Source organism: Phyllobacterium sp. TAF24, from assembly GCF_052113785.1.
Classification (GTDB): domain Bacteria; phylum Pseudomonadota; class Alphaproteobacteria; order Rhizobiales; family Rhizobiaceae; genus Phyllobacterium.
In genome coordinates this window covers 56,768-103,917 of the sequence record NZ_JBFRDN010000021.1, presented here as the reverse complement: position 1 = coordinate 103,917, position 47,150 = coordinate 56,768, and the positions used below count along the sequence as shown (strand labels likewise).

General features: G+C 55.8%; 43 protein-coding genes and 1 riboswitch (1 of these 44 cut by a window edge). Of the genes, 28 read left to right on the top strand and 15 right to left on the bottom strand.

The window, feature by feature from the left end:
* Positions 1 to 144: 144 nt before the first annotated feature.
* Positions 145 to 1,563 (bottom strand): NADP-dependent phosphogluconate dehydrogenase, encoded by a 1,419-nt coding sequence (gene gndA / locus AB4Y96_RS18040; protein WP_441918873.1) that lies wholly within the window; start codon positions 1,561 to 1,563, stop codon positions 145 to 147.
* A gap of 101 nt (positions 1,564 to 1,664) precedes the next feature.
* Positions 1,665 to 2,498: a MurR/RpiR family transcriptional regulator gene (locus AB4Y96_RS18035; RefSeq protein WP_091878196.1), complete on the bottom strand. Its 834-nt coding sequence runs from the start codon at positions 2,496 to 2,498 to the stop codon at positions 1,665 to 1,667.
* A 135-nt stretch (positions 2,499 to 2,633) separates the two neighbouring features.
* Here AB4Y96_RS18035 and AB4Y96_RS18030 point away from each other — a divergent pair, with 135 nt between their 5' ends.
* The 6 genes from AB4Y96_RS18030 to AB4Y96_RS18005 all read left to right on the top strand — a co-directional run bounded on the left by AB4Y96_RS18030 (position 2,634) and on the right by AB4Y96_RS18005 (position 9,698).
* Entirely contained in the window at positions 2,634 to 3,434 is an 801-nt protein-coding gene (locus tag AB4Y96_RS18030) for an N-formylglutamate amidohydrolase (protein WP_441918871.1), read from the top strand.
* A gap of 55 nt (positions 3,435 to 3,489) precedes the next feature.
* On the top strand, positions 3,490 to 5,043 hold the full coding sequence (locus tag AB4Y96_RS18025) for an amino acid permease (RefSeq protein WP_441918869.1): 1,554 nt from the start codon (positions 3,490 to 3,492) through the stop codon (positions 5,041 to 5,043).
* Positions 5,044 to 5,123: 80 nt separating this feature from the next.
* Positions 5,124 to 6,494: a glutamine synthetase family protein gene (locus AB4Y96_RS18020; RefSeq protein ID WP_441918867.1), complete on the top strand. Its 1,371-nt coding sequence runs from the start codon at positions 5,124 to 5,126 to the stop codon at positions 6,492 to 6,494.
* 81 nt (positions 6,495 to 6,575) lie between these two features.
* The gene (locus tag AB4Y96_RS18015; protein ID WP_441918866.1) at positions 6,576 to 7,961 is read left to right on the top strand and encodes an aldehyde dehydrogenase family protein; all 1,386 of its coding nucleotides are present in this window, start codon (positions 6,576 to 6,578) and stop codon (positions 7,959 to 7,961) included.
* A gap of 20 nt (positions 7,962 to 7,981) precedes the next feature.
* Entirely contained in the window at positions 7,982 to 9,148 is a 1,167-nt protein-coding gene (locus AB4Y96_RS18010) for an iron-containing alcohol dehydrogenase (protein WP_441918864.1), read from the top strand.
* Positions 9,149 to 9,365: 217 nt separating this feature from the next.
* Entirely contained in the window at positions 9,366 to 9,698 is a 333-nt protein-coding gene (locus tag AB4Y96_RS18005; RefSeq protein ID WP_139210404.1) for a hypothetical protein, read from the top strand.
* A 317-nt stretch (positions 9,699 to 10,015) separates the two neighbouring features.
* On the opposite strand, the gene AB4Y96_RS18000 is transcribed toward AB4Y96_RS18005, so the two are convergent.
* The 4 genes from AB4Y96_RS18000 to AB4Y96_RS17985 all read right to left on the bottom strand — a co-directional run bounded on the left by AB4Y96_RS18000 (position 10,016) and on the right by AB4Y96_RS17985 (position 14,050).
* Entirely contained in the window at positions 10,016 to 11,083 is a 1,068-nt protein-coding gene (locus AB4Y96_RS18000) for an ABC transporter ATP-binding protein (protein ID WP_091878180.1), read from the bottom strand.
* A gap of 15 nt (positions 11,084 to 11,098) precedes the next feature.
* A complete protein-coding gene (locus AB4Y96_RS17995; RefSeq protein WP_091878178.1) occupies positions 11,099 to 11,893 on the bottom strand; it encodes an ABC transporter permease in 795 nt (264 codons plus the stop codon).
* Entirely contained in the window at positions 11,890 to 12,705 is an 816-nt protein-coding gene (locus AB4Y96_RS17990; protein WP_441918880.1) for an ABC transporter permease, read from the bottom strand. Before AB4Y96_RS17990 ends, AB4Y96_RS17995 begins: the two co-directional genes overlap by 4 nt.
* Positions 12,706 to 12,946: 241 nt before the next feature.
* Positions 12,947 to 14,050: an ABC transporter substrate-binding protein gene (locus AB4Y96_RS17985; protein ID WP_091878175.1), complete on the bottom strand. Its 1,104-nt coding sequence runs from the start codon at positions 14,048 to 14,050 to the stop codon at positions 12,947 to 12,949.
* A 458-nt stretch (positions 14,051 to 14,508) separates the two neighbouring features.
* Between AB4Y96_RS17985 and AB4Y96_RS17980 the strand changes: the two genes are divergently transcribed.
* The gene (locus AB4Y96_RS17980) at positions 14,509 to 15,207 is read left to right on the top strand and encodes an MOSC domain-containing protein (protein ID WP_441918861.1); all 699 of its coding nucleotides are present in this window, start codon (positions 14,509 to 14,511) and stop codon (positions 15,205 to 15,207) included.
* A 9-nt stretch (positions 15,208 to 15,216) separates the two neighbouring features.
* On the opposite strand, the gene AB4Y96_RS17975 is transcribed toward AB4Y96_RS17980, so the two are convergent.
* Complete coding sequence (locus AB4Y96_RS17975; RefSeq protein ID WP_091878173.1) at positions 15,217 to 16,806, bottom strand: DHA2 family efflux MFS transporter permease subunit; 1,590 nt, start codon at positions 16,804 to 16,806, stop codon at positions 15,217 to 15,219.
* 26 nt (positions 16,807 to 16,832) lie between these two features.
* Positions 16,833 to 18,017, bottom strand: a complete 1,185-nt coding sequence (locus AB4Y96_RS17970; RefSeq protein WP_441918859.1) for an HlyD family secretion protein — start codon at positions 18,015 to 18,017, stop codon at positions 16,833 to 16,835.
* Between the two features lie 145 nt (positions 18,018 to 18,162).
* Between AB4Y96_RS17970 and AB4Y96_RS17965 the strand changes: the two genes are divergently transcribed.
* Positions 18,163 to 18,834 (top strand): TetR/AcrR family transcriptional regulator, encoded by a 672-nt coding sequence (locus AB4Y96_RS17965; RefSeq protein ID WP_091878169.1) that lies wholly within the window; start codon positions 18,163 to 18,165, stop codon positions 18,832 to 18,834.
* Between the two features lie 54 nt (positions 18,835 to 18,888).
* On the opposite strand, the gene AB4Y96_RS17960 is transcribed toward AB4Y96_RS17965, so the two are convergent.
* Positions 18,889 to 19,305 (bottom strand): Fur family transcriptional regulator, encoded by a 417-nt coding sequence (locus tag AB4Y96_RS17960; protein ID WP_091878167.1) that lies wholly within the window; start codon positions 19,303 to 19,305, stop codon positions 18,889 to 18,891.
* Positions 19,306 to 19,561: 256 nt separating this feature from the next.
* On the opposite strand from AB4Y96_RS17960, the gene aztA reads away from it, so the two are divergent.
* From aztA to zigA, 5 genes are all read left to right on the top strand, one after another.
* Complete coding sequence (aztA, locus tag AB4Y96_RS17955; protein ID WP_091878165.1) at positions 19,562 to 20,404, top strand: zinc ABC transporter ATP-binding protein AztA; 843 nt, start codon at positions 19,562 to 19,564, stop codon at positions 20,402 to 20,404.
* An 8-nt stretch (positions 20,405 to 20,412) separates the two neighbouring features.
* Positions 20,413 to 21,279 carry a zinc ABC transporter permease AztB gene (gene aztB, locus AB4Y96_RS17950; RefSeq protein ID WP_441918878.1) on the top strand — a complete coding sequence of 289 codons (867 nt, stop codon included), beginning with the start codon at positions 20,413 to 20,415 and terminating at the stop codon, positions 21,277 to 21,279.
* 20 nt (positions 21,280 to 21,299) lie between these two features.
* On the top strand, positions 21,300 to 22,232 hold the full coding sequence (aztC, locus tag AB4Y96_RS17945) for a zinc ABC transporter substrate-binding protein AztC (RefSeq protein ID WP_441918857.1): 933 nt from the start codon (positions 21,300 to 21,302) through the stop codon (positions 22,230 to 22,232).
* Between the two features lie 107 nt (positions 22,233 to 22,339).
* On the top strand, positions 22,340 to 23,545 hold the full coding sequence (locus AB4Y96_RS17940) for a hypothetical protein (protein ID WP_441918856.1): 1,206 nt from the start codon (positions 22,340 to 22,342) through the stop codon (positions 23,543 to 23,545).
* A 57-nt stretch (positions 23,546 to 23,602) separates the two neighbouring features.
* Positions 23,603 to 24,823 carry a zinc metallochaperone GTPase ZigA gene (gene zigA / locus AB4Y96_RS17935; protein WP_441918855.1) on the top strand — a complete coding sequence of 407 codons (1,221 nt, stop codon included), beginning with the start codon at positions 23,603 to 23,605 and terminating at the stop codon, positions 24,821 to 24,823.
* A gap of 176 nt (positions 24,824 to 24,999) precedes the next feature.
* On the opposite strand, the gene AB4Y96_RS17930 is transcribed toward zigA, so the two are convergent.
* The 5 genes from AB4Y96_RS17930 to AB4Y96_RS17910 form a co-directional block, all read right to left on the bottom strand.
* On the bottom strand, positions 25,000 to 26,562 hold the full coding sequence (locus tag AB4Y96_RS17930; RefSeq protein WP_441918853.1) for a TerC family protein: 1,563 nt from the start codon (positions 26,560 to 26,562) through the stop codon (positions 25,000 to 25,002).
* A 342-nt stretch (positions 26,563 to 26,904) separates the two neighbouring features.
* Positions 26,905 to 27,456, bottom strand: coding sequence for a DUF924 family protein (locus AB4Y96_RS17925; RefSeq protein WP_441918852.1), 552 nt, complete (start codon positions 27,454 to 27,456; stop codon positions 26,905 to 26,907).
* Between the two features lie 25 nt (positions 27,457 to 27,481).
* Positions 27,482 to 29,326, bottom strand: coding sequence for a monovalent cation:proton antiporter-2 (CPA2) family protein (locus AB4Y96_RS17920; RefSeq protein ID WP_441918851.1), 1,845 nt, complete (start codon positions 29,324 to 29,326; stop codon positions 27,482 to 27,484).
* Positions 29,327 to 29,748: 422 nt separating this feature from the next.
* Positions 29,749 to 30,582, bottom strand: a complete 834-nt coding sequence (locus tag AB4Y96_RS17915) for an amidohydrolase family protein (protein ID WP_441918849.1) — start codon at positions 30,580 to 30,582, stop codon at positions 29,749 to 29,751.
* 13 nt (positions 30,583 to 30,595) lie between these two features.
* On the bottom strand, positions 30,596 to 31,399 hold the full coding sequence (locus AB4Y96_RS17910) for an IclR family transcriptional regulator (RefSeq protein WP_441918848.1): 804 nt from the start codon (positions 31,397 to 31,399) through the stop codon (positions 30,596 to 30,598).
* Between the two features lie 165 nt (positions 31,400 to 31,564).
* Between AB4Y96_RS17910 and AB4Y96_RS17905 the strand changes: the two genes are divergently transcribed.
* The 15 genes from AB4Y96_RS17905 (at position 31,565) to AB4Y96_RS17835 (ending at position 46,541) form a co-directional block, all read left to right on the top strand.
* Positions 31,565 to 32,881 (top strand): ABC transporter substrate-binding protein, encoded by a 1,317-nt coding sequence (locus AB4Y96_RS17905; RefSeq protein ID WP_441918847.1) that lies wholly within the window; start codon positions 31,565 to 31,567, stop codon positions 32,879 to 32,881.
* A 108-nt stretch (positions 32,882 to 32,989) separates the two neighbouring features.
* Positions 32,990 to 33,886 carry a carbohydrate ABC transporter permease gene (locus tag AB4Y96_RS17900; protein ID WP_091878148.1) on the top strand — a complete coding sequence of 299 codons (897 nt, stop codon included), beginning with the start codon at positions 32,990 to 32,992 and terminating at the stop codon, positions 33,884 to 33,886.
* 1 nt (position 33,887) lies between these two features.
* Complete coding sequence (locus AB4Y96_RS17895; RefSeq protein WP_091878146.1) at positions 33,888 to 34,754, top strand: carbohydrate ABC transporter permease; 867 nt, start codon at positions 33,888 to 33,890, stop codon at positions 34,752 to 34,754.
* 6 nt (positions 34,755 to 34,760) lie between these two features.
* The gene (locus AB4Y96_RS17890; protein ID WP_441918844.1) at positions 34,761 to 35,858 is read left to right on the top strand and encodes an ABC transporter ATP-binding protein; all 1,098 of its coding nucleotides are present in this window, start codon (positions 34,761 to 34,763) and stop codon (positions 35,856 to 35,858) included.
* 2 nt (positions 35,859 to 35,860) lie between these two features.
* On the top strand, positions 35,861 to 36,973 hold the full coding sequence (locus tag AB4Y96_RS17885; protein WP_441918842.1) for a mandelate racemase/muconate lactonizing enzyme family protein: 1,113 nt from the start codon (positions 35,861 to 35,863) through the stop codon (positions 36,971 to 36,973).
* Positions 36,974 to 36,976: 3 nt separating this feature from the next.
* Positions 36,977 to 37,306 (top strand): L-rhamnose mutarotase, encoded by a 330-nt coding sequence (locus AB4Y96_RS17880; RefSeq protein WP_441918841.1) that lies wholly within the window; start codon positions 36,977 to 36,979, stop codon positions 37,304 to 37,306.
* A gap of 183 nt (positions 37,307 to 37,489) precedes the next feature.
* The gene (locus tag AB4Y96_RS17875) at positions 37,490 to 38,575 is read left to right on the top strand and encodes a Gfo/Idh/MocA family protein (RefSeq protein ID WP_441918839.1); all 1,086 of its coding nucleotides are present in this window, start codon (positions 37,490 to 37,492) and stop codon (positions 38,573 to 38,575) included.
* A complete protein-coding gene (locus tag AB4Y96_RS17870) occupies positions 38,576 to 39,031 on the top strand; it encodes a MaoC family dehydratase (protein ID WP_441918837.1) in 456 nt (151 codons plus the stop codon).
* 33 nt (positions 39,032 to 39,064) lie between these two features.
* The gene (locus tag AB4Y96_RS17865; protein WP_091878133.1) at positions 39,065 to 39,799 is read left to right on the top strand and encodes an SDR family oxidoreductase; all 735 of its coding nucleotides are present in this window, start codon (positions 39,065 to 39,067) and stop codon (positions 39,797 to 39,799) included.
* Positions 39,800 to 39,819: 20 nt separating this feature from the next.
* Positions 39,820 to 40,665, top strand: coding sequence for a fumarylacetoacetate hydrolase family protein (locus AB4Y96_RS17860; RefSeq protein WP_441918836.1), 846 nt, complete (start codon positions 39,820 to 39,822; stop codon positions 40,663 to 40,665).
* Positions 40,666 to 40,704: 39 nt separating this feature from the next.
* Positions 40,705 to 41,982, top strand: a complete 1,278-nt coding sequence (locus AB4Y96_RS17855; RefSeq protein ID WP_441918835.1) for an L-fuconate dehydratase — start codon at positions 40,705 to 40,707, stop codon at positions 41,980 to 41,982.
* A 109-nt stretch (positions 41,983 to 42,091) separates the two neighbouring features.
* Positions 42,092 to 42,802 (top strand): DUF1868 domain-containing protein, encoded by a 711-nt coding sequence (locus tag AB4Y96_RS17850; RefSeq protein ID WP_441918833.1) that lies wholly within the window; start codon positions 42,092 to 42,094, stop codon positions 42,800 to 42,802.
* 112 nt (positions 42,803 to 42,914) lie between these two features.
* Positions 42,915 to 43,115: riboswitch (cobalamin riboswitch) on the top strand.
* 124 nt (positions 43,116 to 43,239) lie between these two features.
* The gene (locus tag AB4Y96_RS17845) at positions 43,240 to 44,484 is read left to right on the top strand and encodes an aromatic ring-hydroxylating oxygenase subunit alpha (RefSeq protein ID WP_091878129.1); all 1,245 of its coding nucleotides are present in this window, start codon (positions 43,240 to 43,242) and stop codon (positions 44,482 to 44,484) included.
* Between the two features lie 8 nt (positions 44,485 to 44,492).
* Positions 44,493 to 45,584: a 2Fe-2S iron-sulfur cluster-binding protein gene (locus AB4Y96_RS17840; RefSeq protein WP_441918831.1), complete on the top strand. Its 1,092-nt coding sequence runs from the start codon at positions 44,493 to 44,495 to the stop codon at positions 45,582 to 45,584.
* Between the two features lie 57 nt (positions 45,585 to 45,641).
* A complete protein-coding gene (locus AB4Y96_RS17835) occupies positions 45,642 to 46,541 on the top strand; it encodes a LysR family transcriptional regulator (RefSeq protein WP_441918829.1) in 900 nt (299 codons plus the stop codon).
* A gap of 387 nt (positions 46,542 to 46,928) precedes the next feature.
* Here AB4Y96_RS17835 and purU read toward each other — a convergent pair whose 3' ends face one another.
* Positions 46,929 to 47,150, bottom strand: partial view of a formyltetrahydrofolate deformylase gene (gene purU, locus AB4Y96_RS17830; protein ID WP_441918828.1) — the final stretch only. 675 nt of this gene lie beyond the right edge of the window; only the last 222 of its 897 coding nucleotides appear in the window; its start codon lies beyond the right edge, outside the window — the gene reads right to left on this strand; it ends in the stop codon at positions 46,929 to 46,931.

Below are 47,150 nucleotides of genomic sequence, written 5' to 3'. Positions count from 1 at the left end.
CCCACGGCTAAGAGGCTCAAACGAGCCCGGATGTCTGCGCTTTCAATTGATGGGTCCTCGGGTCAAGCCCGAGGATGACGGAGAGGGGTGCGGTATTGGGAGTCAAGTTCTGCACCGCTTCCGATTGGCACTGCAACCCACCTCTCACCCAATATCAGACCACGGACCGTGGAAATCACCATCCTTGTCCACACGTTTGAAGCCATGGGCGCCAAAAAAGTCCCGCTGGGCCTGAATGAGATTGGCGGTACCACGGGCCTGCCGGTAGCCATCGAAATAGCTGAGTGCGGCGGCAAGCGCCGGGGTGGGCAGACCGGCAAGGGCCGCTTTTGCCACCACATCGCGCAGGGCAGACGAGGCGGTCTTCATGCGTTCGACAAACGATGGGGCGAGCAGCAGATTGTCCTGTCCGCCACCGGCGAAAGCCGAGGCGATTTCATCGAGGAATTGTGAGCGGATAATGCAGCCCGCGCGCCAGATTTTGGCTGTGATATCGAGCGGGATGTTCCAGCCATGCTCTGCCGAAGCACCGGACATCACGGCAAAGCCCTGTGCATAGGCGGCGATTTTGCCCGCAAGCAAGCCCTGTTCCAGCGCATCGATGAATGACTGGTCGGTGCCAGCGAGCTTTGGTGTGCCGAGCGACGCATAGGCTTTTGCCGCCTTGGCGCGTTCGCCGCCAAGCGCGGAAATGGAGCGGGCAGCGACGGCGGCTTCAATGCCGGTGGCGGGAATGCCGAGCATTTGCGCCTCAATGGCCGCCCAGCGGCCGGTGCCCTTCTGGCCCGCGCTGTCGACGATGATTTCGACGGCTGGTTTGCCTGTTTCCGTGTCGGTCGCGGCAAGAACTTTTGCAGTGATCTCGATCAGGTACGAATTGAGCGGGCCTTTGTTCCACTTGTCGAAAATCTTGCCGATCTCGGCAGGCGCAAGGCCGAGGCCATCACGCAAAATGCCGTAGATTTCGGCGATCATCTGCATGTCGGCATATTCAATGCCATTGTGGATCGTCTTGACGAAATGACCCGCGCCATCGGGGCCGAGCAATGCCGAGCAGGATTCGCCTTCATATTTTGCCGAGATGGCTGTGAGCACCGGCTCGATGCGCGCATAGGATTCGGGCGTGCCGCCAACCATGATGGACGGACCATGGCGTGCGCCCTCTTCACCGCCGGATACACCCATGCCGACGAATGTCGGATCGTTGGCGCCGAGTTCCTTCAGGCGGCGGACAGTATCGTGGAAGTTGGCATTGCCCGCGTCGATAATAATGTCTTCCTTGGCAAGGAACGGTTTTAGCGCGGCGATCTGCTCATCAACGGCGTCGCCAGCTTTCACCATCAGGATGATCGGGCGTGGTGCACGGATGTTCTTGGCGAGTTCCTCCAGCGTTTCGCAAGGAATGATCTTGTCTTTGAGCGCGCCTGCTTCCTGATGGAAGGCGTGGGTCTTTTCGACCGTTCTGTTGAAAACCGCGACGCGATAGCCGTTTTCGGCGATGTTGAGCGCCAGATTGGCACCCATGACGCCAAGGCCGATCAATCCAATGTCAGCTTGCTGCATGATTATGTCCTTGCTTTATTCGATTCGAACGCGGGCGCTTGGGGGAACCCCGGCCCGGGTGAACATTTGTATATCAATGTGCTGTTCGAGCAATGACAATCTCAGCCATCACGCAACTGTTCCATGTCGCTGATGCGCTCGGCGCTGCTGTTTTGCAGCTTCTGCGTCACCCCGGCAATCAGTGTTTCAGCCATGAGAAAAAGCGTGGTGGAGGAGTCCCATGGCGAGGGCACTGCCGTGCGTCCCGCAATCACATGGCGGGCAAAGCGGGCGATGGGTGAGAGCCACTGATCGGTGATCAAAACAATTTCCACGCCGCGTGCCTGTGCCTTCTCGGCAAAGCGGATAAGGCTGTCCTGATAGCGTCTGATGTCGAAGATAACGAGGACATCCTTCTTGCCCATATCGATCAGCTGATCGCGCCAGTTGCTTTCCTGTCCCGTGAGATGGGTGACGCCGGAGCGGATGATTTTCAGGTGCGCCGCCATATAGATGGCGATGGGATCGGTGAAGCGTCCGCCAAGCAGATAGACATGGGTGCGGGTTCGGCTGAGTGCGTCTGTGACATCATCCAATTGCTGGGTGGAGAGATGATGAAACGTTTCACGGATGTTCTCGATAGCTGCTTCCATCAGCGGGTAGGCCGCACCTTCCCTTGATGATTGAACGATTGTCGTGCGATTGAGTGGCGACTGGATTTGCGCCGCCAGTTCCTGTTGCAACGCCTGCTGAAATTCCGGATAACTCTGGAAGCCGAGGCGTGAGACGAAACGCAGGATCGTCGGTGAACTCACCCCCGCCTGAGCCGAAAACTCCGCCACGGTGCGCAGGCCGATCAGCGGGTAATTGGCGATGAGCGTCTGCGCGGCCTTGCGTTCCGAGGCCGACATGGCATCGATTTTCTCGCTGATCAGTTCGGAAATACTGGTCCCCATCAAACTTCTTTCGAACAGAGTTCAGAATCGCGATTTTCGCATTTGACAATTTTGTGACTTATGTATCAAATCATACGAGAGTGGAAATAAAAATACAAAATGTAATGTAAAGTACAAATTGCCGAAGAGGGCAAAATGGGATTATCGCAGGCCACGCAAAGTGTCTGGGAGCCGGTTCGGGTATCCAACCCCGATGGCAGCTCGCCGTTTGTCATTCTCTGCGATCATGCATCCAATCATATTCCTGCGCCATACGGTCGTCTTGGACTTGAGGCCGGTGATTTGCAAAAGCATATAGCCTGGGACCCGGGTGCGCTTGGTGTCAGTCAGGTGATGAGCGCGCTGCTCAATGCGCCGCTGGTTGAATCGCGCGTGTCGCGGCTGATCATTGATTGCAACCGGCCGCTTGAGGCGCATGACCTGATCCCAGCTACCAGCGAACTCACCAGCGTTCCTGATAATGTGGATTTGGACGAGGCAGAGAAGCAGCGTCGCATAGCGCTATCCCATCAGCCCTATCATCAGGCGATTGAACAATTGGCAAAGGCGCGTGTGGCGAAGGGTTTCCCTGCACCTGTTTATGTCGCGGTGCATTCGTTCACGCCTGTCTATCGCGGCGTCGAACGCCCCTGGCACATCGGCATCATCCATGACGAATATGATCAGGTCGCCGCGCCGCTGATTGCGGGCTTGCAGGCACTGGATCAATTCCGCGTCGGTATCAACGAGCCCTATTCGCCCGCTGACCGGGTCTATTACACGCTGGAACGCCATGCCTCCGCGCATGGACTTGCGGCAGTCATGATCGAGATCCGCAACGATCTCATCACCAATACAAAAGAAGAAAAAACATGGGCCGGGATACTCTCGGTCCTTTTGAAGGAAATTGCCCAAGGGCCGCTTTCCATCATGGGGARGGCGGCAAACACACGCTGAATGACTGGTATCTGACGTTAGAAATCTCTCAAAAATAACGGGGAACGTGAGTACGATGACACACCAAGATTATACTGATGTTGATAAGTCGGAGGACACCAAAGTCCTCCACGGCATGGGATATGCCCAGGAACTGGAACGGCGCATGAGCCGTTTCTCAAACTTTGCCATTTCATTTTCGATTATCTGCATTCTGTCCGGCGGTATCAATTCGCTGGCGCAGGCAACCTCCGGTGCCGGTGGTGCTGCTATCGGCATCGGCTGGCCGCTCGGCTGTCTTGTCTCGGCGGTTTTCGCCATTGCCATGGCGCAGATCAGCTCGGCCTATCCGACAGCAGGTGGGCTCTATCACTGGGGCTCAATCCTCGGCAATCGCGGCACGGGCTGGCTGACCGCATGGTTCAACCTCCTCGGTCTCATCACCGTTTTGGGTGCCATCAATGCCGGTACCTATTCCTTCTTCCTTGGTGCATTCGGCGGATATTTTGGCCTTGTCGATACAATCACAACGCAAGTGATATTCTTAATCATTCTGACTGGCATTCAGGCCCTGATCAATCACATGGGGATTGGCCTTACCGCCAAGTTGACGGATTTTTCCGGCTATCTGATCTTTGTAACCGCAATTGCCTTGTCAGTAACGTGTCTTGTCGTCGCCGATAGCTATGATTTTGCTCGGCTTTTCACATTTTCTAATTACTCGGGAGAAGCTGGCGGAAGTGTCTGGCCAACAAATTCGGGTCTATGGGTTTTCCTCCTCGGGCTATTGCTGCCGATCTATACAATCACCGGATACGACGCTTCGGCACATACTTCGGAAGAAACCGTCCGTGCTGCGCATTCTGTTCCGCGTGGCATGATCTCATCCGTGTTGTGGTCGGCAGTTTTCGGCTACATCATGCTTTGCTCATTTGTGTTGATGATCCCGAACATGGACACAGCCGCCGCACAGGGTTGGAATGTGTTCTTCTGGGCAATGAATGAACAGGTCAACCCGCTGGTAAAGAACATCCTGTACTTCATGATTTTCCTTTCCCAGTTTCTTTGCGGCCTTGCTACAGTGACTTCAGTGTCACGCATGATCTTTGCTTTTGCCCGTGACAAGGGGCTTCCAGCATCCAAGGCGCTTTCCACAGTTAATCCGAAATACCGGACGCCGGTCACTGCTATCTGGACAGGCTCAACGCTTGCTGTTCTTTTCGTTTGGTTGTCGTCGTTGATCCCATTCGGTGAGACCAAGGTCTATACGATCGTTGTTTCCTGTACAGTGATCTTCCTGTTCTTCTCCTTCGCTATTCCAATCGCGCTTGGCCTGTTTGCCTGGGGTACGCCGAAATGGAACAAGATGGGGCCATGGGACATGGGCGAGGGCAGATTCAAGTTGTTTGCAGTTCTCTCGATAGTGGCAATGGCTCTGATCTTCATCCTTGGTATTCAGGCACCAAACGAAGGTGCGCTCTACATCACCGTGGGCTTCCTTATCGTGACGGCCATTGTCTGGTTCGGCTTTGAACGCCGCCGCTTTCAGGGTCCGCCCATTGGCGATGCCGTGGCCAAGCGCGCCGCTGAAATTGCCGCTGCCGAAAAGGCTGTTGGTGAAAGAGGCTGATTGCAAGATGGGGCGACCGGCTTGCGCCGGTTGCCCTGATTTTTGACCCTGATCACATTTCTGCTTGAGGATAGATGATAATGCCCGGACATTGGAGTTTCGACGAATTAAAGCGCCACGTTACCAATGGCGAAATAGACACGGTGCTGGCCTGCTTCGTCGATATGCAGGGCCGCCTGATCGGCAAGCGCTTTCATGCGAGCTTTTTTGTCGAATCTGCCCATGACGAGACCCATGGCTGCAACTATCTTTTGGCCAACGATATCGATATGGAGCCGGTGCCCGGCTACAAGGCTGCCAGCTGGAAACAGGGCTATGGCGACTTTGTCATCAAGCCTGACCTTTCCACCATCCGCCATATTCCATGGCTGGAAAAATGTGCGCTGGTCCTGTGCGATATTCTCGATCATCACCATCATGAGGACCTCGCCCATTCGCCGCGCGCAATCCTGAAGCGTCAGCTCGCACGACTGAAAGAGCGTGGCTATCTCGCCTATTTTGCGTCGGAGCTGGAATTCTATCTCTTTGACGAAACCTATGAGAGCGCCCGGGCCAAACACTGGAAGGGCATGAGCACTGCTTCCCCCTACATTCAGGATTATGTGATCCAGATGACCACCAAGGAAGACGCCGTTATGCGCGCCATCCGCAATGGTCTGTTTGATGCGGGTATTCCTGTCGAAAATTCCAAGGGCGAGTGGGGTCCGGGTCAGGAAGAAATCAATGTGCGCTATGCCGAAGCGCTTGAAATGGCGGATCGTCATGTCGTCATGAAAAACGGCTGCAAGGAAATTGCCACCCAGATGGGCAAGGCGATCACCTTCATGGCCAAATATGATTATTCACTGGCCGGTAGCTCCAGCCATGTCCACAATTCCCTGTGGAGTGCCGATGGCAAGACGCCGCTGTTTTTCGACAAGAAGGCGGAACACACCATGTCGCCGCTAATGCGGCAATGGGTGGCCGGGCAGCTGAAATATGCCGACGATTTCACCTTCTTCCTCGCGCCCTATATCAACTCCTACAAGCGCTTTCAGGCGGGTACATTCGCGCCGACGAAAAATGTCTGGAGCCTCGACAACCGGACGGCGGGTTTCCGCCTGTGCGGTGAGGGCACCAAGGGCATCCGTATTGAATGCCGTATCGGCGGTGCAGACCTTAATCCCTATCTCGCCTTTGCCGGTCTGATTGCCTCGGGTCTGGCGGGGATTGATGAAAAGCTTGAACTCGACAAGCCATTTCAGGGCGATGCCTATGGCGGCGCCAAGCTGCGCGAAATTCCAAAGACTTTGCGTGAAGCCACCGACACGCTGGCCAAGTCGAAAATGCTCAAAACGGCACTCGGCGAAGATGTGGTGGAGCACTATGTGCACACCGCCAAGTGGGAACAGTTCGAATATGACCGCCGCGTCACCGATTGGGAGTTGCATCGCGGTTTCGAACGGTATTGAAGATCACACCAAAAGCCTGTCCCGCGATTTCAAGTTGCGGGACAGGTCCAGTTTTAAAAAACACAGACTAGAGGTTTCCCCATGACCGAGATGGTCAAACTGATCACCCCCATTGACGGTTCCATTTATGCGGAACGCCCCATTGCAACGGACAAGGCCATTGATGCTGCCGTGGAAGCGGCAAAGCTGGCGCAGGTAAGTTGGTCGCAAACGAGCATTGCCGAGCGCGGCCAGCTCTGCCTTGCGGCACTGGATGCACTGCTTGCTATGAACGACGAGATCGTGCCTGAAATCGCATGGCAGATGGGCCGTCCTGTGCGTTACGGCGGGGAAAAGGGCGGCGTTGAAGAGCGCACGCGTTATATGGTCAAGATTGCTGAACAGGCGCTTGCGCCTATCATTGAAAACGACAGACCGGGTTTTCGCCGCTACATCAAGCACGTGCCGCTTGGTGTCGTCATGGTCATTGCGCCATGGAATTATCCCTACCTCACAGCAGTCAACACGATCATCCCGGCGCTGATGGCTGGCAACACCGTCATCCTCAAACACGCGGCGCAGACGTTGCTGGTCGGCGAGCGCTTTGCGCAGGCTTTCGAAAAGGCCGGATTGCCGAAGGGTGTGTTCCAGAACATTGTGCTTGGCCATGCGCAGACCGAAAAGCTTTTGGGTTCGGGCCGCATTGATCATGTCAATTTCACCGGCTCCGTCGGTGGTGGGCGCGCCATCGAGAAGGCGGCTGCGGGGACATTCATGACGCTCGGGCTTGAGCTTGGCGGCAAGGACCCGGCCTATGTGTTGCCGGATGTCAATCTGGATCACGCCGTTGCCAATCTGGTCGATGGCGCTTTCTTCAACTCCGGCCAATGCTGCTGCGGTATTGAGCGCATCTATGTGCATGCGGATGTCTATGACCGTTTTGTTGATGGCTTTATTGACCTCACCAAGCAGTATGTGGTCGGCAATCCGCTGGATGCGGCAACGACTATGGGACCGATGGCGCAGACACGCTTTGCCGAACTGATCCGCGAGCAGAAGGCGGAAGCCTTGCGCAAGGGTGCAAAGGCGCATGTCAATATGAGCGTTGCCAATGACAAGGCGGGATCGCCCTATCTTGCGCCCGAAGTGCTCACCGGTGTTGATCACCAGATGAGTGTGATGCGTGAGGAAAGCTTTGGCCCCATTGTCGGCATCATGAAGGTGCGCAATGACGAGGAAGCCTTGGCGCTGATGAATGACAGCCAGTACGGGCTGACGGCTTCGCTCTGGACCACTGACACGGACCGGGCCGCTGATATTGGTGACAGGATCGAAACCGGTACGGTGTTCATGAACCGCTGCGACTATATCGATCCGGCACTGGTGTGGACCGGCGTCAAGGAAACCGGCAAGGGCGGTGCCATGTCTGCAATCGGTTATGGCAATCTGACCCGACCAAAATCCTTCCACCTGCGCGAAGCGATCTGACTTTCTGAAAGAGACACACAATGAGCAAGCTGATTTCCAAATGGAACTATCCGACCACCGTTCGCTTCGGTGCGGGCCGCATCAAGGAACTGCCTGAGGTTCTCGAAGCAACCGGCATCAAGAAGCCGCTTTTCGTCACCGATCCCGGCCTTGCCAAACTTCCCGTTGTGGCAAGCACGCTGAAAATCCTCGATGATGCGAAAATCCCCTATGGTGTTTTCTCCGAGGTAAAACCGAACCCGGTTGAATCCAACCTGACCGCCGGTATTGCCGTGTTCAAGAAGGGCAAGCATGACGGCGTTATCGCCTTTGGCGGCGGTTCGGCGCTTGACCTTGGCAAGCTCATTGCCTTTCAGGCGGGCCAGACCCGGCCGGTCTGGGATTTTGAGGATGTGGACGACTGGTGGACCCGCGCCAACAGCGATGTGATTGCGCCGATCATCGCGGTGCCGACAACGGCGGGGACGGGCTCCGAGGTTGGCCGCGCCGGTGTCATCACCAATGAAGAGACCCACACCAAGAAGGTCATCTTCCATCCAAAACTTCTACCAGCGATTGTTATCGCCGATCCGGAACTCTCTGTCGGTATGCCCGCCTTCATCACGGCAGGCACTGGCATGGATGCGCTGGCGCATTGCCTGGAGGCTTATTGCGCACCGGGCTATCACCCGATGGCCGATGGTATCGCCGTTGAAGGCATTCGCCTCGTCTTCGAAAATCTGCCGAAAGCCTATGCCAATGGCAAGGATTTGACGGCTCGGGCGCATATGATGAGTGCCGCTGCGATGGGTGCTACGGCCTTCCAGAAAGGTCTCGGCGCGATCCATTCCCTGTCGCATCCAATTGGTGCGCTTTATGATACCCATCACGGCATGACCAATGCGGTGTTCATGCCCTATGTGCTGGCGTTCAACCGCGATGCGGTGGAGGAGCGCATTGGACGGCTCGCCAACTATATCGGTATCAAGGGTGGGTTCGATGGCTTTGCCAAGTCGATCATCAGGCTGCGCAAAGAGCTGAAAGTGCCGCACACATTGCCCGGCCTGATCAAGGATCTGAGCATGAGCAAAAAGCAGAAAGAGCTGATTGCCGACATGGCCATAGTCGATCCGACTGCAGGCGGTAACCCGGTCAAACTGACAAAGAAAGCAGTGCTGAAACTGCTGGATGAAGCGATTGAAGGCTGATTGAAGCCACGCGGAAGAACAAGCGAAAGGGCGCCGGGAGGCGCCCTTTTTTGTACAAGGATGAAGCCGCCATATGCGACTAGAGTCGTATAGTTTTTGTCGACGCATCTGATATTATTTTTGATGAAAAGAAGTGACAGAGGGTCTATCGAGACTGATGATCGGGATACGCAAAATTCCGCCTATATGGGGAAAGCTGCTGCTGTGCATAACATTCATGGCCGTCATGGGAGGCGCAACCTATTTGCAGGGTGATTCAGCCGGTCTTGCTCTGATAAAAACCCTTGCTTCTGGTCTCTACGTGGTTGTTACGATGGGTTGGGGGCGAACCGGTAAGAGCTTTTCGAAGTCCGATACCGAATCCTGGCCAAGACTGTTCATATACCGCTTTTTCGAGGCGCTGGCGTTTCCAGCGTGGTTTACCGTCTATGCTTGGAAACCCGGTTTACCGATTGATGAAACCCTCGAGACCTTTGGCATTTTCTTCGCAATTAACCTCGGTGTCATGCTGCTCATGGCAATTCCGCCACGCAAGCATTCAGCGGAATAAATCCGCAAGATCTTCATCACCGGCATTAAATTCGTCGACAGTTTTTGGCAGGTTGAGACCAGCAAGGATGTGCCGTGCTGCTTCAACACGCGTGGGAGCCGGGAACGGGATAAGTTTGGCAACGGGCATCCCATTACGCGTCAGAATGATTTCCTCTCGCGGCCAAGCTCCAAGCTTTCCACCAGAGTTGATAATTGGCTACAGCTTCAACAACGTCGATTGCAACCATATGATTACATCCGCTTAGCCGAGCACCAAATCGGTTGTGTACATCGCGAGATTCACAGCTGGAACCGTGTGCTAATCGCTGGAAATTCCTAATGCTCCAGAACCAGCAAATCCTTGGCGGCGAGGCTGACCTTGACGTCTTCGCCCGGTGTGGGTGGCGGGGCGCTTGGGTTGTTGAACGTGTCGAACGAGACGATGTTTTCGCCAAGCGATGCGCGGATGCGGATGACTGAGCCGAGGAAGTGCACGCTGTTGATGCGGCCGTCGAGCGTTGTTTCACGCTTGTCGGTTGCTTCGCCAAGACTGACGGCTTCCGGGCGCACGGCGAGGGAAATCTTATCGCCCGTTTTGTGGCCATTGAGGCGCTTCAAGCCAATCGAGACGTCCTTGCCGTCGACGGTGATAACGCCTGTTGCCGCATCGCGCACGACAGCATCCAGCGTGTTCAGCGTGCCAACGAAGGAAGCCACGAAGCGTGTCGCCGGCTGGTTATAAATCTCGAATGGTGTACCAACCTGTTCGGCGCGGCCTTCATACATAACGACGATGCGGTCGGAGATCGACAGAGCTTCTTCCTGATCATGGGTGACGAAAATTGTGGTGATGCCAAGCTTGCGCTGGATCGCGCGGATTTCTTCGCGCAGGGAAACACGGATTTTTGCATCGAGCGCCGACAGCGGCTCGTCAAGCAGCAGAACCTGCGGCTTGGTGGCAAGCGCGCGGGCGAGCGCAACGCGCTGCTGCTGACCGCCTGACAGTTGATAGGGGAAACGTTCAGCAAGATGATCGAGTTTGATCAGCGAAAGCATCTCATGCACCGTCGCGTTGATTTCGGCTTGCGGCTTCTTGGCGACCTTCAGACCAAAGGCGACATTCTGCGCCACTGTCATGTTGGGGAAGAGGGCATAGGCCTGAAACACCATGCCGATATTGCGCTGGTTCGGCTTGAGGTTGACGACGTCCTTGCCGCCAATGCTGATGATGCCGGAGCTTGGCGTTTCGAACCCGGCCACCATGCGCAGAACCGTCGTCTTGCCGCAGCCACTGGGGCCGAGGAAAGAGATGAACTCACCCTTCTCGATATCAAGATTGAAATCGTGAACCACCGTGGTGGCTCCAAAACTCTTTTTCAAATGGCTGATGGTGAGAAATGACATTGGCTAGGTTCCCGATTATCGCTTTGTTGCCGCGAGGGATTTGTTGAAACGGGTTACGACCTGGATAAGCCCCATACAGACCCAGGTAATGGCGAACGAAATAACCGATAGAGCCGCTGGCTCATAAGCCCGGTTGGCACCCATCAGCTGCAGGAACGGGCCGAAAGCTGGCCGGTTGAGCAGTGCCGCCATGGTGAATTCACCGATGACGATGGCAAAGGTCAAGAATGCGCCCGACAGAACCGCGACAAGCACATTGGGAAGAATGATGCGCGACATGATGGTTACCCGGCTTGCACCAAGGCTTTCGGCGGCTTCCGTCATGGTGCGGATATCGATGGCGCCAAGGCCCGTATCGACGGCGCGGTACATATAGGGCAGGGCCAGCGTCGTATAACCGAAAACGAGAAGGATATTTGTTCCCATCGCCGAGCCTGTGAGTGGCAGCATCGATGAGGTATTGTAGAGCCTGATATAGCCAAAGACGATAACGATTGCCGGGATAACCAACGGCAGCAGCGTTATGAACTCGATGAATGGCCGCCAGCCGGGTAACCGCAGACGCACCCAATAGGCGGTTGGAACAACCAGAACAACGCCAACGATAATGGTGGCGATGGCCATGACCACCGAATAGGCAAAGGTTGCCTGAAATCCGGGGTCAGCCAGCACAACCCAATAGGCATCGAGCGAATAGGTGCCGCGCCGCATGCGCAGAGAAAATTCAAGCAATCCTATCAATGGCAAAGCAAAATAGAGAATGCCGAAGGCGAGCGCGAGCCAGGACCAGATGCGGTTGGTTTTCTTCATTTCAGCCACCGTTCACTGCGGGCGCGCATCCAGATGTAAATGCCGTTGGAAATACCGGTGATGACGATCATGCCGAAAGCCAGCGCAAAACCAAGCTGCGGGTCCTGCAGGACGTCGCCGCGGATTTGCGCATAAAGAACGATGGGAACGATACTGAGTGATGATCCCGTCAGGGCGTAGGCTGTTGCGATGGCGCCGAAGGAATTGGCGAAAAGCAGGAGAATAGTGCCGAGCAGGGCAGGCCAAAGGATCGGAAATGCCACCATGCGCCAATATTGCGGGCTGGTGGCACCGAGAATAAGGGCGGCTTCCTTCCACTCCCGCTTCAACCCGTCAAGCGCCGGGGTGATGATGAGAACCATCAGGGGAATCTGGAAGTAGAGATAGGTCAGCGTCAGACCCCAGAAGCTCAAGAGATTGAAGCCATGGGCGTAGAGGTTGAAGCCGAAAACATTGACCAGCAGATAAGTGACCAGTCCCGTGCGCCCCAATGTAAACAGGAAGGCATAGGCCAGCGGAACACCGGCAAAATTCGATGCGACACCGGAGAAGGTCATCAGCGGAGCGCGAATCCAGCTGGGCAGACCGCCGAGGGTGATCGCTGCGGCAATGCAGAAGCCAATCAACGCACCCAAAAGCGCCGAGGTCAGCGAGATTTTGATTGATATGACATAGGCATCTATGATGGACGCCTGAAAAAGGTTGCCGATATTGGCAAGGGTGAGATTGCCCTGCGCATCCTGAAATGCGCCAGCCACAAGATAGATCGTCGGCAGAACCAGAAACATCACCGCGAAGATGATGAACGGCATCACGCCAAGCCAATCGAGCGACAGTCGCTTGCGCTCCTGAACGGCGGCAGGGGGGGCAGATGGGGTGTTTGCTTCTGAAATCGCGCTCATATGCTTTGCAGACCGCTTTCTTCGCTACAATATATCCGCTGCCGCCCATTTTGCGAAGCGAACAAACGAACCGTCAATCCCGGCGATAACAGCCGGGTTCTGAAAAACGGAATCCCCGCGGATGTTTCCACGGGGATTCCATGTTCAGAGATTACTTGACGTTGGCGCCAACAACCTTGTCCCAGCCCTTGGTGATGACTTCCTTGGCGGCAGCCTGTTCATCAAGCGTCGGGAAGAAAGCCTTTTCATAGGCTGCTGCTGGGGGAAGCTTGTCGAGGACTTCCTTTGGTACCTTGTTGTTCTTTACCAGATCCTGGAAACGCGACGGATGGCAATAACCCTTGAGGTAACCAACCTGACCTTCGTCGGAATAGAGATATTCCATCCAGAGCTTGGCTGCATTCGGATGCGGTGCATAGGCACTGATTGCCTGAACATAAACACCGGCAAGAACGCCCGTTGTGGGAACAACAACTTCAACAGGCGGGTTGCCCTTGAGTGTGTCACGACCGGTCAGAGCGTTATAATCCCAGTTGATGATGATTGGGGTTGCGCCCTGGGCCAATGTGCCCGACTTGCCGATAACCGGTACGAAATTGCCTGCCTTGTTGAGATCGGCAAAATACTTCAGGCCAGCTTCGGCAGCAGCAGCGCCGGGCTTTGCACCTGTTGATGCACCAGCTGCCTGAACGGCGAGGATTGCCTGGTTCGAAGCGCGCGGATCACCGGCAAGCGCAACGGAATTGGCATATTCAGGCTTGAGCAGGTCAGCCCAATCCTTTGGTACATTCTTGACGATGTCTGTGTTCACTTCGAGCGACATAACGCCATAATAGTCGCCATACCAATGACCGTCGGCATCCTTCAGTTCAGCCGGGATCGAATCCCATGTGGAAACCTTGTAGGGCTGTGTCAGACCGGCTGCCTTGGCATCTGGGCCGAAGGAAAGACCGACGTCGATGACGTCAGGAGCCTGAGGGCCCTTATTGTCCTTGTTTGCCTTGATGGCTTCGACTTCGTCTTTCGAGCCGGCATCCGGATTGAGTTCGTTGACTGTCAAACCATACTTTGCCTTGAAGCCGGCAATGATGTCACCATAGCCGCACCAGTCATGTGGCAAAGCAATCGTGGTCAGCGCGCCTTCCTTCTTTGCAGCCGCAACCAGCTCAGCCGGTGCGTCCGCGAACGAAAGCGTGGTGCTTGCGAACAGCAGAGCTGTGGATAGAGAGAGCAAGCGTTTTGTTGTAGCAACCATTTTAACACCCCTGTTTAAGCGACAAACGTCATTGGCTCTTTTTTCGACGTTCCTGCCTCCCGATATAGGGCTCTCATGTCAGTTAGATGACAGGCCCGCGAACGTCTTTCCCTGAGCAGTAACGGGAAGTGAAACATTTTTTTGGCGGCTTAGCAATTCGCAGCGGGCGGAATTCTATTGCCGGTTGCGTTGGCCGTTGAATTGCTCCAATAACGACAGAAAGATTGGTGGGTGCGTCAGTTAGCCGAATAAATAATGTCGCATTTGATTTCCTGCGACATTGCCATCCACAGGGTCGGTTCAAGTTGCGAAAATTCCTGTTAGTAGACTAACATTATTTTTCAAGAATCCGGGTATTGGCGGGAGCAGGAGAAGACCATTCTTCCGTGTTGTTCACCGCGTTGTCATTGCGGGCGGGGTCGTATTTTCTGGCAAACCCTGCTACGGAAACGGGCATCATGACCATCAAAGATTGCACAATTGAAGTCCTTGTCGGCACGCTTGCTCCACTCGGTGAGAAGAAAGTGCCAAGCGGTATCGCCAAAAAGCCGGTCAGAAAACGTCTCTGGTTGAGCAATACCGGTCTTGAAGGCGATGCACAGGGCGATCTGAAACGCCATGGCGGCGTTGACAAGGCCGTGCACCATTACCCCTTCGATCATTATGAGAAATGGGTCTCGGATATTGGCGCGGTATCTCTTCTTGAAGGGGCCGGAGCATTCGGCGAGAACATATCGACCACCGGTCTCGATGAGACAAATGTCGCCCTTGGCGATGTTTTCCAACTTGGTGGCGCAAGGGTTGAAGTCTCGCAGGGACGCCAGCCATGCTGGAAACTCAACAGCCGTTTTGGCATTGCCGATATGTCCATGCGTGTCCAGAAGACAGGCAGAACAGGCTGGTATTACCGGGTTGTTGAAACCGGCTATGTTGCGCCTGAAGATACGCTCACGCTCGTCGACAGGACATCACCTGAGTGGACCATTCACCGGCTGTGGCGCACACTTTACATTGATACCATGAACCGGGAAGAGCTGGCGCAGATGGCGGCGCTGGAGCGGCTTCCCGATGGATGGCGCCGCTATGCGGAGCGGCGCTTGGCGAGTGGCAGGGTAGAGGACTGGTCGAGCCGCCTTACCGGTGAACAGGCCACATAGGGCTGCGCCCTAATGCCCGCCACCACCACCGCCACCAGCCGCTACAGGTTTGCGCATCATCACAGCAAAAAGTGCGAGCGTGGCAAACAACATTGTCAGGATGTAGAAGACATCCATAAACGACATCAGCGTTGCCTGCTGGTGTACCATTGCGGAAATCCGGCTAAGTGCTGCGGTCTGACCATCGATCCCGTGGGACTGGAAATTCTTGGTCATGCTGGCCATCAGGTCTTCGGCTTCCGGATTGCCCCAGCGGACATTTTCCGAAAGCTGCGCATAATGCAGGATGCCGCGATCGGTCAGAACCGTGTTGATCACCGCAAGGCCAACGGCACCGCCGAGGTTACGGGTCAGGTTGAACAGCCCTGATGCGTTCTTGAGGCGGGAGAGCGGCAGTGTGCCAAGTGCCAGATTGTTGATCGGCACCATGCACAGCATCAGCGAGCAGCCGCGCAGAATCTGCGGCACCAGCAACTCATAGAAGTCCCAGTCGGCGGTCAGACCCGTCATGGTCCATGTACCAGCGGCAAAGCCGAGGAAGCCGATCATCATCATCAGACGCGGGTCCATCCGGGTGGACAGGAAACCTGCAACCGGTGCGGTCATGAACATGGCAAGGCCGCTGACAAACAGTGCTTCGCCGATCATCAGCGCGTCATATCCCCTGATCCGGCCGAGATAGACAGGATAGAGATAAGTCAGGCCGTAAAGGCCGACACCCATGATGAAGGAAAACACCGATCCAAAAGCGAAATTCAGGTTCTTGAAGGCGCGCAGATCGACAATCGGCTCCTCCGCGGTAAAGGCCCGATAAAAGAAAAGGACAGCACCAACAACCAGAACAATGGCAAAGAAGAAGATCGAGTTGTCCTGCAACCAGTCATTGCGCGGACCTTCTTCGAGCACATATTCAAGCGAGCCAAGGAAGGCTGCCATACCGGCAAGGCCCCACCAGTCGAACTTGCTGAAGAGAGACTTGTCGCCCTTGTCGAAGTCGATGAGGTTCCAGGCGGCAAATGCAACGATAATGCCGGGGATAACGTTGACGAGGAACAGCCAATGCCAGGAGAAGGCGTGGCTGAGATAGCCGCCGACAGTCGGTCCGATTGTTGGTGCCAGCGTTGCGACAAGGCCGATGATCGGCGAGACAATCGAGCGCTTGGATGGCGGGAAGATGGTAAAGGCCGCGGCGAACACGCTGGGGATCATGCCACCGCCGATAAAGCCCTGAATGGCGCGGTAGACGATCATCTGGTCGATGTTTGTCGCCGTTGCGCAAAGAATACTGGCCAAGGTGAACCCGGCAGCGGAAAAAGTGAACAGAACCCGCGTCGACAGAAGCCGTCCGAGAAAGCCTGAGAGCGGGATCATAATGACTTCGGCGATGAGATAGGAAGTCTGAACCCACGAAATCTCGTCGGAACTGGCGCTCAGACCCGCCTGAATTTCAGCAAGGGATGCCGAGACGATCTGAATATCGAGAATGGCCATGAACATGCCGAACACCATCGCCACGAAGGCGATGGCTTTTTTCGGATCAATATGGTCGGACGGTACGGCGGGTGCCATTGGCTTTCCGCCTGCTGTGGTGCTCGACATGATCTTTGGCCCGGTGCTGGGTTTGTTTACTTGGTCGGCGCTGTGCGCGTGTCGACGTCAACGATGACGCTGAGACCCGCCTGTAGTTTGCCGCTTGCCAGAACGTCGGCAGGCAGGGCGATGCGAACCGGTACGCGCTGAACAACCTTGGTGAAGTTGCCCGTGGCGTTTTCAGCTGGAAGCAGCGAGAACACGGCGCCCGATGCAGGCGCGATGGAAGCAACCGTGCCTTCAAACGTATCGCCTGATAGTGCATCAACCCGCACGCGAACCTTTTCGCCCGGTACGATGTCGCGCAGCTGCGTTTCCTTGTAGTTCGCGTCGATATAAAGCGCATCAACAGGGACAAGGGCCGCCAGACGCTGGCCGGGGCTGACAAGATCGCCTTTCTTGGCGGAAAGGTTGCCGACGACACCGTCAAGCGGGGCGCGGATAATCGTGAAGCCGAGATCGCGGGCGGCCTTGTCCTTGGCAAGCTGCAGCGAGGCGATGGAGCCTTCTGCTTCCTTGTACTGGGCCTCAAGCACGCCGACATTGGCAACCGCTGCTGCGATCTGGGCATCGGCGGAAACGAGATTGGCCTTGGCCTGATCAAGTGCAGCCGTTGCATCATCAAGCTGTGACTGGGAGGCAAACCGTGTGGCATGCAGCTGGCTGGCGCGGGTGGACGCGGCTTCCGCATTGGTCAGAACAGCCTGTGCGGCAACTTTACCGGCCTGAACCTGCTGGACAGAGGCTTTTGCCGCTTCGGTCTGGGCTTCGATACGCTGAAGCGTCAGGCGCTGCGTGGCGATCTGGGCTTCGGCCTGCTTTTCGGCAATCGTGTAATCGCCATTATCAAGTGTGACCAATGGATCACCCGCCTTGACGCGCTGGTTGGCTACCACATTGATCGTATCGATATAGCCGGTGATTTTCGGTGCAATTGCCGTGATATCGCCCTGAATATAGGCATCATCGGTCGAGACCATGAAGCGGCCTGTTGTCCACCATTCATGGCCATACCATGCACCAGCGCCAACTGCGGCAATGATGATGACAGGGAGCACAAAGCTCTTTACAGAGCGCTTTGGCTTGGTCGGAGCCGGGGCCGCGGTCACAACATCGTGTTGCGGGGCTTCATCCGTTACCGGTACTTCCACCTTGGAAGCAGGAGCGGATGTGGGGAACTGACGGATTTCGGCCTCATTGGTGGATTTCGGCGCGGACATGGGACGCTCTTTCTAGAGATGGTCACTCGGAAAATTGATTGAACCAATCGGTTCGATCGTTGACATAGCGCAAATCTAAGTGCATATCAAGTGGATCGAACCGGTTGGTTCGAAAAAGAATCGAAAATGAGGAAATGTGACTAATATGTCGTCTACCAAGGCATCCGTTGTTGACCCAGGCATGACCACTTTAGAGCGCCCCGGCCGTATGGCGGCCGGACAGGACCCGGTCAAACGGCAGCAGATTCTTGATGGGGCCAATCGCGTTTTTTCGCAGATGGGTTTCGATGCGGCCAGCATGAACGACATTACCCGTGAAGCCGGTGTTTCCAAAGGCACGATCTATGTTTACTTCGACAATAAGGAAGAGCTGTTCATAGAACTGTGCAACCAGTACAAGAATGCGCTGTTCGAGGGCATTTATCATGCACTGGAAACCAATCCCAATCTGCGCGAAGCGCTGATCCAGTTTGGTATATCGCTGTCAACGCTGATTACATCAAATGTTGGTATTCAGGCGCAGCGCGTTGTTATCGGCGTGGCCGAGCGCATGCCGTCCATGAGCTGCAGTTTTTACGAAAAGGGTCCGAAAAAAGGCCTGGCGCTTATGCGCGCGCTGCTCGACAAACATGTTGCTGCGGGACTTCTTGCCATTGATGATACGGAAATCGCGGCCTACCAGCTTTCGGATCTTTTTCACTCGGGTCTGCTGCGCCGCCGCCTGTTCGGGCATATGGTGCAGGAACCCGAGCCAGAGCAAATCCGCAAGACCGTGACCGCAGGCGTGGATATGTTTCTGCGCGCCTACAAAGCTTGATTCAAGAGTCTTTCCGGTCGAACGGTTCTATTTAAGCCGGAAAGGCTCTGGAGGTCAGGCCGTGCCGCAACTGGCGCAGACGCCGCGAATTTCGATGGTTGTCTTGCTGGGCTTGAAAGCGTTATCCGTCGTCCATTGCCGGACGCGCTGGGTGATAACGTCATCGGAAAATTCTGAAACCTGACCGCATTTCTCGCAAATGGCGAAAGCAATCATGCCATGAGTGTGACCATGGCTGTGGCTATGGGGATGGGCGCAGGCAACAAAGGCATTGATGCTTTCAAGACGATGAACCATGCCATAGTCGAGCAGTTTTTCCAGCGCGCGATAAACCTGCAGCGGCGCGCGGAAACCATCGCCGCGCAACTGGTCGAGAATTGTGTAGGCGCTCAATGGACCGTCCGCACGAGACAACGCGTTGAAAACCAGCGTCTGGTTCTTTGTCAGCTCATGCGTATGGGCGGTTGTCATTCTGTCAAGCCTCCTGAAAGTACACTTCAATGCAGCTACCGCGTGAAATGGCCGCAAACAAGTCTCTTTTCGTAAAAAGTTCTTGTCCAAGAGATAGGGAATGCTTTCTGTGACTGCCAGTGGATAAGTAAATTTCGTGTGTTCTCAAATTCGCCATTGTTGACTAATGTAATAACATCACATATCGAGACGTCAAGAAGGGTGCCAAAGATTGCAACCGGTTGAATTTCAGCACCCCTGTGTATGCGGATAGAGAATGACTGACCAATGCCTGACCTTTCGTGACCTTACCCTTGGGTATCGCAGTCACCCGGCGGTCCACCACCTGAACGGGGTGGTTGAGCGTGGTTCGCTCACGGCTGTCGTTGGTGCGAATGGTTCGGGCAAGTCGACGCTCATGAAGGGCATTGTCGGCGTTCTCAAGCCGATGTCCGGTTCGGTTGTGGTGGAGAAGGGCGTCCGGGTTGCTTACCTGCCGCAGCAGTCGGAACTTGACCGGTCTTTTCCGGCGCGTGTCATCGATCTTGTTTCGCTCGGGCTTTGGCCCAAGCGCGGTCTGCTTGGCCGCTTTACATCAGATGATCGTGAGCAGGTTTCCAAGGCTCTGATGGGGGTTGGGCTGGGCGGCTTTGAAAAGCGCCCTATCGACAGTCTGTCGGGCGGGCAATTGCAGCGTGCTCTGTTTGCCCGGGTGCTGGTGCAGGATGCAGACCTGATCCTGCTGGATGAGCCATTCAACGCCATTGATGCCAAGACGGTCGGCGATCTCATCGCCCTGATCAAGCGCTGGCATGGCGAGAAGCGCACCATCATGGTCGTGGTGCATGATCTTGATCTGGTGCGGGAACATTTTCCCGAGACACTGCTGCTGGCGCGCAAGCCTATCGCATGGGGTGCTTCCAAGGAGACGCTTCGTCCTGAGAATCTGCTGCATGCGCGGCAATTCCACGAGGCATGGGCGGAGGGCGCGCCCTGGTGCGAGGATGACGAGACATCGTCGCCGGTGGAACATCATGGTCACGATCATGCGCATGGGCATGACCACAAGCACCATGCGCATAATGATGATCATGACCGTGGCCGCGTGAACGGGGCATGATCCAGACAATGTATGATTTCCTGATTGCGCCCTTTGTCGAATACAGTTTCATGCAGCGCGCACTGCTGGGCTCACTTGCCCTGTCGCTGAGTTCATGCCCGGTTGGCGTGTTCCTGATGCTGCGTCGCATGAGCCTGACTGGCGATGCCATGTCCCATGCCATTTTGCCGGGCGCGGCTGCCGGGTTTCTGCTCTACGGGTTGCAGATCGTGCCGATGACCATTGGCGGGCTGATCGCCGGTGTGATCGTGGCGCTGGGAGCAGGTGCGGTTTCGCGCTTCACGATCCAGAAGGAAGATGCCTCCATGGCTGCCTTCTATTTGATATCGCTTGCGCTGGGTGTGATGATCGTTTCGCTGCGCGGCTCGAATGTCGATCTGATGCATGTGTTGTTTGGCACCGTGCTGGCGCTCAACAATGATGCTTTAAGCCTTATCAGCCTGATCTGCGGTGTCAGTATCGTGACCCTTGCCATTTTCTGGCGTGGTCTTGTGGCCGAATGTCTCGATCCGCTGTTCCTGCGCTCGGTCAGTCGTATCGGCACGCCCGTCCATTTCATCTTTCTGGCGCTGGTTGTTCTCAATCTCGTCGGTGGCTTTCAGGCACTTGGCACGCTCCTGTCGGTTGGCCTGATGATGCTGCCTGCGGCAGGAGCGCGTTTCTGGACTGTTCGTGTTGGTCCCATGTGCGCCGTGGCCATTCTGATCGGCATGGCGTCCTGCGTCGCGGGCCTTTTGATTTCCTATCATTTCGCCCTGCCATCCGGCCCGGCGATTATTCTTTCCTCGGGGGCGATCTATATCGTCTCCATCGTCATCGGCTCGCGCGGCATTGTGAACAGCCGCATGCGCTCGCATCGCCACAGAACCGCTTAATCACAACAAGGAGACTATCCATGCGCAAAGCTCTTCAATTAGCTACGTCTTTGAGTGTTATACTATTACTGGGAGCGGGTTCGTCTTCGGCGTTTGCTGCAAACCTGAAAGTTGTTTCCAGCTTTTCCATCATTGAAGATTTCGCCAAGAATGTCGGCGGCGATAAGATTTCGCTGGTCAATCTGGTTGGCCCGAATGGCGACAGCCATGTGTATGAGCCAAAGCCATCGGATGCGGCTGCACTGGCTGGAGCCGATGTGGTTCTGGTCAATGGTTTGGGATTTGAAGGTTTCCTGCCGCGTCTGGTGGAAGCCAGTGGCACCAAGGCGACGATTGTCGAGCTGACAAAAGGTGTTGAGCCTTTGAAGGCACAGGAAGAAGAAGGTCATGCGGAAGCCGGTGCCGAACATCATGACCATGGCGCTTTTGATCCGCACGCTTTTCAGTCGATCGCCAATGCCAAAATCTACGTCAAGAACATCGTCGATGCTTTTTGCAATGCAGATAAGGCGAACTGCGACACCTACACGAAGAATGGTGCTGACTATACGAAGAAGCTTGATCAGACCGAGGTTGATGTGAAGGCCGGCATTGCTTCCATTCCGGAATCAAAGCGCCTGATCATTACGTCGCACGATGCCTTTGGCTATTTCGAACATGCATATGGCCTCAAGTTCCTTGCTCCGGAGGGTCTTTCAACCGATGCAGAGCCTTCCGCTGCTGATGTTGTGGCGCTGATCAAGCAGGTCAAGGAAGACAAAGCTTCGGCGATCTTCGTGGAAAACATCACCAATCCGCGCCTGATCGAGCAGATCGCCAGCGAGACAAAGCTGAAAGTGGGCGGTACGCTGTTTTCTGATGCATTGTCGGAGCCGGGCGAAGGTGCCAGCACCTATATTGACATGATGCATCACAATATCAGTGCGTTCAAAAAGGCCATTATCGGCAGTTGATGAATTGAATTGAAAAAAGCGGGGATGACTCCGCTTTTTTCGTTGGCATTGATGTAATGTTATTACATTATACGTTCAGGACTCCCACGACGCATAAAGGAAGAAGCATGTCACGACATCTGAAAACAGTTCTGCCTCTCGCCATGGCATTTGGTTGTGTTGCATTGCCTGCCGAGGCTGAGGAACAGACCGCCTGGAGACTGTTTGTCTCTGACCATGCGGAGCCGACTATTCGTGCGCTTGATCCGCAGACCGGCAAAATCATCGACACGTTCAAGGTGAAAGCGCCGGCTGGCCTATCGCTTTCCGATAGTGGGAAAACCATTTTTGCCGTTGAGCGGGATGGGGCTGAGGTCGCAATCCTGTCGACGGGGATTGCAGTGGAGGACCACGGTGCCCATGGCGATCTCAAAGTTGAAGCACCGAAACTGCTCGATCTGAAGCTGGAAGGACAACGTCCTTCGCATTTCGTCGATCACAATGGCAACATCGCGCAGTTCTTCGACGGTGATGGCGTGGTCAAGGTCGTCAAGGAGAAGGATATTCTCGCAGGTAAGAATGAGGTTCGCAGCATCAAGCTCGCTTCGCCGCATCATGGTGTCGCTATTTCCTATGGAAACACGGTTCTGGTAACCGAACCGCACCCCGAAAAGCCTGTCGATGAACTGCCCGTTGGCATCAAGGTTCTCGGCGGTGACGGGTTCCCTATCGGGTCGCTGCATGAATGCCCCGATCTGCACGGCGAAGCTTCATCGGGCAATATTCTGGCTATTGCCTGCAAGACCGGATTGCTTCTGGTCAAATCGGGTGATGGCGCGCCCGAAATCGAGCATCAGCCCTATTCGAAATCACTTCCGGATGGAAAAGTCAGCACGCTGCTTGGTGGTAAAGGCCTGCAATATTTCCTCGGCAATTACGGTCTGCAGGCGGTGGTGCTGGTTGAACCCGGCAATGCCGATCCGTTCCGCCGGATCGAACTTCCGGCGCGCCGCGTCCATTTTGCCGTGGATTCTTCGCGTCCGCAATTTGCCTATATCTTTACCGAGGACGGCCAGCTTCACCGGTTGAATGTGGTGACAGCCAAGATCGACAAATCGCTCAAGCTGACCGAGCCCTACAGCATGGATGGTCATTGGAACCTGCCACGCCCGCGCATTGCCGTCGCCGGGGATGTCATCATTGTCAGCGATCCGTTGAAGAGCCGTCTGCATGTGATCAAGGCGGCTGCATTCGAAAAAGATCGTGAAATCGCGCTCGAAGGCAAACCTTTCAATGTCGTGGCCGTCGGTGGTTCCGGCGAAGTTCACGATTGATCTCATCTGGCCTGCTTTTCTGCGGGGAAGCAGGCCATTCTTTAAAGGGCAATAGCCATGCAAAACACAGCCAATCCCAAACGCCTGCCAGTCACGGTTCTTTCCGGATTTCTCGGCGCCGGTAAAACCACGCTGCTCAATCATATTCTCAACAATCGGGAGGGGCGGCGGGTTGCCGTTATCGTCAATGATATGAGCGAGGTGAATATCGATGCCGCGCTCATCCGCGACGGCGGCGCGAACCTTTCGCGTACGGATGAGCAACTGGTTGAAATGACCAATGGCTGCATCTGCTGCACCTTGCGCGATGATCTCCTGCAGGAAGTCGAGAAACTGGCCAAGCAGGGCCGCTTTGACTATCTGCTGATCGAGTCCACGGGCATTTCCGAGCCGCTACCGGTGGCATCCACTTTTGACTTCCGCGATGAAAACGGTCGCAGCCTTGCCGATGTGGCAAAGCTCGACACGATGGTGACAGTCGTCGATGCGGCCAATCTTTTGAAGGACTATGCCTCGGCGGATTTTCTGAGGGATCGCGGCGAGTCGCTTGGTGATGCGGATAATCGGACACTGGTCGATCTGTTGGTGGATCAGATCGAGTTTGCCGATGTGATCATTCTCAACAAGATTTCCGATTCATCACTCTATGACCGTGATCTGGCACGCAAGATCATCCGCGCGCTTAACCCTGATGCGAAGCTCATCGAGACAGATTTTGCCGAAGTGCCGCTCGATACGGTGCTCAATACAGGCCTGTTTGATTTCGACAGGGCGCAGGAACATCCGCTGTGGTTCAAGGAATTGAACGGTTTTGCCGATCATGTGCCGGAGACCGAGGAATATGGTGTCCACTCCTTCGTTTATCGCGAGCGCCGTCCTTTCGATCCGCAGAAACTGCATGCCTTTCTCGACAAGAGCTGGCCGGGTGTCATCAGGTCAAAGGGCTTCTTCTGGCTGGCGACACGGCCTGATTATGTCGGTGAACTTAGCCAGGCCGGTGCGCTGGTGCGTGCGGAAAAGCGCGGGCTGTGGTGGTCATCCATTCCGCGCAACCGCTGGCCGGAGCATCCGGAATGGCTGCAATCGATGAAGCCTTACCTGCATAAAATCTGGGGTGACCGGCGGCAGGAGATCGTCTTCATCGGTGTTGACCCGATGAACGAGGTGCATCTGCGGGCGCAACTGGATGCCTGCCTTGTCGATGCGGACGAGTTTACGCCTGGTATGTGGGAAGACTTGTTTGATCCGTTCCCAAGCTGGGTGAGGCAGGCTGCCTGATTTCGGCCGGATTAATAGGTTTAAGCCACGGGAGCATGGAGCGGGAAACAGGACGTTCCTTCGCCGATGGGACACCGGCCAAATCCATCGGGTCCTGCTATTGTTCGATGCTCTCATGTTCCCGCTCCGTGGTCAGACGGGGCGGGAACACCTTTTTGGATGCCAGAGGTAGGGGCCTAGATAAAAGCGGCTGTCTCGGTGGGTGAAATCTTCACCTTGCCGATGTTGCGACCATCCATTTCGACGATCTCATATTCATAATCATCCACCTTGAGCTTTTCGCCCTGCGCGGGGATATGGCCGAGATTCCACAGGATATAGCCGGCAAGTGTCGTATAGCGGTCGCCGTCATCAACCAGATCGCGCTCGATCAGGCCGCCGAGACGGCGGATATCGATATAGGCATCAACAACCATGCTGCCATCGTCCGAACGTTCGAGAACCGGGCTTTCATCCCCCTCATCGGGGAAATCACCGGCAATCGCCTCAAGGATGTCAGTCGGGGTGACAACGCCTTCAAACGAGCCGTGCTCATCCAGCACAACGGCCATCTGCACTGTCGTTCCGCGCAACTGCTCCATGACGCGCAGGACATTGGCATTCTCATGCAGGATCAGCGGCTGGCGCGTGACTTTATCCCAATCGATCTTGCCGCCATCGAGAATGGCGAACAGCAGATCTTTTGTCAGGGCAACGCCGACGAATTCATCGACCCGTCCATGGGCCAGAACTACCCGGCTGTGGGTGAGCGTTCTGATCTCCGCCAGCAATTCCTCGTTGGTTTCGTCAAGATCGAGCCATTCGACCTCATTGCGCGGCGACATGATGGAGCGCACCGGCCGCTCGACCAGATCGAGCACGCCGCGGATCATTTCCTTTTCTTCCCTGTGGAAGACGTCGCCCGCGGCTGACTGTTCGGCGATCACGTCGATTGTATCGGAATGGACACTGTCGCCATTACGACCACCACCCAGCAGACGCAAGACGGCGCCGGCTGTGCGATCACGCAAATCCATCGATGTGATGCGCTTGTCGCGGTTGCGCCGCCCAAGCTGGTTGGCTGCCTCGATGAGAACCGAGAAGCCGATGGCCGCATAGAGGTAGCCCTTTGGAATATGGAAGCCAAAGCCTTCAACGATCAGGCTGAAACCGATCATCATGAGGAAGCCAAGGCAAAGGATCACCACAGTGGGGTGGCGGCTGACGAAGCTCATCAGCGGTTTCGACGCAAGCATCATAACGCCCACCGCAATGACAACGGCGATCATCATGACTTCAAGATATTTGACCATGCCGACGGCGGTAATAACGCTATCGAGTGAGAACACGGCATCGAGCACAACGATCTGGGCGATAACCTGCCAGAACACAGCATGCGCGGCATTGGACTCCTTGGYGGACATATGTCCTTCAAGGCGCTCATGCAGTTCCATGGTGCCTTTGAACAGCAGGAACAGGCCGCCGACGATGAGAATGATATCGCGCCCCGAGAAGCCGAAACCTGCCACGCTGAAGAGCGGTGTGGTGAGTGTTACCACCCATGAAATCGAGGCAAGCAGCGCCAGACGCATGACGAGAGCCAACGACAGGCCAACGAGGCGCGCGCGGTTGCGCTGGCTCGGCGGCAGCTTGTCCGCAAGGATGGCGATAAAGACGAGGTTGTCGATCCCGAGTACGATCTCGAGCACGATCAGCGTGGCGAGACCAATCCAGGCATTGGGGTCGGCAATCCATTCCATTGGGAAGTCGGTTCCTTCTAAGCGATAATATCAGAGCGCAGCATGGCGTGCGGATGCGGCTGGACAAGACAGCGCAAATCCGCCCGCAATGCAGGTCAAATCAGATTTTGGGGCGATGAACGGGATTTGTTGCTGACGCTGCGGGTGCAGAGTCAGCTTGCTTCGCAAGTCCGGACTTGGAGGCTCTTCAGATTGTTCGTCCGGCATCGATGCGCGGTCAGTCCCTGTTTGACTGGCGTCATTGGTGAAATTTACGGGTGCCAGATGCCGATATAATGGCAGTCTGTGCCGTCACGTTCAAGAGGATATGGCAAAATTCAGACCGGTACGGTGAAAATCTGTCTATCCGGCAAATCCGCCCGCATCGAGAAACGCCTGTTCTTCCGGTGTTGATTTGCGTCCCAGCAAGCCATTGCGATGGGGGAAACGGCCAAATCGCTGAATAATATCGTAATGTTCGGTGGCCCATGCCAATTGGCTTGGTGCCGACGCCGTGTAGAGTTCTACACAGCGCAGTTGCTCGTCAATATTTTCCGAGTGCATAAAGGGCAGATAGAGAAAGCCGCGTATCGATGGTTCGAGCGCGAGATCGTGGCCTTTTTCGAGCGCCTGACCGGCATAATGGCGGGCGAGCGAATCCGTCGCATACATATGGCCGGTTCCGCGAAAGCAATTACGCGGAAACTGATCGAGCAGGATCATCAGCGCCAATGCGCCTTCGGCAGTTTCAACCCAGCTGTCATGTTCGCGGCGAGCGGCGGCAAAATGCCTGTCGAGAAAGGTCTGATGAAACGTTTCATCAAAGGCCGCATCCTTCTTGAACCACGCATCGGGACCGGCTTTGCGCCAGAAACCGACGATATCATCGATAATCGCCTGATCGGTCTCAGCCATTGTGTTTTCTCCCATATTCAGTCTGTCAGTTTTCGCCGTTGGCCGGTTGCGGCGCGGGCAGTACGAGGGCGGTTTCCTGATTCAGAGCGCGGCCCGATTGGCGTGGTTTGACCAGGGGGCCGGGAACAGGTGCATTGCCGCGCATAAGATCGTTGCCAGCGCGTATGCCGCCAGCAAGCTGCAGGTCAAGGCGTTCCGCATCGCGGCGGCGTACGTCATCGATGATTTCGGCGGCTTCTTCAGGGGAGACGCCAAGGCCGACGAGTGTGTTCTCGCCGAAGGAAAGTGCCGACTCGAAGGTCTCGCGAATTTGATATTCCACTCCGGCCTTGATGAGCGACAATGTATTGCCGCGATCAAAGGAGCGCGCATAGACCTGCACGAGTGGATACTCAGCCTTGATATTCTGGGCGATGGCAAGAATGGTGTCTGCCTTGTCGACGCAGATGAGGACAGCCTGAGCGCGGCCTGCACCGGCGGCATGCAGAATGTCGAGCCGTGTACCGTCGCCATAATAGACCTTGAAGCCGAATTCCGACGCGGCCTGGATCATTTCAACATCATTGTCGATGATGGAGACATCGACACCGCGTATCAGCAAGGGCTGGCAGGCGATCTGGCCGAACCGGCCGAAGCCGATTATCAGCACGCTGCCCGAAAGGCCATCGGCGACATCCACACCATCGAGTGACTGTTTTTCACGCGGCAGAATATAGCGCAGGCCGATGATGGCGATGGGTGTGAGCACCATGGAAATGATGATGATAGCCGTCAGCATGGCATTGGCCCGGCCATCGAGAATGCCGACAGATGTGGCGGTGGAATAAAGCACGAAGGCAAATTCGCCGCCCTGCGCCATGACAATGGCGCGCTCCAGCGCTTCCGAATGGCTGGATTGCATCAGGCGGGCGACGATATAGATCGCGATGGCTTTTACGACCATGAAGGCGACCACATAGAAAAGAACAGTCTGCCAGTTTGCCGCGACGACGCTGAGGTCAAGCGACATGCCGACCGCAAGGAAAAACAGACCGAGCAGGATGCCGCGGAAAGGTTCCACATCGGCTTCCAGCTGATGCCGGAAAGTGGATTCGGACAGGAGCACGCCCGCGAGAAATGCGCCCATCGCCATGGAGAGGCCGCTGACCTGCATGACCAAAGCGGCGCCAAGTACAACCAGCAGGGCGGCGGCGGTCATGACCTCGCGCGCCCGGGATTGGGCGAGAAAGCCGAACAGGGGGTTGAGGAGATAACGGCCCGCCACGATAATGCCAATGACCGCGCCGACACCGATGCCGATATCCATCCAGCGCAGGCCGGTGGGTGGCGCATCCGTTGCGGCAATGGGCGCGAGAAAGGCGACGAGGGCGAGCAGCGGCACGATGGCAAGATCTTCAAGCAGGAGGATCGAGACCATGCGCTGGCCTTTTGTGCTTGAGATTTCGCCGCGTTCCTCCAGCAATTGCATGACAATGGCGGTGGAGGTCAGGACAAAACCAGCGCCAGCAACAAAGGATATGGCCACGGGAAAGCTGGTGGCGATGCCGACACCCGTCAAAAGAAGCGCGCAAACGCCCACCTGCAGGGCGCCAAGGCCAAAAATTTCCTTGCGCAGACCCCAGAGCCGCGAGGGCTGCATTTCAAGACCAATGATGAACAGAAACATGACCACGCCAAGTTCGGCGACATGCAGGATCGTTTGCGGATCGGAGAAGAATTTGAGGCCGAAGGGACCAATCACCAGACCGGCAGCGAGATAGCCAAGGACAGAGCCAAGCCCCAGCCGCTTGAACACGGGTACGGCAATGACACCCGCACCCAAAAGCACAACGGCACTGAGAAGATCCGGTCCATGAAGCTCCGCCGCCATTTTATCTCCCGCTGTTGATGGTGTTGCTGACTAGCAGAGGTAAAGCGGGATGGATTGGCAAGCAAGTGGTTTGAGGCTTGGGGGTGTCTGTGATTCTGATGCGACTGTGCCGCTCACCCCCCTCTGTCCTGTCGGACATCTCCCCCACAAGGGGGGAGATCAGCTTGTATAGCCGTTTCAACCAACCTTCGACGTTGCAGTTTACGCGAAAGCAGCAATGTCAATGTGATCTCCCCCCTTGTGGGGGAGATGTCCGACAGGACAGAGGGGGGTGAACGCTGGCGGTTCGTGGTTCGACAGGCTCACCATGAGGGAGAGGGGTGATGAAGGGGAGTCGAGTTCTGCGATCTTTGCGACTAGCCTTGCATCCACCAATTTCCCTCATGGTTGTTATGTCGAACCACGCACTACAAGCTACCAACCTACAATCCCCATACCCTCTGGGCATTCCCCGAAAACAGTTTTGCTTTTTCGCTCTCGCTGCATCCAGCAATAAGAGCATGTGTTGCTGCAACCCAAGTTGCCAGACCACCGCCCAGTGTGCAAACGGGCCAGTCACTGCCCCAGACGATACGGTCCCAGCCGAAACTGTCGATAATATGATGCACATAGGGTTTCAGCGTATCGGCAACCCATTCTCCATCCGCATAGGCGACCACGCCGGAGATTTTCGCGATGACGTTTGAACGTTTGGAAACATCCGTGATCTTCCCGCGCCACGTTTCGAAATCATTGCCCTTGATATCTGGCACCCCGCAATGATCGAGAATGAAAGTGACATCGGGGGCAAGGTCGACCAGGGCGATTGCCTTGTCCATCTGACGCGGCAGGACGCAGAGATCAAACGTCAGGCCCGATCCGCCAATACGCCTGATGTTCTCGCGGAAGAGGGGATTTTCTGACAGTTCATCCGGCATGGTGTGCAGAATGCGGCGGAAGCCTTTGACGAACGGGTTGGCTTGCTGGTGTTCGAGATAGACAGCAAACCCGTCTTCCTCCGGACGGCAGGCGGCAATTGCCCCGGCAATCAGATTATCATTCCGCTTTGACAGATCAGCCACATAGTCAATTTCCGTCTGGATTTGCGATGGTGCAACATCCACTTCCATATGCAGCGCCTGCGTTATCCCGGCGCGGCGGGCCTGAAGCGCATATTCCTCGTAAAGAAAATCACGGTTGAGCGCCTCGACGCCCGATAGCCAAGGGTAGTGCAGGGCTGACTGGTCAATGAGATGAAGGTGCGTATCAATCAACATGCTTGGCTCCAGTTCAGGCGTGACGGATGACACTGGAATGGATCACGTCAGCGCCCGCCAGTTCCGACAGTTTTTGCGCTGTTGCTACCAGCATTTCGCGGGCCTGACCCACATCGGGCGCGTCGGCAATGTTCAGGAGCTTGATATAAGGACAGGTCAATGCGGCGATGGACCGTCCGTCAGGCCCGAGAATCGGTGCAGATATGTTGAATACGCCTGCGGTCTGTTCACTTGCCATGATTTCGTAACCGCGCTCGCGGATATGGTCGAGGCGTTCGCGGAAATCTGACGGCTGGGCGATATCGTCAGCATGTTTTTCATATTCGGCGATCATCATTGCCCGTTCCTCATCGGAGCGGAACGCCAGAAGAACGTGGCCGGAACCGGTGTTGAACAGACTAATGTGCGAGCCGACGCGGATCGAAATGCCCCAATAGTCAGGGGCTTCCTGCTGGGCAATGACAACGGCTGCACCGCGGTCAAAGACACTCAACTGGTTGGCCTGTTTTGATATGACCGCAAGATCGCGCATCAGCGGCGTGGCATAGGATGCCAGCCGCCTGACCGGCGCATGGAGTTGTGCGAGGCCGAACAGTTTCAATGTCAATGAATAGCGATCACCTTCAAGCCGGGTGACATAGCCGCGCCGGACCAGCCGGTCGAGCATGCGGTAAAATTCATTGGGACTGCGGCCAAGATGTTTGGCAATTTCGGCCTGCGTCAGGCCGCCATCGATCCCCGAAAGCAGTTCGAGAATATCCAGTCCCTTGTCGAGTGCCGGGGCGCGATACCGGTCGCTGTCGTCTTCTTCAATCATGGCAATCCCCTCATTTCACTCAATGCATATACGAAGATTATCTTCATAGGAAAGCGTTTCCGCGCTTGACGGTCAAGCCGCATAATGTTTGTATATGAATGACACGCCCATATATGGGTGAAGAAAAGTGCCGGGAGGCGGCACTCTGGGATTGGGAGGAATTGCATGAAGAAGCTTTTGGCCAGTGTTTCGGCTGGCGCCATCGCGCTTTTGAGCACAAGCTTTGCCATCGGCGCCGAGTTGCCGGGCAAGTTTGCAGGCGTGACCATCGACGCCAAGCTTATTGGCGGCCAGCAATATGAGCCGCTCTATGAGCGTATCGGCGAGTGGGAAAAACTCACGGGTGCCAAGGTCAACATCCTGTCAAAAAAGAATCATTTCGAACTCGATAAGGAGATCAAATCGGATATCGCTTCGGGCAGCCTGAAGTGGTGCGTCGGTTCGAACCACTCATCCTTTGCACCGCAATATCCTGATATCTACACGGATTTGACGAAGCTTATTCCTGCCGAAGAAATTGCAGCCTTCGTTCCTGCCAACATCAAAGCTTCGACGCTTGACGGCAAGCTGGTGATGTTGCCGCGTGCGCAGTTCGACGTTTCGGCGCTGTATTATCAGAAGAGCATCTATGCGGATGAAGCCAACAAGACGGCGTTCAAGGCCAAATATGGCTATGAGCTGACCCCGCCAGATACATGGCAGCAGGTCACCGATCAGGCGACCTTCTTCACCAAGGCACCGGATTTCTACGGCACGCAGTTTGCGGGCAAGGAAGAGGCGATCAATGGCCGCTTCTATGAAATGCTGGTTGCCGAGGGCGGCGAATATATCGATAAGGATGGCAAGCCCGCCTTCAATTCAGCCGCTGGTATCAAGGCGCTCGACTGGTTCGTCAATCTTTATAAGGCCAAGGCTGTGCCTGCCGGTACAACCAATTACCTCTGGGATGATCTCGGTCAGGGTTTTGCTTCGGGTTCAATTGCCATCAATCTGGATTGGCCGGGTTGGGCAAGCTTCTTCAATGATCCGAAATCTTCGAAGGTTGCGGGCAATGTCGGCGTCAAGGTGCAACCTGCTGGTTCTTCAGGCAAGCGCACCGGCTGGTCGGGAAGCCATGGTTTCTCGGTAACCAATGCCTGCGCCAACAAGGAAGCTGCGGCATCGCTCGTCTGGTGGCTGACCAATGAAGACAGCCAGAAGCTGGAAGCCAAGGCCGGGCCATTGCCGACCCGCACTGCAGTCTGGGCCTGGGATATCGAACAGGCCAAGGGCGACGCCTACAAGACCGAGGTTCTGGCCGCTTTCCAGGAAGCTGCCAAGAACGCATTCCCGGTTCCACCACTTGCCGAATGGATCGAGATTTCCAACGCTGTTTATCCGGAGTTGCAGGCTGCCATCCTTGGGGACAAGACCTCGAAGGAAGCACTCGACACCGCTGCCCAGAAGGCAACCGACATCCTGAAGGATGCCGGCAAGCTTTAACGGGATCTGAGTGGAATGAAAAAGCTGCTTACCCCCTTTGGCTCTTTGGTTGGAGGGGGTGGGTAGCATTCATCCCGCAGAGCAGAGATCAAAAGGCCAATAGACCAGATGAAATTTCCCAAACTCTCAGCGCCGACACTCCTGCTGCTGCCTGCCATTATTGTTCTGGCGGCCGTCATCGTCCTGCCGCTGCTGTTTTCGCTCTATTCCAGCTTCACACCGTTCCGGCTGACCAAGCCGGAGACGCTGTGGATTTTCATTGGCTTTCGCAATTATGTGAGCGCGCTGACCAGTGTAGAATTCTGGGCAGCATTCGGGCGCACAGTCCTGCTTTTGACCATTGCGCTGAATGCCGAAATGTTCCTCGGTCTCGGGCTTGCCATGCTCGTCAACAAGGCGACGCGCGGCCAGCGGCTTTTGCGCACGCTGATGATGTTCCCGATGATGTTTTCGCCTGTGCTCGTCGGCTTTCAATTCAAATTCCTGTTCAACGACAATATCGGCTTCGTCAACAATGTCTTGCAGTCGCTGGGAATAACCACATCGGCCATACCGTGGCTGATCGATGGCAATCTGGCGCTGTTCTCAATCATTGTCGCCGAAGTCTGGTCGTCGACATCGGTTTTCGCCATTCTCATTCTCGCTGGCCTTCTCGCCATGCCGCAGGAGCCGGTTGAAGCTGCGCGGGTCGATGGCTGCACGCCGTGGCAGACATTCCGCTATGTCACATGGCCGTACCTCATGCCGTTTGCCTTCATTGCCATGACCATTCGCTCGCTCGACGTGGCGCGTGCCTATGACATTGTAAAGATCATGACCGATGGCGGTCCGGCAAAACGCACAGAACTGTTGTGGACGCTGGTCGGGCGCACCGCCTATAGCGATGCGCGCATGGGGCTGGCCAATGCCATGGCCTATATCTCGATCCTGCTTTCCATCCTGTTCACCGTGTATTTCTTTAGAAAGCTCGCCGCTGCGCGCCAGCAAATCGGAGCGGAGTGGTAAGATGGACCAGAACAACGCACACCGTCTCAAGCGCCGCGGCCTGAAAGTCCTGCATTTCGTCGGACTGTTCCTCGCTATGCTGGTCATCTGCCTGCCGGGTCTGTGGATCGTCCTGAATTCACTCCGCCCGACAGTGGAGATCATGGCGAAGCCGCCCGTGTGGATTCCGCAGGATATTTCGCTTGATGCCTATCGTTCCATGTTTGGCGGTGCCGGGCAGGGCGGTATTCCCGTCTGGGAATATTTCCGCAACTCGCTGATCATCTCGATTACTTCGACTGTCATCGCGTTGATCATTGGCATGGCTGGCGGCTATGCTTTTGCCCGGTACAAGTTCAAGGGCAAGTCGGCAATTTTCCTCGGCTTCATGCTGACCCGTGCCGTTCCCGGCATTGCGTTGTCGCTGCCGCTGTTCATGGTTTTTGCCCGGCTTGGGATTATCGACACGCATTTCTCCATGATCCTTGTCTATGTGGCCTTGAATGTGCCCTTCACGATCTGGCTGATTGATGGTTTCTTCCGTCAGGTGCCGAAGGATCTGGCGGAAGCGGCACAGATCGATGGCTGCACGCGCTGGCAGGCATTCTGGCAGGTGGAATTTCCGCTGGCTGGCCCCGGTATTGCTTCGGCAGGCATTTTTGCCTTCCTCACCTCGTGGAACGAATATGCGCTGGCAGCCCAGATCACCCGCTCGGTCAATTCGAAGACGCTGCCTGTCGGTCTTCTGGATTACACGTCGGAATTCACCATTGACTGGCGCGGCATGTGCGCGCTCGCCGTGGTCATGATTGTTCCGGCGCTGACCCTCACATTCATCATTCAAAAGCATCTGGTGTCCGGACTGACGTTCGGCGCGGTGAAAGGTTAAGTTGTAATGGCACCCGTAACCCTGAAAAAGCTGGTCAAGCGCTATGGCAGTGTCGATGTCGTGCATGGCATTGATCTTGAAGTGAAGGATCGCGAGTTTATCGCACTGGTTGGACCATCTGGCTGCGGCAAATCCACGACACTCCGCATGATTGCCGGGCTTGAGGAAATCAGCGACGGCATCGTCGAAATCGGCGGCAAGCCTGTTAACGATCTGCCGCCGCGTGCCCGCAATATCTCGATGGTGTTCCAGTCCTATGCGCTTTATCCACATATGACCGTGCGCGAGAACATGGGTTTTTCGCTGAAGATTGGCAAGATCGCGCAATCCGAGATTGACCAGCGGGTCAATGAAGCGGCTGCCATTCTCGACCTGTCAAAACTGATGGACCGGCGCCCGTCGCAGCTGTCAGGTGGACAGCGCCAGCGCGTGGCGATGGGCCGGGCAATCGTGCGCAAGCCTGAAGTGTTCCTGTTCGACGAGCCACTTTCCAATCTCGATGCGAAATTGCGCACGCAGGTGCGCACCGAAATCAAGCGTCTGCATGCCAAGGTGCAGGCRACAATGATTTATGTGACCCATGATCAGGTGGAGGCGATGACGCTTTCCGACCGCATTGTCATCATGCGCGATGGGTATATCGAGCAGGTCGGCACGCCGGAGGAAGTGTTCAAGCGTCCGGCAACGCGTTTCGTCGCGGGCTTTATCGGCTCACCGCCGATGAACCTGAATGAAGCCACCGTCGATGGCGGCAAACTCGTGTTGCAGGGTGGCCAGAGCCTGCCGCTGCCCATCGAATTTCGCAACAAGGTGGTTGCCGGGCAGAAGGTCATTTTCGGCCTGCGCCCGGATGATATCTATCCGACCGGTCACGGCCTGAGTTCCGGCGATGCGACTGACGTGCATGAACTGTCATTGCCGGTGTCGATCACCGAGCCGCTCGGCAACGAAACGCTGGTGTTCATCACACTGGGCGAGCGCGAATGGGTGTCGCGCATGCTCAATCCGCGCCCGCTCGGATCAGGCGAAACCATCAAGCTGAGCTTTGATCTGTCGCAGGCGCATCTCTTTTCGCCTGAAACCGGCAAAACCCTGCGGAGCTGACCATGGCCAAAATCGAACGGGTTGAATTGCGCATGGTTGATCTGCCGCCAAAGGTGCTGCGGACCGATGCCATCCAGAGCTTTGTTTCGCAGGAAACACCAATTGTCACGATCACCGATAGCGATGGCGCTGTCGGCACAGGATACAGCTATACAATCGGCACTGGTGGTTCGTCGGTGATGCGGCTGCTCTCGGATCATCTGGTGCCGCGTCTGCTCGGCAAGGATGCAGATCAAATCGAGGCAATCTGGCGCGATTTGGAATTTGCCACGCACGCCACGACCATCGGGGCGATTACCGCGATTGCGCTTGCTGCCATCGATATTGCCCTGTGGGATTTGCGGGCGAAGAAGCAGAACCTGCCATTGTGGAAACTGGCTGGCGGCGCGAAAGATCGCTGTCCGCTTTACACAACCGAAGGTGGCTGGCTGCATATCGAAAAGCAGGCGCTGGTGGATGATGCCCTGCAGGCGAAGGCAAAGGGTTTCAAGGGTGCCAAAGTGAAGATCGGCCGCCCGCATGGATCGGAGGATCTTGACCGGCTGTCGGCGGTGCGCGATGCGGTGGGACCCGGTTTCGAGATCATGACCGATGCCAATCAGGGCTTTACGCTGGATGAAGCTATCAGGCGCTCGCAGGTGCTGCGCGATATCGATCTGGCCTGGCTGGAAGAGCCGCTGCCTGCCGATGATATTGATGGCCATGTGCGGCTGTCATCGGCAACCCAGACACCTGTCGCGGTCGGCGAGTCACTCTATTCCATCCGGCATTTCCGCGAGTATATGCAAAAGCGCGCCTGCTCCATCGTGCAGGTGGATGTGGGGCGGATCGGTGGCATCACGCCCTGGCTGAAGGTGGCGCATACGGCCGAGACTTTTGACATGCCAGTCTGCCCGCATTTTCTGATGGAGCTGCATGTGAGCCTGACCTGTGCGGTGCAGAATGGCAGATATGTCGAATATATCCCGCAGTTGGATGACCTCACCCAAACGCAGATGCGTATCGAAAACGGCTATGCCATTGCGCCGTCGGAACCCGGTATTGGTATCGACTGGGACTGGGATGCGGTGAAGGCCCGCAGCGTTGGCGAGTTCACCACGGAAATCCGGAGCTAGACTATGCAGCGCATGGGAATGATGATCGGTCTGAACGGTGAAAAGGTTGCCGAATATAAGCGTCTGCACGCGGCTGTTTGGCCCGAGATTCTTGCGCTGATCTCCAACTGCAATATCCGCAACTACACGATCTTTTTGCGTGAGCCGGAGAGCATCCTGTTCGGCACATGGGAATATCACGGCGCGGATTTTGCCGAAGATATGGCGAAGATGGCTGCCGATCCGAAAAACCGGGAATGGTGGGCTGTCTGTATGCCCTGTCAGGTGCCGCTTGCAACGCGCGCGCCGGGCGAATGGTGGGCGATGATGGATGAAGTTTTCCATTTGGATTGAGGATGATGATGAGCGTTCGCACCCCCCTCTGTCCTGTCGGACATCTCCCCCACAAGGGGGGAGATCACATTGACATGAACGCTTTCCTACAACGGGAAATATTGCAGATTGTGCAAAGACAGTACTCGCAGCTGATCTCCCCCCTTGTGGGGGAGATGCCCGACAGGGCAGAGGGGGGTGCCAGTGCCTCATACTGAACATTTCAATCCAATTACTTTGCAACAAAGCTGGCAACTACCTGCAAAGCCTCGCCCGATCGTGACATTCGGGGCGGGCAGTATTGTTGGTGATGCGCATTATCCTGCCTATCGGAAGGGCGGTTTTCCCATTGCTGGTCTGTTTGATCCGGATCACACCAAGGCTGGTAAAATCGCGTCGGAATGGAATGTGAAAGCCTACGAATCCATGGGCGAGGCGGCGGCGGTCGACAATGCCATCTTCGATCTGGCAACGCCTCCAGCGCGCCATACGGATGTGCTGAAAGCACTGCCGGAAGGTTCCTTTGCGCTGATCCAGAAGCCGATGGGTAGTGACCTTGAAGAAGCCTCGGAAATCCTGCGCATTTGTCGTGAGCGTAACATTACCGCTGCCGTCAACTTTCAGCTGCGGTTTGCACCGATGATGCTGGCGTTGAAGGACGCGATTGCTAAGGGCTGGCTTGGCGACGTCATCGATTTCGATGCATGGCTTGCGCTGGATACGCCGTGGTCGCTATGGCCATTTCTGGCTGATCTGCCGCGTGTCGAGATTGCCATGCACTCAATCCATTATATCGATCTGATCCGTCAGATTCTTGGCAATCCGCTGGGCGTACATGCAAAGACGCTTGGTCATCCGGCGCACAAGGTCGCGCAGACCAGAACGAGCGCGATTCTTGATTACGGCAATCGGGTGCGCTGTTCGCTCTCGATCAATCACGACCATAAATTCGGGCGCAAATTTCAGGCCTGTGAGTTCCGCGTCAGCGGCACCGAGGGTGCCGCCTATGTGAAGCTCGGGGTTAATCTCGACTACCCGCGCGGTGAGCCTGATGAGTTGATGATTTACCCCAAGGGTGGCTCTGAGTGGATCAATGTGCCGTTGCAGGGCGCATGGTTCCCCGACGCCTTTGTCGGGCGCATGGCCAATCTGCAACGTTTTGCCAGCGGCGAGGACACGGCGCTTGTGAGTTCGGTTGAAGATGCCTGGCACACTATGGCGCTGGTTGAAGCGGCCTATCAATCCAGCGCAGCGCCCGCAACGCCGCTCGCCCAAAAACCGGAGGTCTGAATGTCGGAGCAAACGGTCTATTTTGAGGATTATGAACTCGGCCATATCCGCACCACAACAGGACGGACAATCACTGAAACGGATTTCGTTGTGCATGCGGGCCATACGGGCGATTTCTTTCCGCACCATATGGATGCCGAATTTGCCAAGACCACGCCATTTGGCCAGCGCGTGGCCCATGGCACGATGATTTTTTCGATTGGCGTTGGCTTGACGGCGAGCCTCATCAATCCCGTGGCTTTTTCCTATGGCTATGACCGTTTACGGTTTGTGCGCCCGGTCTTCATTGGCGATACGATCCGCACACGCGTGACGATCAGCGCCAAGGAAGATGACCCGAAACGGCCGGAGAGTGGCCGCGTGGTCGAGCGCTGCGAGGTTCTCAATCAACGCGGTGAAGTTGTGCTGGCTGCCGACCACATCCTCATCGCCGAGCGCAAAACAAAAGTGATATGACGGGCACATCAATGTGCCAAATGGAGGTTTGAAATGACAGGTAAGCTTGAAGGCAAGCGGGTTTTGATCACAGCGGCAGGGCAGGGCATTGGCCGTGCATCGGCATTGGCTTTTCTGCAGGAAGGCGCGATTGTTCACGCCACCGATATCAATCAGCAATTGCTTGATGCACTGCCAAAGGAAGCTGGCCTCAAACCACGCAAGCTCGATGTTTTGAACACGGATGAAGTGACGAGGGTTGTCGGCGAGATTGGCCCGGTTGACGTGCTCTTCAACTGCGCGGGTTTTGTTCACAGTGGTTCCATACTGGAAATGCCCGATGCGGATCTGGAGTTTGCTCTTGATCTCAATGTACGGGCGATGGTGCGTACGATCCGGGCCGTTCTGCCCGGTATGATCGAGCGCAAAGATGGCGCGATTATCAATATGTCCTCCGTCGCCAGCAGCGTGAAGGGCGTGCCGAACCGTTTTGCCTATGGTGTCACCAAGGCTGCGGTTCTGGGCCTGACGAAATCCGTGGCTGCCGAATACATCACACAGGGCATTCGCTGCAATGCGATCTGCCCCGGCACGGTGGAAAGCCCATCGCTGGAACAGCGCATGCGCGCCGGTGGCGATTATGAAACAGCGCGCGCTGCTTTCATCTCCCGCCAACCCATGGGCCGTCTCGGCCTTCCAGAAGAAATTGCCGATCTCGCCGTCTATCTCGCCGGTGCAACCTACACGACAGGACAGGCATACAACATTGATGGCGGCTGGACCGTTTAAGTGAATCAAAGGAATAAATGATGAAATTTCTACGCTATGGCGAAGCAGGGCAGGAAAAGCCCGGTGTTCTCGATGCCAAGGGGCAAATCCGCGATCTCTCGGGTAAGGTGAACGATCTTTCCGGCGCTGCGCTTGATCCCGCCGCGCTGGCAAAACTTTCCGCTGGGGATGTGGAAAGCCTGCCTCTCGTCAGTGGCGATCCGCGCCTTGGCCCCTGCATTGCCGGAACCGGAAAGTTCATCTGCATCGGCCTTAACTATGCTGATCACGCGGCGGAATCCGGTATGGCTGTGCCGCCGGAACCCGTCATTTTCATGAAAGCGACATCGGCCATTGTCGGCCCGAATGATGATCTCGTTATTCCGCGCGGTTCGCAGAAAACCGACTGGGAAGTTGAGCTTGGCATCGTCATTGGCCGCACGGCAAAATATGTCAGCGAAGCTGAAGCCTTGGATTATGTCGCGGGTTACTGCACCGTGCATGATGTCAGCGAGCGCGCCTTCCAGATTGAGCGTGCGGGCCAGTGGACCAAGGGCAAATCCTGCGACACGTTCGGTCCGACCGGCCCGTGGCTGGTGACCAAGGATGAAATCGCCGATCCGCAGAACCTCGGCATGTGGCTGAAGGTCAATGGCGAGACGATGCAGAACGGTTCCACCAAGACCATGGTCTATGGTGCCGCTTTCCTCGTCTCCTATCTCAGCCAGTTCATGTCGCTGCATCCTGGTGACATCATCTCGACGGGAACACCACCCGGCGTCGGCATGGGTATGAAGCCACCGCGCTACCTCAAAGCCGGTGATGTGATCGAGCTTGGCATTGAAGGTCTTGGCACCCAGAAACAGGTGGCTCGCGCCGACGTTTAGTTCAGCGCCTATCCTGCAACATTATTCAAGAGGCATATTGTGACCCGTATTACCGATCTTCGCGTCTTCGACGTCCGCTTTCCTACCTCGCAGAGTCTGGATGGATCGGATGCCATGAACCCGGACCCGGATTATTCCGCCGCCTATGTCATCCTCGATACGGACAACAAGGCACTCTCCGGCCATGGCCTGACTTTCACTATCGGTCGCGGCAACGAAATCTGCTGCCTCGCGATTGAAGCGATGAAGCATCTTGTTGTCGGTCTTGAACTGGACTGGGTGAAGGAAAATCCGGGCCGTTTCTGGCATTTCATCACCGGTGACAGCCAACTGCGCTGGATCGGGCCGGATAAGGGCGCGATGCATTTGGCAACCGGTGCCGTGGTCAATGCGGTGTGGGATCTTTTGGCGAAAGAAGCGGGCAAGCCAATCTGGCAGTTGGTCGGCGAGATGACGCCTGAGGAGATCGTCAACATCGTTGATTTCCGCTACCTGACTGATGTGCTGACGCGCGAGGAGGCACTGGACATTCTGCGCAAGGCCGAGAGCGGCAAGCGGGAGCGGATGGCGACGCTTAAAGCGGAGGGCTATCCCTGCTATACGACGTCGGCGGGATGGCTTGGCTATTCCGACGAAAAGCTGCGCCGTCTCTGTCAGGAAGCTGTTGATTCAGGGTTCAACCATATCAAGATGAAGGTTGGCCGCGACCTTGAGGACGATATCCGCCGCCTGACCATTGCACGCGAGGTGATCGGGCCGGATCGTATCTTGATGATCGACGCCAATCAGGTGTGGGAAGTCAACGAGGCCATTGATTGGGTGAAGAAGCTCGCCTTCGTCAAACCATTCTTCATCGAAGAGCCGACCAGCCCTGATGATGTGGCTGGTCATCGCAAGATCCGGCAGGCGATCAAGCCGGTGAAGGTTGCCACCGGCGAGATGTGCCAGAACCGCATCATGTTCAAGCAGTTCATCGCCGAGGGCGCCATCGATGTGGTGCAGATCGATTCGTGCCGTATGGGCGGACTGAATGAGGTACTGGCCGTGCTGCTGATCGCTGCGAAGTACGAGCTGCCTGTCTGGCCGCATGCGGGCGGTGTTGGTCTGTGCGAATATGTGCAGCATTTGTCGATGATCGACTATATTGCTGTGTCAGGCACGAAAGAGGGCCGGGTGATCGAATATGTCGACCATCTGCACGAGCATTTTATTGATCCGTGCAATATTCAGGACGCGGCCTATATGCCGCCGTCGCTGCCGGGTTTCTCGATTGAAATGAAACAGGCCTCAATCGAGGAATATCTTTACCGGCCATAGGGCGGGTTTCATCTGCCTGACAAAGAGCTGTCCTATGGCGAGAGGATCATTCGCATGCCGGTAAACTTACGGGCATGCGATACTCTCATTTACGCGTCACGGGGTTCCCATGCTCGACCTGATCAAGCCTTCACTTGCCCGCTTTGCTGCCAGCCTTCACCCGGAGCCGCCCGTTCATCTCGGCAGGCGCTATAATACCAAGGGCGAGTTTCAGTTTGAGCCGGGCAATACGGTGGTATCCCATCTGGTGAAAGGTTCCGAATCGGAAGCGGCTGTTATTGCCGTGCGCGAGCGTATGCTGGCTATGCCCGACGCCGGGCAATTGGCGTTCACACCTATTTCCAGCCTGCACATGACATTGTTTCAGGGCATTATCGAATATCGCCGCCGGGCATCCTTTTGGCCTGATGATGTTGCACTTGAGACCAGTATTGACGATATGACGCGGCTTTATGTGGATCGTCTGCAGGATTTTGAAGGGTGTGGACCGTTTAATGTCAAAGTGATCGATGTCACGCCTGCAGGCCTGACAGTTGCCGGTGCGAGCGAATATGATGAGCGAATCCTGCGGGCTTGGCGCGACGCATTGGCTGTTCCCTTCGGATATCGGCATCCTGATCACGACACCTATGTTTTCCATATTACACTGGCCTATGTGATCGAGCGTTTTCCCGATGAACGGCTTGGTGCATGGCAGGCGCTTCTCGATGATTGCCTTGCTACCATTCAACGCGATGCGCCTGTTATTGCGCTCAATCCCCCGGCTTTTTGCAGTTTCGTTGATATGAACCACTTTGAAGAACTGGTTACTCTCGACTGAGAGAACAGCTGATTTGAGCGCCTGTCTGCGACATAGTGTGCATCGCCTGCGGGTGTCGTCTTACGTAAATGGGATGTCGTTTCCGCACCTATTCTTTTTTTATGCCGAATGCTTTTATCGGGGCACTTGAGGTGCCGCTTTTTTCTAGGGAAGCGGAGAATTGGGAAGCCGGTCGGAAACCCGGCGCTGCCCCCGCAACGGTAGTGGAGTGAAACACGGCATAACAGCCACTGGGCCACAACCCGGGAAGGCGTCGTGACAGCCGAGATGGCAACTCCAGAGCCCGGAAACCAGCCTCGGGACTGAAAACCGACTGATCGCGGTGGGCGATCAAGGAGCATGATTTTATGCGGGTATCGGCTTGTGCTGACCGTGTAGGCGTTCTTCCTCCGTCACCACCAGTCAGTTCTTTCGCAACACTGAGGCGAGGACACGACATGGATATGCGCAACGAACTGCTCCGGAACCTGAAAAACCGGAAACCCGGCTACGGCCTCGAACAGGCCTTCTATTCCGATCCGGACTATTATCGTCTGGATATGGAGAACATTTTTTATCGCGATTGGCTGTTCATTGGCCATGATTGTGAAGTCGCCAAGCCCGGCAATTTCTTCACCGTGCAGGTCGGCGACTATCCAGTCGTTATTGTGCGTGACCGCCAGGGCCTGATCCGCGCCTTTCACAATTCCTGCCGCCATCGCGGTTCGCGCGTCTGTGCGGCCGAGCGCGGCACATCGGCGAAGCTTGTCTGCCCCTATCACCAGTGGACCTATGAGCTTGACGGCCGCCTGCTGTTCGCGCGCCAGATGGGCGATGATTTCGACCCCAGCCAGCACAGCTTGAAACCGGTTCATTGCGAAAGTGTCGGTGGTTACATCTTCATTTGTCTGGCGCAGAACCCGGCTGATTTCAGCACCACTCGTGCACTGATCGAGCCTTATCTTGCACCGCATAAGTTGACTGAAACCAAGGTTGCCTATCAGAGCACCATTGTCGAGAAGGGCAATTGGAAGCTGGTCTGGGAAAACAATCGCGAGTGCTATCATTGCGTGGCCAACCATCCTGAGTTGTGCAAGACCTTCCCGGAAGCGCCGACCGTGAGCGGTGTACAGGGTGCCGGAGATGATCCGGAGATTGCTGCCCATTGGCAGCGTTGTGAAGCGGCAGGCCTCCCAAGCACTTTCCGCATGTCCGATGACGGTCAGTATCGCGCCACCCGTGTTCCGCTGCTGCGTGATGCGGAAAGCTATACGATGAGTGGTCGCCGCGCTGTCGGCAAGCAGCTCAGCGATATCGTCAACGAGAAGCAGATTGGCTCATTGCTGCTGTTCCACTATCCGACCACCTGGAATCATATTCTTGGCGACCATGCCATTTCTTTCCGCGTGCTGCCGCTTGGCCCGGATGAAACGCAGGTCACGACCAAGTGGCTGGTACATAAGGATGCCGTCGAGGGCGTGGACTACAATCTCGAAGAGCTGACGCATGTGTGGACGGAAACCAACGATCAGGACCGCCGCATCGTTGAGGAAAACGCTTTCGGCATCCGCTCGCCTGCTTATGAACCCGGTCCCTATTCGACCGAGCATGAAGGCGGCGTGCTGCAGTTCCTCGAATGGTATTGCAGGTTCATGGAAGAGCGTCTCACCGGCGGTGACACGCGGCTCAGCAAGGTAGCATAAGGTACACAATGAACATGGGCGTTCCTCAGTCTTACCCGCACCTCGACCAGATGCAGCCGTGGAATGATCGGCTGCATTTATTGGAGTGCCTGTCGATCATTGAGGAAGCGCCGAATGTGAAGACTTTCACATTCCGTTCCGACAATCAGAACTGGTTCCGCTACGAGCCGGGCCAGTTCATGACCTTCGAACTGCCGACGCAGCCCGAAGCCGTATTGCGCACCTATACGCTGTCATCCAGCCCGTCTCGGCCATTTACCATTGCCGTGACGGTCAAGGCTCAGGAAGGCAGCATCGGTACACGATGGATGCTGGATCATCTGACGCCAGGTGTCCGGCTGAAGGCGTTCGGGCCGCTGGGCGATTTCTCCATGCGCAAGCATCCGGGAGAAAAATATCTGTTTATCTCGGCGGGATCGGGCATTACGCCGATGATGTCGATGACCCGCTGGATGCATGATTGTGCGCCGCAAAGCGATATCAGCTTCGTTACATGCGCCCGCCGCCCCAGCGATATTATTTTCCGCCGGGAACTGGAATATCTCACCAGTTGCATGCCCAATCTGAAACTGTCCTTCCTGATCAAGGAGCACGAGATGGGGCAGCTTTGGACTGGCATTCGCGGTAGGCTCGAAGCGCCCAAACTGCCGCTGCTTTCGCCTGATTTCAAGGACCGTACAATTTTCTGCTGTGGCCCGGAAGGTTTCATGCGCGATGTGCGCACCATGCTTGAAGCCAATGGGTTCGATATGGCGCATTATCATCAGGAAAGCTTTGGCCCCGCCGCCGAGCCTGTATTGCCCATGCTCGATGTGCTTTCCACGGAAGCATTGGAAGCGGCTGCGACAATCACCTTCTCCATGTCTGGTATGGAGGTGCCCTGTATGCCGGGTGATACTATTCTGAAAGCAGCGCGTGGTGCGGGTATCCGGATTGCTGCCGCTTGCGAATCCGGCCTGTGCGGCACCTGCAAGGTGATGAAGCTCTCGGGCAAGTCCGAGATGGATCACAATGGCGGTATTCTCGACGAGGAAATCGACGAAGGATTTGTGCTTGCCTGCTGCACGAAGCCGCTTGGTAATGTAGAGATCGAGGCCTGATTATTTCTGCTTGGGTATTCTTCATCCCGATAAAATATATGTGCTAGTATTCAGCATATGAATTTGCGTTCTGTAGATCTCAACCTGCTCGTGGTGCTCGATGCGCTTCTCGATGAAGCGCATGTGTCGCGTGCTGCCGACCGGCTTGGTCTCTCGCAGCCTGCCACCTCAAGCGCGCTCGACCGTTGCCGCCATCTGTTCGAAGATGCATTACTGGAACGTGGCAAGGGGATGATGCGGCTGACGCCAAAGGCAGAATCGCTGCGCGTGCCCATCAAGAACCTCTTGGCGCAGATTACTCTCGTTCTTGATCCACCCGACATTGATCTTGTCACCATTCACCAGACCGTGCGCATACTCACTGCCGATCTTCCGGCTGTGGCGATCATCGGGCCTTTACGCGAGAGGCTTGCACAATCAGCGCCCGGTATTGATCTGGTGATCCAGCCCTGGCATGGCACTGAGGATTCGCTGGACAAGCTTGCGAAAGGAGCGGTTGACCTTGCCGTCGCGGTCTTCCCGAAAACGGATGTTTCGTTCCGGCGTGTGGATTTGCTGCACGAGCACTATGTGGTGATGATGCGCAAAGACCACCCGGCGGCAAAGGATTTTACCCTCGACCGCTGGCTGGAATTCCCGCATGTAATCGTTTCGGGGCAGGGGCATCGGCACAGCCCACTGGATGAGGAACTGGCCAGAATTGGCCGCGAGCGCCGGGTGGGCATCGTCGTCCCGAGCTTTCTGATGGTCCCGCCGCTGGTTGAAAATTCCGACATGATTGCAATGACGCCAAGCCTATGTGTTCCGGCAGATGCGAGCGGTTTCGCGCTGTTCGAACCGCCTATTCCGGTCGAGGGCTTTACGCTGCATCTGGCATGGCATGTGAGACGTGATCGGGACCATGCTGTTCAGCATGTGGGCGGTATTATCAGGGAGTTGCTGCAGAGTTCGGTATGAGATTTCTGCGTTGTATTTGCTGGTGATCACTTTGCGTGAACATGGTGCGTGGTTCGTGGTTCGACAGGCTCACCATGAGGGGCTTGGGTGGATGCAATGTTAATCGCAGAGAGGGTGCAGAATTTAACTCCCTCATCGCCACCATCCCCGTCATCCTCGGGCTTGACCCGAGGACCCACGGCAAAGGAAATCCAACGAATCTGAAACTTGACGCTTTTAAATTGTGGGTCCTCGGGTCAAGCCCGAGGATGACGCAGAGGGGTGATGTAAGGGAGCCAAGTTCTGCGACGTTGGCGATTAGCATTGCATCCACCCAAGCCCCTCATGGTGAGCTTGTCGAACCACGCACCACAATCTATGCAATGATATGAGTTGAAAACTTATTGGCTAAAACACCACCGTCTTATGCCCATTGAGCATGACACGGGATTCAAGGTGTTTCTTGACCGCCCGTGCCAGTACCCGGCTCTCAATATCGCGGCCAGTGGCAACAAAGTCCTCGGCGCTCATGGCGTGGCTGACCCGCTCGGTCTCCTGTTCAATGATCGGGCCTTCATCCAGATCGGGCGTGACATAATGCGCTGTCGCACCGATCAGCTTCACGCCGCG

What these genes read in the sequence shown, in the direction of transcription:
- gndA (WP_441918873.1), bottom strand. Translation starts at nt 1,563, where the DNA reads ATGCAGCAAGCTGACATTGGATTGATCGGCCTTGGCGTCATGGGTGCC.
- AB4Y96_RS18035 (WP_091878196.1), bottom strand. Translation starts at nt 2,498, where the DNA reads ATGGGGACCAGTATTTCCGAACTGATCAGCGAGAAAATCGATGCCATG.
- AB4Y96_RS18025 (WP_441918869.1), top strand. Translation starts at nt 3,490, where the DNA reads ATGACACACCAAGATTATACTGATGTTGATAAGTCGGAGGACACCAAA.
- AB4Y96_RS18020 (WP_441918867.1), top strand. Translation starts at nt 5,124, where the DNA reads ATGCCCGGACATTGGAGTTTCGACGAATTAAAGCGCCACGTTACCAAT.
- AB4Y96_RS18015 (WP_441918866.1), top strand. Translation starts at nt 6,576, where the DNA reads ATGACCGAGATGGTCAAACTGATCACCCCCATTGACGGTTCCATTTAT.
- AB4Y96_RS18010 (WP_441918864.1), top strand. Translation starts at nt 7,982, where the DNA reads ATGAGCAAGCTGATTTCCAAATGGAACTATCCGACCACCGTTCGCTTC.
- AB4Y96_RS18005 (WP_139210404.1), top strand. Translation starts at nt 9,366, where the DNA reads ATGGCCGTCATGGGAGGCGCAACCTATTTGCAGGGTGATTCAGCCGGT.
- AB4Y96_RS18000 (WP_091878180.1), bottom strand. Translation starts at nt 11,083, where the DNA reads ATGTCATTTCTCACCATCAGCCATTTGAAAAAGAGTTTTGGAGCCACC.
- AB4Y96_RS17995 (WP_091878178.1), bottom strand. Translation starts at nt 11,893, where the DNA reads ATGAAGAAAACCAACCGCATCTGGTCCTGGCTCGCGCTCGCCTTCGGC.
- AB4Y96_RS17990 (WP_441918880.1), bottom strand. Translation starts at nt 12,705, where the DNA reads ATGCCGTTCATCATCTTCGCGGTGATGTTTCTGGTTCTGCCGACGATC.
- AB4Y96_RS17985 (WP_091878175.1), bottom strand. Translation starts at nt 14,050, where the DNA reads ATGGTTGCTACAACAAAACGCTTGCTCTCTCTATCCACAGCTCTGCTG.
- AB4Y96_RS17980 (WP_441918861.1), top strand. Translation starts at nt 14,509, where the DNA reads ATGACCATCAAAGATTGCACAATTGAAGTCCTTGTCGGCACGCTTGCT.
- AB4Y96_RS17975 (WP_091878173.1), bottom strand. Translation starts at nt 16,806, where the DNA reads ATGTCGAGCACCACAGCAGGCGGAAAGCCAATGGCACCCGCCGTACCG.
- AB4Y96_RS17970 (WP_441918859.1), bottom strand. Translation starts at nt 18,017, where the DNA reads ATGTCCGCGCCGAAATCCACCAATGAGGCCGAAATCCGTCAGTTCCCC.
- AB4Y96_RS17965 (WP_091878169.1), top strand. Translation starts at nt 18,163, where the DNA reads ATGTCGTCTACCAAGGCATCCGTTGTTGACCCAGGCATGACCACTTTA.
- AB4Y96_RS17960 (WP_091878167.1), bottom strand. Translation starts at nt 19,305, where the DNA reads ATGACAACCGCCCATACGCATGAGCTGACAAAGAACCAGACGCTGGTT.
- aztA (WP_091878165.1), top strand. Translation starts at nt 19,562, where the DNA reads ATGACTGACCAATGCCTGACCTTTCGTGACCTTACCCTTGGGTATCGC.
- aztB (WP_441918878.1), top strand. Translation starts at nt 20,413, where the DNA reads ATGTATGATTTCCTGATTGCGCCCTTTGTCGAATACAGTTTCATGCAG.
- aztC (WP_441918857.1), top strand. Translation starts at nt 21,300, where the DNA reads ATGCGCAAAGCTCTTCAATTAGCTACGTCTTTGAGTGTTATACTATTA.
- AB4Y96_RS17940 (WP_441918856.1), top strand. Translation starts at nt 22,340, where the DNA reads ATGTCACGACATCTGAAAACAGTTCTGCCTCTCGCCATGGCATTTGGT.
- zigA (WP_441918855.1), top strand. Translation starts at nt 23,603, where the DNA reads ATGCAAAACACAGCCAATCCCAAACGCCTGCCAGTCACGGTTCTTTCC.
- AB4Y96_RS17925 (WP_441918852.1), bottom strand. Translation starts at nt 27,456, where the DNA reads ATGGCTGAGACCGATCAGGCGATTATCGATGATATCGTCGGTTTCTGG.
- AB4Y96_RS17920 (WP_441918851.1), bottom strand. Translation starts at nt 29,326, where the DNA reads ATGGCGGCGGAGCTTCATGGACCGGATCTTCTCAGTGCCGTTGTGCTT.
- AB4Y96_RS17915 (WP_441918849.1), bottom strand. Translation starts at nt 30,582, where the DNA reads ATGTTGATTGATACGCACCTTCATCTCATTGACCAGTCAGCCCTGCAC.
- AB4Y96_RS17910 (WP_441918848.1), bottom strand. Translation starts at nt 31,399, where the DNA reads ATGATTGAAGAAGACGACAGCGACCGGTATCGCGCCCCGGCACTCGAC.
- AB4Y96_RS17905 (WP_441918847.1), top strand. Translation starts at nt 31,565, where the DNA reads ATGAAGAAGCTTTTGGCCAGTGTTTCGGCTGGCGCCATCGCGCTTTTG.
- AB4Y96_RS17900 (WP_091878148.1), top strand. Translation starts at nt 32,990, where the DNA reads ATGAAATTTCCCAAACTCTCAGCGCCGACACTCCTGCTGCTGCCTGCC.
- AB4Y96_RS17895 (WP_091878146.1), top strand. Translation starts at nt 33,888, where the DNA reads ATGGACCAGAACAACGCACACCGTCTCAAGCGCCGCGGCCTGAAAGTC.
- AB4Y96_RS17885 (WP_441918842.1), top strand. Translation starts at nt 35,861, where the DNA reads ATGGCCAAAATCGAACGGGTTGAATTGCGCATGGTTGATCTGCCGCCA.
- AB4Y96_RS17880 (WP_441918841.1), top strand. Translation starts at nt 36,977, where the DNA reads ATGCAGCGCATGGGAATGATGATCGGTCTGAACGGTGAAAAGGTTGCC.
- AB4Y96_RS17870 (WP_441918837.1), top strand. Translation starts at nt 38,576, where the DNA reads ATGTCGGAGCAAACGGTCTATTTTGAGGATTATGAACTCGGCCATATC.
- AB4Y96_RS17865 (WP_091878133.1), top strand. Translation starts at nt 39,065, where the DNA reads ATGACAGGTAAGCTTGAAGGCAAGCGGGTTTTGATCACAGCGGCAGGG.
- AB4Y96_RS17860 (WP_441918836.1), top strand. Translation starts at nt 39,820, where the DNA reads ATGAAATTTCTACGCTATGGCGAAGCAGGGCAGGAAAAGCCCGGTGTT.
- AB4Y96_RS17850 (WP_441918833.1), top strand. Translation starts at nt 42,092, where the DNA reads ATGCTCGACCTGATCAAGCCTTCACTTGCCCGCTTTGCTGCCAGCCTT.
- AB4Y96_RS17845 (WP_091878129.1), top strand. Translation starts at nt 43,240, where the DNA reads ATGGATATGCGCAACGAACTGCTCCGGAACCTGAAAAACCGGAAACCC.
- AB4Y96_RS17840 (WP_441918831.1), top strand. Translation starts at nt 44,493, where the DNA reads ATGAACATGGGCGTTCCTCAGTCTTACCCGCACCTCGACCAGATGCAG.
- AB4Y96_RS17835 (WP_441918829.1), top strand. Translation starts at nt 45,642, where the DNA reads ATGAATTTGCGTTCTGTAGATCTCAACCTGCTCGTGGTGCTCGATGCG.